We start from the raw sequence: 56863 nt of genomic DNA, 5'->3' as shown, positions 1-56863 counted from the left end.
CCGCCCCATGCTCCTGTTCACCACGCCGAACGTGCACGACGCGCTGCGCGCGCTGCGCGAGTGGAACGTCGAGGTGGTCCAGGAGCCGGTCGACATCACGCCGCTGGGCATGCGGATCGCCCGCCTGCGCGACCCGGCCGGCAACCTCATCGAGCTGCGCCAGAATCTGTTGTGACCGACTGTCTACAGTGGATACACAACGGATGCGAGCCGCCGGTGCCCGGGTGAGCGGGCCGGCGGTGCGGGACGATTCCTCGCGGTGAGCCCGACGGGCGAGGGATCGGCCCGCTGTCCCCGGTGCGGTCGCGCGTTGTTCCGGGTGCGCGCCGCTGCGCCCTGGTGCCCCGAATGCGAGTGGGGCCTCGACCGGTACGAGCCCGAGCGGCGCGCGCCCGAGGTGGGCTGGCGCCGGCTGGACCGGTCGCTGTTCCGCACCGCGTACCGGTTGACCGCCGCCCAGTACGCCGCGCTGGCCGGGCGCCCGGTGCGCCGGAGGGCGTGGGGAGGCGCCCGGCTGGTCCTGCTCGGCGCCGCCGTGCTGCTGTTCGTCGCGGTGGTGGGCCTGCTCGCGGCCGGCGCCTACCTGATCGGCAACCGCTTCCCCGGCTGGCGGATCGGCCCGGGTGCGCTCCTGCTCCTGCTCGGCCTGGCGCTGTGGCCGAAGCTGGGCCGGCCGGACGACCGGTCCGACCGGATCGCGCGCGATCGCGCGCCCACCCTGTTCCGGCTGATCGACGAGGTCGCCGCCGCGATCGGGGCGCCGGCCCCGCACGTGGTACGGGTCGACCCGTGGTTCAACGCCGCGGCCGGCGCGGCCGGGGCGCGCCGGCGCCGGTCGCTGACCCTCGGCCTGGCGATGTGGGCGATCCTGCCGCCGCAGCAGCGGGTGGCCCTGCTCGGGCACGAACTCGGGCATTTCATCAACGGGGACGCCCGCCGCGGTCGGCTCACCCACATCCCGCTGACCACCCTGGGCGCCCTGGCCGACCTGCTGCGCCCCCGGTGGGCCCTGACCTCGGCCGGCGGCCGTGCCGCGGCCGGCCGGACCGCGCGGGCGGTGGTGCGCACCGGGCTGGGCGTGCTGCGCCAGCCAGTTCTCGCCGGCTACCTCGTGCTGGTGCGGGCGTGCCTACGCGACGCGCAGCGCGCCGAGTACCTCGCCGACGAACTGGCGACCGGCGCCGCGGGCAGCGAAGGCGCCACCGGGCTGGCCGACACCCTGGTGCTGCGCGATGTGCTGTACCCGCTGGTGAGACGGTACGCCCGGCGCGGCGATCCGGTCGCCGGCTGGCTGCGCTCCGCCGACGCATGCCGCGCCGGCGCGTCCCGGCGCCTGCCCGGTATGCGGCAGCTGTCGATCCGGAACGAGGTGTCGATGTCCGCCACTCATCCGCCCACCGGGCTACGGGCTCGGATGATCGAGTCCAGGCCGCCCCGGACGGCGGCCGTGACGCTCAGTGCCGGCGATTCGGCGCGCATCGACGCGGAGTTGGCCGAGCTGTACCGGGCGGCCCGCCGGCAGCTTGCCGCCGATTGACCCGCTGCTTCCGGTACGACGCGCAGCGCACGGGATGCACGTAGGCGCCACTTGTACGGCGATTTGCCGGGATACGGCGCCGTCCCGACTGGCCAGCGCCGCCCGTCCGGGACGGTCAGGCGGCCGGCGCGTCGGGCGCGCTCGGCTGCTCGGGCGCGGCCAGCGGCAGCAGGACCCGGAAGGTCGTGCCCTCGCCGGGGGTGCTGTCCACCTCGACGGTGCCCCCGTGCGCGGCCACGATGGCGGCGACGATCGCCAGCCCGAGCCCGGTGCCGGGCGGCCCGTCGTGCCGGTTGCGCGACCGGTCGGCGCGGTAGAAGCGCTCGAACACCCGCTGGGCCTGCTCCGGGGTCAGCCCGGGGCCGGTGTCGGCCACCTCGATCACCGCCTGCCCCGGCCGCCGCGACGTCCGCACCGTCACGCTCGCCTCCGGGCCGGTGTGCTTGAGCGCGTTGCCCAGCAGATTGGTCAGCACCTGACGCAGCCGCGGCTCGTCGCCGGAGACCACGAGCGGACCGCCGGCCCCCAGTTCCATGCCGATCGTCCGCCCCGGCCCGGTGGCCCTGGCCGACTCCAGCGCGTCATAGACCAGCACGCCCAGGTCCACCGGCTCGACGGCCAGCGGGCGCTGCTCGTCCAGCCGGGCCAGCAGCAGCAGGTCCTCCACCAGCAGGCCCATCCGCGCCGCCTCGTCCTCGATGCGCCGCACCAGCTCGGCCGCGCGCTGCGCGTCGGCCGCCCGCTTCGCGTCGTCGATCCGCCGGGGTTCGATCTCGCCGGGGCCGACCTCGCCGGGGCCGCCCTCGCCGGGACCGACCTCGCCGGGCGCGCCGGCCGCCTCGCTCGCCGCGGTGGCCTGGCGGTACAGCTCGGCGAAGCCGCGGATGGTGGTCAACGGGGTACGCAGCTCGTGCGAGGCGTCCGCGACGAACTCCCGCATCTTGTCCTCCGAGCGCCGGGCGCGGGCCTCCGACGCGTGTGCCGCCGACTCGGACTCCACCTGGGCCGCGAATGCCCGCTCGATGCGCTCGATCATGCCGTTGAACGACTGGCCGAGCCGGCCCACCTCGGTGCGCGGATCCCGCTGCGGCGCCCGCCGGGACAGGTCACCGGCGGAGATCATCGCTGTGGCGCGCTCGATCTCCTCCAGTGGCCGGAGGCTGACCCGCACCAGCCAGACCCCCAGTACCGTGACGGCCACCAGCGTGGCCACCTCGACCAGGACGATGATCAGGGCCAATTGGTCGGCCACCCGGTCGACGTCGGACAGGGCGCTCGCGATGGTGACCTGCTCTCCATCCGGGCCGTTCACGACCAGCACCCGCCACCGCGGGCCGTTGCCGTTCGTGGACGGCGTGGTGAACGGCTCGTCGTGGCGCAGGTCGCCGGGGGTCAGCAGGGGATGTGCGGTGGGCAGCGGCTTCGGGAGGTAGTCGATCAGGGTGCCGTCCGGAGTGAACGACTCCAGCACGTACGGGCTGGGTACGTCCATCTGCCCGGGAGGAGGCGGGGGCGGCAGCACCCTGTCCACCCTGGCCGTCAGCTGCTGCTGGAGGTAGTTCGCCCCCACCCGCAGCTGCGCGTCGACGGGACCGGTGAGGTAGTGGCGCAGCGCGGTCACGGTGACCACGCCGACGATGGCCAGCGCGCAGCCGACCAGCACGAGAACCGCGACGACGAGTCGGACCCGCAACGACAACCGGTCCACCGCACCCCCCATGAATCGCACCCGCCCCAGTGGGCGCCAGGATGACGGCCGTTCCTGGGATCGACCAAGGTACCACCTGAAATGTAGCTGGGAATGCGTCGTGGAGGCGGCGCCCGCCGCCCGCCGGGCGCGTTGCAACGAACCTGCACACGCATTCTATTGACTGACACTGATGTGCATGCGAGTTTGTGGGTCAAGGAATGCGCTTTCCTATGTGAGTCCGGGTTGGGAAAAACGCTTTCCACCTTGAGCGACCGGCACGCTGCTCCGCCTGCCGGCGCTATTTCGTCCCCCTGCGCGTGCACCAGCGCGCCTGCGCAAGTTCCGGAGGTTGCCAGAATGGGATCGCAGACCCGATCTCGAAGGAGATCGTGGAGGTTGCTGGCCGTGGGCGGCGCCGCCGCGCTGGCCATCGGCATGGTCGGCATAACACAGATGGCGCTCGCCGCCACAGTCTTCACCGCCAACTTCGAGGACGGCACCACCAACGCCTGGTCGAAGTCCGGCGGCACCTGGACCGTCGTCACGGACGGCAGCAAGGCCGTCCAGCAGTCCAAGGGCACCACCGACAACGCGCGCCTGTTCGCCGGAGACACCGGCTGGACCACCTACACGGTGCAGGCGAGAGTCAAGCCGCTGAGCCTGGGCTCCGGCGGCTTCGCCGGCCTGCTGGCCCGGGCCAAGAGCTCCACCAGCTTCTACCGCCTGGCGCTCATGCCGGGCAACCTGGTGCAGCTGCAGGCGGTCAACAGCGGGGCCGTGACCGTGCTGGCCAGCAAGTCGCAGACCGTCGCCACCGGCACCTGGTACACGCTGGCGCTGACCGTCAACGGCACATCGATCAGCGGTTCGGTCAACGGCGCCAGCATCGGCTCCGGCAGCAGCTCGGTGAGCAGCACCGGCCGGATTGGCCTGCAGACGGCCTTCTCCACGGCCAACTTCGACGACGTGACGGTGGACTCGTCGGCAACCACGCCGCCGCCCACCTCACCGACCCCGACGCCCACCCGGACGACGGCGCCGCCCACCAGCCCGCCGCCCACCGGCAACCCGCCGAGCACCACCTGGCCCACCAAGACCGGTGACGCCTCGGTGAGCGGCACCGTCAGCGTGACCGGCACCTTCGACGGCGGCCTCAAGCGCTACTGCTGCATGGGCGACGGCAGCCAGAGCGAGAGCCAGGACCCGATGTTCGACCTGGCCGACGGCGCCACCATCAAGAACGTCATCATCGGCTCCCCGGCCGGTGACGGCGTGCACTGCGAGGGCCGCTGCACCATCCAGAACGTGTGGTGGGAGGACGTCGGCGAGGACGCGGCGACCTTCCTGGCCACCAACGGCGACTCCTACGTCATCGGCGGCGGCGCGATGAACGCCGACGACAAGGTGTTCCAGCACAACGGCTCGGGTACGGTGCACATCTCCGGCTTCTACGCCAAGTCGATCGGCAAGCTGTACCGGGGTTGCGGCAACTGCACCAAGTCGTACGAGCGCCACGTGACGGTCGACAACGTCATCCTGGACAGCGCCAAGTACGTGGTCGGCATCAACACCAACTGGGGCGACACGGCGACGCTGACCCGCATCACGCTCATCAACGGCTCGAACACCCACATCTGCGCCGAGTACACCGGTGTGGCCAAGGGCAGCGAGCCGCCGTACAACGGCGACGGCATGGGTGACGGACACTGCAACTTCTCGACGTCCGACATCACCTACAAGTGACGCGCCCACGCCAGTAACCCGCCCACGACAGACGGCGTCCCCGGCCGAGAACCACCGGCCGGGGACGCCGCACGTCGGGCGGGCGCGGGTCAGCCGCGCTCGATCAGGTGGCCGACGACGTCGAGCCGACCGGCCAGCGGCGTGCCGGAGCCGTCGCGCCGGGCGTCCTCGGCGGGCAGCTCGACCGGGTCACCGGTGCTGGTCGCCCCGGCCGGGCGCGGCCCGATCCACGCGAGGACCAGCGCGGTCTCTCCGCGCAGGAAACGGTGTGCCCGCACGCCACCCGTGGCGCGGCCCTTCGCCGGGTACCCCGCGAACGGGGTGACCTTCACGGACGCGCCGGTCGAGGTGACCACCACCGGCTCGCCGTGCTGCCCGTCGTCGGTGCGCAGCGCGCCGAAGAACAGCGCCTGCGCGCCCGCGCCGAGGTGGATGCCGGCCATGCCGCCACCCTTGAGCCCCTGCGGGCGGACCAGCGATGCGGGGAACCTCAGCAGCGACGCCTCCGAGGACATGAACGCGAGCGTCTCGCTGCCGTCCTCGAGCCAACTGGCGCCGATCACCTCGTCGCCGTTCTTCAGGCCGATGACCTCGAACTCGTCGGAGCGGACCGGCCAGTCCGGCGCGCACACCTTCACCACGCCCTGGCGGGTGCCCACGGCCAGGCCCGGCGACCCGGCGGCCTGCTCGCCGAGCGGCGCCAGGCCGATCACCTTCTCCCCCGGCTCCAGCGGTACCAGCTCGGAGGCGGACATGCCGCCGCGCACCGACACGGTGCCCGGCTGCTCCGGCAGCACCGGCAGCGGCAGCACGTCGGTCTTGAACGCCCGGCCGGTATTCGTCACGAGCAGCACCTGACCGCGGGCGGTGGCGTGGACCATCGCGCGGACGGCGTCGTGCTTGATCCGGCCGCTGCGCCGCCGGCCCTCCCGGGCCTCCTCGGACTCCGCGGCGGTGCGGGCGACCAGACCGGTGGCGGACAGGATGACCTGGCACGGGTCGTCCTCGACCTCCAGCGGGCCGGCCGGCGCCGACGCGGCGAGGACCTCCTTGAGGTCGCCGTCGATGAGCGTGGTGCGCCGTTCGGTCGCGAACTCCTTGACCACCGCCGCCAGTTCGTCGGAGACGACCTTCTTGAGCACGTTCTCGTCGTCCAGGATCCGCGACAGCTCCGCGATCTCCTCGCGCAACCGGTTCTGCTCGCTCTCCAGCTCCAGCCGGTCGTACTTGGTCAGCCGCCGCAGCGGCGTGTCCAGGATGTACGCGGCCTGCACGTCGGTGAGCTTGAACCGCGTCATGAGGCCGTCCTTGGCGGCCTGCGCGGTCTCGCTCTCCCGGATCAGCCGCACCACCTTGTCGATGTTGAGCAGCGCGACGAGCAGGCCGTCGACCAGGTGCAGCCGCTCCTGGCGCTTCTGGCGCCGGTGGGAGCTGCGCCGGGTCACCACGTCGTACCGGTGCGCCAGGAACACCTCCAGCAGCGCCTTGAGGCCCAGCGTCTGCGGCTGCCCGTCGACCAGCACGAGGTTGTTGACGCCGAACGACTGCTCCAGCGGCGTCATCCGGTACAGGTCGGCGAGCAGCGCCTGCGGGTTCACCCCGACCTTGCACTCGATGACCAGGCGGGTGCCGTTCTCCCGGTCGGTCAGGTCCTTGATGTCGGCGATGCCCTGCAGCCGCGCGGGCTGGCGCTGGCCCTTGCGCGGACCGGAGGTGATCGCCTTGCCGCGTACCTCCTCGGAGACCGCCTCGATGACCTTCTCGGCGCCGACCCCGTACGGCAGCTCCGTCACCGTGATGGCCTGCCGGTTCCGGCTGCCCTCCAACGGGCCGATCTCGACCCGGGCGCGCATCCGCACCACGCCCCGGCCGGTCTCGTACGCCTTGCGGACCTCGTCCAGGCCCAGCAGCAGGCCGCCGGTGGGCAGGTCGGGGCCGGGCACGAACTCCATCAGCTTGTCCAGGGTGGCGGTCGGGTGCCGGATCAGCCAGCGCGCCGCCGCGACCACCTCGCCGAGGTTGTGCGGGATCATGTTGGTCGCCATCCCCACGGCGATCCCGGAGGTGCCGTTGACCAGCAGGTTGGGGAAGGCGGCCGGCAGCACGCTGGGCTCCGGCAGCGAACCGTCGTAGTTGGGCCGGAAGTCGACCGTACCCTCGCCCAGCTCGCCGACCAGCAGCATCGCCTCGCGCGACATCCGCGCCTCGGTGTACCGGGAGGCGGCCGGGCCGTCGTCCGGGGAGCCGAAGTTGCCGTGCCCGTCGATCAGCGGCGCGTTCAACGAGAAGTCCTGCGCCAACCGGACCATGGCGTCGTAGATGGCGCTGTCGCCGTGCGGGTGGTACTTACCCATGACGTCACCGACGACGCGGGCGGACTTGACGTGCGGGCGGTCCGGGCGGTGGCCCTGCTCGCTCATCGAGTACAGGATCCGCCGGTGCACCGGCTTGAGACCGTCCCTGGCGTCCGGCAGCGCCCGCGAGTGGATGACCGAGAACGCGTACTCCAGGTAGGAGTCCTCGACCTCGGTGACCAACGGGTTGTCGAGGACACGCGCCCCCGCCTGGTCGAAGGCGGACAGGTCGGCCTTGTGCTGTGCGCCCCTGCTGCGTGCCATTGCTCAGTGCTCTCCTTGACGAACGGGCGTTGCGTACCGGGCCGGTGTCCTCGCGCGGTCAGGCATCGATGGTCTCGCGGTCGACGCGGCTGGCCGAGTCGATGAGCCAGTTCTTGCGGGGCTCCACCTTCTCGCCCATCAGCAGGTCGAGCACCGCCTGCGCGGCGTCGGCGTCGCCGAGGGTGATCCGCCGCACGGCCCGGGTGGCCGGGTTCATGGTGGTCTCCCACAGCTCGTCCGCGTCCATCTCGCCGAGGCCCTTGAACCGGGGAATCGGGCTGACCACCTGCCTGCCCGCCTTCTCCAGCCGGGCCACCTGGCTCTCCATCTCCGCCTGCGTGTAGGTGTAGATGGTCTCCGGGTTGCGGCCCTTGGTGACGATCTTGTGCAGCGGCGGGACCGCCGCGTACAGCCGGCCTTCCTCGATCAGCGGGCGCATGTACTTCGCGAACAGCGTGATCAACAGGGTCCGGATGTGCGAGCCGTCGACGTCGGCGTCGGCCATGATCAGCACCCGGCCGTAGCGCAGCGCCGCCGGGTCGAAGGTGCGGCCCGAACCGGCCCCCAGCACCTGCACGATGGCCGAGCACTCGGCATTGTCCAGGACCTGCTGCAGGCTGGCCTTCTGCACGTTGAGGATCTTGCCCCGGATGGGCAGCAGCGCCTGGTACTCCGAGGATCGCGCCAGCCGCGCCGTGCCCAGTGCGCTGTCACCCTCGACGATGAACAGCTCGCTGCGCGCCACCCCGGTGGACCGGCAGTCGACCAGCTTCGGCGGCATCGACGCGCCCTCCAGGGCGGTCTTGCGCCGGGCGGCGTCCTTCTGCTGCTTCTGGGTCAGCCGCACCCGGGCCGCGTCCACGATCTTCTGCAGCACCGTGTTGGCCTCGGCCTTGGTCTTACGGTTCTCCACCCAGGCCCGGAGGTGCTGCTCCACTATCGACTGCATCACCTTGGTGATGCCGGCGGTGGACAGCTCGTCCTTGGTCTGCGAGGTGAACTGCGGCTCCGGGATCCGCACGTGGATGACCGCGGTCATGCCCTCGAGGATGTCGTCGAGGACGGGCGGCTCCTCCTTGGCGCGCAGCAGGCCGCGGGTGTTGCGGATGGCGTCGGTCAGGGACCGGACGAGCGCCCGCTCGAACCCCTTACGGTGGGTGCCGCCGTGCACGTTACGGATGGTGTTGGTGAAACACTCGACGGTGCGCTCATAGCCGGTGCCCCAGCGGAAGGCCACCTCCACCTCGGCGCGACGCTCGACGTTGGCGCGCATGACGCCGTTCTCGTCGGCGGCGTTCTCCTTGTACGTGCCCTCGCCGGTGACCAGCAGGGTGCCGGAGACGGCCCGATCGCCGGAGGGCGACATGAACTCCACCATGTCGGTGAGGCCGTCCGGGAAGTGGAACTTCTCCTCCGTGGCCGGGTCCTGGGTCTCGTCGCGCAGCACGTAGCCGACCCCTGGCACGAGGAACGCGGTGTTACGCAGCTTGGTCCGCACGGCCTCGACGTCCAGCACCGCGCCGGTCTCGAAGTAGCGCGGGTCGTACCAGTACCGGATCGAGGTGCCGCTCGACTCGCCGCGCTTCATCCGCCCGACCACCCGCAGGCCGGTCTCCGGGGTGAACTTCGCCGTGCGCCCGGTGCCCCCGAACACCCCCGGCACGCCGTGCTGGAACGACATCTGGTGCACCTTGCCGGATTGCCGGACGGTCACCTCGAAGCGGCTGGACAGCGCGTTGACCGCGGAGGCACCCACCCCGTGCAGGCCGCCGGAGGTCTTGTAGCCCGAGCCGCCGAACTTCCCGCCGGCGTGCAGCCGGGTCAGAACCAGCTCAACGCCCGAAATGCCCGATTTGGCGTTAATACCGGTGGGGATGCCGCGCCCGTCGTCGTCGACCTGCACCGAGCCGTCCGCGTGCAGCGTGACCTCGATGTGCGTGGCGTAGCCGGCAACGCCCTCGTCCGTGGAGTTGTCCAGGATTTCGTTCACGAGGTGACCCACGCCACGGCTGTCGGTCGAGCCGATGTACATGCCGGGTCGCTTGCGGACCGCGTCCAGGCCCTCAAGGTGGGTAAGGTCATCGGCCCCGTACAGGGACTTGGTCTCCGGCTGCGCGGTCACCTTGGTGGTACTCCCCGATCTTGTGTGGATGGTGCGGCGGCGTCCCCCTGGGCCGCAACGCCCCGGAACAACCGCAACGAGCCTATAGGGCGGCTCCGACATCGAGCGGGACCCCAGCACGCAACATGCGGCGGCTGGGCCGACAGCACCTGGTCTGAAACAACGACTAGCCCGGCGAATCTGTTCCGATCCGGCATGCCGGACGCGGGCCCACCGCCCGATTTCAGGCCACCCGGCGGGCCTCATGCGCCGTTTTCGCCGTTTGCCCGTGCTGACTCGTTTGCCCCGCTCGAGCCGGGGAAAGACCTCCGGCATGAAGGGGCGTGGACTGCTGGGAATGCTGGAGCGGGCCAACAAGCTCGACCGGCTGACCGACCCGCTCAGCCAACGGCTGCAAGCGGTGATGAAGGGCCGGGTACGCGACGCGCTACACGGCGTGTGGCTGGGCCACCCGCTGCATCCGACGCTGGTACAGGTGCCGGTCGGCGCCTGGGTGAGCGCCGCCGTACTGGACGCGCTGCCCGGCATGAACCGGTGCGCCACGGTACTGGTCGGGGTGGGCACGGCCAGCGCCCTGCCGGCCATGGCGGCGGGCTGGAACGACTGGTCCGGCCTGCCCGCCCAGCCGCGCCGGGTCGGCCTGGTGCACGCCCTGGCCAACGGCATTGGCGTCGGCCTGTACACCGCCTCCCTGATCGCCCGGCTGGCCGGCGACCAGCGGATGGGCCGCCGGCTGGCGTACGGCGGGCTCGGCGTGGCCAGCCTCGGCGCCTACCTCGGCGGCCACCTGACCTACCGGTTCGCGGCGGCGGTCAACCACGCGGCCCCCATCGAGGAGCAGGTTCCGCAGGGGTGGCACGACCTGTGCGAGCTGCGGGCGTTGACCCAGCAGCAGAAGATGGTCGCGCACATCGGCGACGTACCGGTGCTGGTCGCCCGCGTGGGTGACCGGGTGACGGCGATGATCGAAAAGTGCGGCCACGAGTCCGGGCCGCTGGGCGAGGGCGAGTTCGTCTCGATGGACGGCTCGGAATGCGTGGTCTGCCCGTGGCACGGCAGCACGTTCCGGCTGAGCGACGGCACGGCGGTACACGGACCGGCCACCACCGACCAGCCCGTGCTGCGCACCCGGATCGTCAACGGCTGCGTTCAGGCGGCGCTGCCGTAGGCCCTGTCCTGCCTGGTTCAGGTCTGTAACTGCCGATCTTGGCGGGCCGGCGGAACGGGCGGGATCGGGTGCTCGTGCGGTGCCACCGGGGACTCGGCCGACCAGGGCAGGTCCCGCAGCCGATGTAGCGCCTCGGTCTGGGCGGCCCAGTCGTGCTGCTGGCCGAAGAGGGTGGCCGCGTGCATCAGCCGGTGCCGGCCGCCCGCCACGTCGCCGTGGCACAGCAGCAGGTCGCCCATTGCCCGCCAGACCCGGGCCGTCAACGGCTCCAGCGCCGGGCCGGCCAGCCGCGGCTCGATCGCGGCCAGCCCCCGCTCGGCGGTGTGCCCCACCCGCTCCGCCTCGACCAGGTGCCCGGCCGCCAGCAGCGCCAGGGTCAACAGGCACTGTGCCCGCACCTCGCCGACCCTGTTGCCGGTACGCCGGAAGATCAACACTGCTTCGGTCGCGTGCCGGACCGCGTGGTCGGCCAACGAAGACTCCGTGGGCGTGCCCCGTTGCGGCGCCGGGGACGGGCCGCGGGGCCAGCCGTACTCGGACAGGTGCCAGGCCAGGTTGAGCTGGGCGATCCGGTACCGCACGGTAGCCTGCCGCCACGCGTCGTCGCTGCTGAGTTCGAGCGCCTGGGCCAGGTACTCGCCGGAACGCTGCCACTCGCCGCGCCGCCGGGCCGCCGCCGCCGAGCCGAGGATGGCCCGGAACCGGTTGGAATCGCCGCGCGCGTCCACCGCCTCCGGATCCGAGTCCGCCTGCCGGGTCTCCGCCCGCAGCAGCCGGATCAGCCGCTGCTCCCGCTCGTCGCCACAGGCCGCCGCCGCCCGCTCCGCCTTGCGGAACATGTCGTCGGCCGCCTCGTAAGCGGACATCTGCAGGTACGCCTCACCCAGCTTGCGCTGCGCCAACACGGCCATCCGGGTGGCCGCCTCCGCCAGGTGCGGGTCCCCGCCCAACCGCAGCGCCTGGGCCAGCTTGGCGACCTCGCCCAGCGTCTCCTGCCCTTCGGCGTAGCGCTCCACCGCGACGAAAAACGAGCCCTTCGCCAGCAGCACCTCGATCAGCCCGAGGTCGTCGTGGTCGGCCCGGGCCGCCGCGACCGCCCGGTCGTACGCCCTCAGGGTCTGTTCGGGCCCGAGCCCGTCGGGTACGCAGCCGTCCAGCCGGGCGGCGATGCGCCAACACAGCGCGGGCTCGTCGTCGCTGGCCAACCGGATGCACCGCAGCAGGTTCCGGTACTCGGCGCGGACCCACGGGTACGGATCCTCGGCGAGCCGGCGCGGCACGTCGCTGCCCGGCGCCAGGTACCGGGGCGGCGGGGGCGGCACCCAGAACGTCTTGTCGAGCTGCCCCAGTACCCCGATGACCACCTCGCGGTACGCCTCGTCGAGCCGGCGCCGGGCCTCGGCCCGCTCGTCGGTGCTCACCTCGTCGCTCAGCTTCGCCTCGGCGAACAGCCGCACCAGCGGGTGGAACGCGTACCGGGCCAGCCCGGTCGCCTCGTCGTGCCGCACGTTGTCGAGCATCTGCGCGGCGCCCAGCCGGGCCACCAGGTTTTCCGCCTCGGCGGCGCGGACCTCCAGCAGCGGGGCCAGCACCCACGGCACGAAGGTCGGCGAGTCGATCAGCGTGAGCAGCTGCAGGGCCCGCTTCTCCTGGTCGAGCAGGCGGTCGTACTCGCTGGCGATGCGCTCCACCACGCTGATGTCCGGGCGCTCCAGCCAGGCCAGCCGGGACGAGGGCGGGGCGAGCAGGCCGGCCACGTGGCACAACTCGGCACCGGCCGGGTTGACCCGTTCGGCCGCCGCCCGGATCGCCAGCGGCAGCGCGCCGCAGGCCTGCACGATCTGCGCGGCGCACTCCGGGCGGGTGCCGTCGTCGGTGCCGCTCGCCGAGCGCAGGATCGCGATGGCCTCGTCCTGGTCGGGCACGTCCAGCGGGTACGAGGGGGCGCCGAGGTCGGTACCGAAGTCACGCCGGCTGGTCACGATCACCGCCGAGCGGGGGTCGGACGGCAGCACCTCCAGAACCTGATCCGGCTGGCGAGCCGCGTCGAGCACGAACAGCATCCGGCGCTTGGTGGTCAGCGAACGGAAGATCTTCGCGCACTCCACCGTCTGCGGCGGGATCTCCCCCTCGGGCCAGCCGAGCGCCTTGAGCAGGATGCCCAGGATCTCGCGGGGGGTGCGGGCGTCGCGCAGCGTGCCGAGGTTCGCGTACACCTGGCCGTGCGGGTACTGCCCGGCCAGCCGCCGGCCCAGCTCCAGGGCGAGCGCGCTCTTCCCGACGCCGGGCTTGCCGTGGATGAGCAGCAGCACCGGGCCGGTGGTGCCCCGGCCCGCGTCCTGGTCACCGGCGGCCGGTTCGGCCGGTAGGCGTCCCGCCGGCCGCCCGGGCAAGCGGGCCGCCGGCTGCCGGGCCGCCCGGGACGCGTCGTGCCGCGCGGTCAGCTCGGCGAGTTCCCGTACCCGGCCGCAGAACGGGCCGTCGGCGGGCGGCAGGGTCGACGCGATGCGCCGGGGCCACCAGCGCCACCAGGCCAGCCGCCGAGCCGGCCGGGCCGGCCTGACCGACGCCCGTCGCCCGGTCCCCGCCCGGCGCCCGGAGCGCTGTGGGTCGCGGCCCTGCACCCGACGCGGGGCCGGGGGCTCCACCAGGCGGGGCGGGTCCTCTCCCTTGGGCGGCTCGGTGAACACCACCGCCATCGCGGTGAGCACGCCGATAGCGACGATGGTCACGATCCGCAGGTGGGTCTCGATCTCGTCGTACGCCGCGCCGAGCACCGCGCCGAGGCCACCGGCCGCGGCCGCGATCACCAGCCGGTACGGGTGCAGCCTGCGTCGCAGTCCCCGCACGGACAGGCGGAGCCGGACAATGTACCGGCGCCCGATTCGCCGGCGCATCAATCCGCCCGTACCCGCAGGCCGACCAGCGGACGAGCCACCCGCAGCATCACGTTCTCCTCCACCGCCCCCCAGCGCCGGCGCGCGTCGGTCGCGGCCAGCCGGCCCCGCGCCCGCCCGCGACTGGGCAGGTCCCCGAGGTCGTGGAAGTCCTGCGCCGCCCGGGCGAACGCCTCCGCGGCGGCGTCGAGCCGCCTGGCCGACAGGTGGGCCTCACCGAGCCAGCAGCGGCACTCCGCCTCGATCCACCGGTCGCCGCAGCCAACGAAGGTCTGCACCGCCTCCTCCAGGATCGGGGTGGCCTGCTCGTTGCCCTCGGCGAGGTATGCCCGGCCGATCGTCATCCGGCAGTGCGCGATGCCGTACCGGTGGTTCATGTCGCGGAACGCCGCGCTCGCCCGCAGCGCGTGCTCCCGGCCGCGCCCGTACCGGCGCTGCTCCATCGCGACCAGCGCCCGCTCGTGGCGGATCCAGGGCAGCCACAGCCCCTGCCGCAGATCGTGATCGCCGGCCAGCCCCTCGGCCTCGTCGAGCGCCCGGTCGGCCCCGTCCGGGTCGCCGGCCGCCCGCAGGACGGCGCCCAGCGCCAGCAGCACGCCCGGCCGCCGGCGCCGGGCCGCGTCCTCGTCCGCCCGGCACCGGTCCAGCGCCTCCTCGACGGTGGCCCGCGCCCCGTCGTGCCGACCCCGCCTCGACAGGATCATCGCCAGGTCGCGCAGGGTACGCACGATCTCCCAGCGGTCGCCCACCATCCGGGCCGCCGGTACCGCGTCGTCCAGGCAGCGCTGCGCCGCCTCGATCCGCCCGGCTCGGACGTGCACGGTGCCCAGGCAGCGCAGGGCGCGCGGGCGGCACGGGTCGGTCTGAGTGGCCAGCGCCTGTTCGGCGTACTGCCGGGAGTCCTCCATCCAGCCCAGCTCGCCGTTGACCTCGGCGAGGGCGGCCAGCGCCAGCCCCTCCTCGGCGCGGGCCCGGGCCAGTTCCTCGCGCGCGTCGGCGACGGCAAGGCCGCCCGCCGCCCCGCCGCCGGGCCGGCCCACCGGGCCGCCCTCCCGCGTCGCGACTGCCGCGGCCTCGACCCGTTCCCGGCACAGCTTGAGGACGGCCCGGGCGGTGTTCAGGGCGGCGGACAGCTCACCGTTCTGCAACTGCCGGTACACCTCCACGCGCAGGAGGTCCTCGGGGCTGCGTGCGGTGTGCAGCCGCCGGGCACGGGCCAGCTGCCCGGCCGCGCGCTCGCGGACCTCCGGTGGGACGTCGGCGGACAGCCGGGCCCGCACGTACCGCCCGATCTGGGTGCCGACGCGGAAGGTGGCCACCCCGGTGGCGTCGTCCAGGCGGCGTTCGACCAGCCGCGCGTAGACCAGCCGGTCCAGGATGCGCTCGGCCACCGCGTCGGTCGCCTCGTCGGCGAGGAGGGCACTGAGCATCCACGGCGCGAAGGTCGGCTCGTCGATGAGGCCGAGCATCGTCAGGCCCCGGCGCTCCTGCTCGGTCAGCAGCGCGTAGCTCAGGTCCAGGGCGGCGGCGAAATCGGGCAGCGCGTCCGGCGGTGCCGGGGACAGGCGCGCCTCCCGCATCCGCGAGACGGCCACCTTCAGCGTCCAGTTGCGCCGCGACGCCAGGGCCGCCCCGGCGATCTGCAGGGCGAATGGCTGCCCCGCGGTCGCCTCGACGATGCGCCGCGCCTCGACCGGCTCGGCCTCCACCCGCCCGTCGCCGACCAGCGCGTCGAGCACCCGCAGCGCCGCCTCCTCGGAGAGCCGCTCGACCGGTACCGCGAGCCACGACTCGTCCAGCGACAGCGCCTGGTGGGCGGTGAGGATGACCGCGCAGCCCCGGCCGGGCGGCAACAGCCGGCGCACCCGCTCGGCGTCGTCGACGGACTCGAGGATCACCAGTACCCGCCGGCTGGCCGTCAGCTCCCGGTACCGGCGCAGCCGGCCGGCCGCGGTGGTCGGCGGGGCGTCGGACGGGTCCTGCAGCGCCTCCACGAACATGGACAGCACGTCGTCGATGCCCTGCTCGCCCGGGGCCGCCCGGTCGAGCCGGGCCAGCAGCTGCCCGTCCCGGTACCGGTCGGCCAGCACCTGCGCGACCCCGATGGCCAGCGCCGACTTGCCCACCCCCGCCGGCCCGGTGAGCACCACCACCCGGGGACCGTCCACGCCCGGCCGAACGAGATGATCGCAGATCGCGCGCACCTGCGCGTCGCGCCCGATCAGCAGGCCGGGCGGCGGCGGAATCTCGGTCGGCACCACGTACTCGCGGCGCGGCCGGCCGCGCCGGGCGGCCAGCATCCGCCTGGGCCGCCGCCAGCTGGGGTCGGTCAACAACCCGGTGCCGAGCAGCCGCACCAGCAGGTACCCGAGCAGCCAGCCGGCGCACGCGACGAGCGCGACCACCAGCCTGATGTGCGAGGGCATCACCAGCACGGCCGGACCGGCGCTGACGAGGAAGACGAGTATCGCCCCGGTCGTGCGCGAGATCCGTACCCGCCGCATGCGAGTCCCCCATCCATCCGCTCGGATGCGTCCATGATGGCGGCGCCGCGCAATCCGCGCGAGACCCGCGGACGTCGAGGCCCCCATGCGATGATCACGATAGGTAACAGAATCGAGATCTACTCATGCTCACCGCCGTCGCTACCGGCGTCAATGAGCCGCTCACGATTACCGAACGTGAGGTGCCCGAACCCGGTCCGGGTGAGGTCCTGGTCAAGATCACCGCCTGCGGGATCTGTTACACGGACCTGGATCTGCTCCAGGGACACTGGCCCATCGCCAGCTTCCCGGTCGTCCCCGGCCACGAGATCACCGGTGTGGTGGCCGCCACCGGTCCCGCCGTGTCGTGGCCGCAGGTCGGTGCCCGGGTGGGCGCCCAGTTCCTCGGCGACTCGTGCCGCCACTGCGACTACTGCGTACGCGGCGACCAGATCCTCTGCGCCAACGTGATCCTCAATGCCACCCCGTCCACCTCGGCCGCCGCCGCCACGCTCACCGGCCTGGCGCCAGACGGCACGCTCGTGCTGGTCGGGTACGACCCCGACCGCTGACCCTGCCACCCAACCGATGGTTCTGAACCGGCTGCACGTCATGGTCAACCCGTCCGGCTCCCCGCACGACACGCGGGACACGCTCGCGTTCTCGGCGGCGCACGGCATCCTGCCCGAGGTCACCCCCGTCGGCCTGCGCGACGCCAACGCCGCGCTCGACGCCATGGCCGAGGGCCAGGCCGGTTCGCGGTCGGTCATCACCTTCGACTGACGAACCGCCGGCGAGCGCGGGGGTACCCGGGCGGGACGCGCCGGTCAGCTCCCCGGCGCATCCTGGCGCTGGTCGCCGATCCTCTTCAGCAGTTCCCGGGCCTGGCGCTGGTTGGCGACCTCCTGGTCCATGCGGTCCACGCACTCGGAGGCGGCCTGCTCGCTCATCAGGCTGAGAAACTTCGCGGCCAGCTCCGGATCGTGCCGCCGGATGAACAGCAGCCGCACCGAGGCCGCGCCGCGCTCCATGCGGTCGAGCACCGGCGCGCCGGTGGCGGCGCCCATCGCGATGAGCCGCCGCGCCGCCGGTTCGCCGCGCATCTCGGAGAGGAGCGTGGCCGACCTGCGCCGACCCATCCTGGCCAGCAGCGCGGCGCCGGTCTCGGGCGGCATCAGCGCCACGTGCTCCGCCGCGCGTGGTGCCTCGGCGGCGGCCAGCGCCTCGGCCGCCGACTCCGGCTCCCAGCCTTCCAGCCAGCGCGCGGCCTCGGTCGGCGGCAGCGCCGAGAGCAGCTCCGCCATCAGCCGCGGCCGTTCCTGCGCGATGTGATTGAACAGCGGCACGTCGTGCATCACCTTGAGCAGGTAGGCCACGACCGGCAGCGGAACCGCCTCCTGCACCGCGGACACCCAGGCCAGCGCCTGGTCCTCGGGCTCCTCGACGGCCCGCACCGCGCCGGCGCCGTTCCCCTCGGCCCGGCCGTCCCCGGCCCCGTTGCGCTGCGCGGGCACCGGCGTGCCGGGCCGGGCCGTCGGCAGGGTGGGTCCGGAATCGTCCGGCAGCTCCGCGAGCACCTCGGTGCACGCCTCATCGATGATGTCCTGCAGCCGGCGCAGCGCGAAGTCCAGCGTGCGCACGAGCCGCACGCTGGCGTCCGGGTCGGCCAGGTCCGACTTGGCGCGGGAGGCGGCCAACTCGCCCTTGAGCCGTCGCAGCCGCTCGGCGCAACGCTCCCGTACCTCCAGCAGCCGGCGCGCGGTGGCCGCGTGCAGGATCTGCTCGCTCGGCGCGTCGATCAGCTCCGGCGGAAGGTCGTTCACCGCACCCGGATCGTCTGGCATCAGCCGCTCCTTCACCGCGTCCCTTAACAGACACGGTACCGAGCCGGCGCGCCCGGCGAACCGGGCCGAACATCGATCCATCTCCAACCACCGGTTCGTGGGGCGCACCGGCACGCAAAGCCTCCGGCGAACGGACGGTGCGGGCCCGGCACTGACCTGCGGCGCGAGGAAGCGATCCGGCTCGGTCGCCCGACTCGGGGTGGGGTCGAGGCCACTCGCGACCCGTCGGCGGTCGGAGTCCTGCGGCGGTCAGCGTCCCGGGGTGCCCGACGCGCTGGGGCACGCCCGCAGCGACCGGAGCGGATCCCCGGGCTGGCACGGCAGCTTGCTGCGCAACGGAGCCAAGGGGTCCCAGGCCGGCGACGGGGACGGGGACGCGGTCGGTGAGTCGGTCGGTGCGCCGGCCGCCGCGTGGTCGCACGCGAGCACCTTCCCGCACAACTGCGGCGCGTCCACCTCGCACACCTGCCACCCGTCGCTGTTGACCAGGTGGAACGTCCATGCTCCCGCGTCCACGTCATCGAACACGGCCCCGGCCGGCTGAGGATCGACGTAGGCGAAACTGAGCGTCACCGGCTCCGTGAGGGTCGCCCGATCCCCGGTCACGACGGGCACACCGCCGCTCGAATCGACCCCGAAGAACGACACCACCCCGCCGGCCGCCGACCGGTGGATGTCGTCCGCGATGCGCTGCGCCTGGTCGCGCAGTTGCGTACGACGCGACTCGCACAGCACCGCGGCCAGTTCGTCCGCCCCGCCGCCGAACTGGCCGCCGATGGGGCCAGAGCTGAAGTACGCGTACACCGCCGCCTCGGGCGACCCCACGCCGTTCGGCGCATGGCTGACCGCGAACGTGTCGAACCACCCGACCGGTGCCAGCACCGCGACCGCGATGGCGATCAACGCCACCCCCACCCGCCGTACCCGCCGCCGCGGACGCTGGTCGACCAGCACCACCACCGCGACACCGGCCGCTGTCAGCAAGGCCCAGAGCCCGACCGCGAACGCCGCCGACGCACGCGGCCCCGCGGTGGGCGGCAGCAGCCAGCTCCAGACGGCCGAGCTGGCGAGGGCGATGAGGGCCGCCGCTACCACCACCGCGACCAACCACTGCCGTCGCCGTCGCAGGACCAGGCGCGCCCGATCGAGCGGGGACGAGGCGGAGACCGAGGGGGGCGGCGGGAGCGGCGGAAGGGGCGGAAGCATCGCGCGCTCGCTCCACCGGTCAAGCTCCTCCGGCGAGAGGCCATCGCGCTCGTCTGGGTCGCGTGGCATCGGCCGCTCCTTCAGCGCGTTCCAGTTTCGCAGCACGATACCGATTGGGCGCACGCCACAACTGGCCGAGAATCGAGACCCCTGCTCGGCCCTACCGGGTCGGCTCCGAGTGGATGCCGAGGGCGCCGGCGATCCCGGCGGCACCGGCCGCGGTCACCTCGACCTCGCGGGGCGCCCCGCGGCGGGCGATCCAGCCGGCGTCGAAGAGCGCCACGGCCAGGGCGGCGCCGAGCCCACCGGCGAGGTGGTGGCGCTGCTCGGTCCAGTCGAGGCAGAAGCGCAGCACCGGGCGGCGGGCGTCGGACGCGGCCGGCAGCAGGGCGGGCAGATCCACGCCGAGTTCGGCCAGGACCGGGGCGGCGGCGGGGCCCAGCCGGTACGGGTGCGCGCGCAGCGGGGCGGACAGCGCGTCGCCGGAGCGGCGGCTGGTGTCGGCTACGCCGTCGGTGGCCACCAGCGCACCCCGGTCGATCAGCGCCTGGGTGACCGCGACGCCGAGCGCACCGGCCAGGTGGTCGTAGCAGGTGCGCGCCTCGCGCAGCCGCTGCGCCCGGGTGCCCTGCCGGAGGGAGGTCACCGGCTGGGCGGGCGCGATGGCGGCGAGGGCCTCCAAGGTGGCGGCCACCTTGGGGCCGGCCAGGGCGTAGTACCGGTGCCGGCCGGAGCGCTCGACGGTGATCAGGTGTTCGGCACGCAGCTTGTTCAGGTGGGCGCTCATCGCGGCTGCGGACACGCCGGCCTCGGCGGCCAGCACGCTGGCCGGCAGCCGTCGCCCGTCGGCGAGAGCCATCAGCACCCGGGCGCGGGACCGGTCGGCGAACAGGGCGGCCACCCGCGCGATGTCCGCGTCCCCACCGCGCGTGCCGCCGGCCGTGGGGCGCGACGCGACGGGCGCGTTGGCTGGGTTCGCCTTACCGGTGTTCATGGTTACCCAGTCTGCCGCGGCAACACTTCAGCCGCCATGGAAGTGTTTCCGCCCCAGACTAGGGATCATGGACACGACAAGGGTTACCGAGACACGGCGGGTCGAACCTCGACAGGCGGATCCTTCGCGCCGCCGGACCCTGGTGCTGGCCGTGATGTGCGTCGGGATGTTCCTGGTGCTGCTCGACGTGACGATCATCAACGTCGCGCTGCCCACTATCGGGCGGCAATTGAGCACCGGCGCCTCGGGCCTGCAGTGGGTCGTCGACGCGTACACGATGGCGATCGCCAGCCTGCTGCTGGCCGGCGGCGTCCTCGGCGACCGGCTCGGCCACCGCCGGATCGTGATGATCGGACTAACCGGGTTCGGGCTGGCCTCGGCCGTGTGCGGGCTCGCCGCGGGGCCGGCCATGCTCATCGGGGCCCGCGCGGTGCAGGGTGGCGGCGCGGCCCTGCTGCTGCCCGGCAGCATAGCGGTGATCGCCGACGCCTACCCCGAAGCGGCGGCCCGGGCCCGCGCGCTGGGCGTGTGGGCCGCGGTGTCGGCCCTGTCGCTGCCGGCCGGCCCGCTGGTGGGCGGGCTGCTGGTCACCGCGTGGGGGTGGCGCTCGGTGTTCCTGCTCAATCTGCCGATCGTCGCGGTCGCGCTGGTCGCCGTGCCGCGCCTGGTCGGCGGGCCGCACCCGGTCGGCGGGGGCGCCCGGGGCCGGTCGCCGGACCTGGCCGGGCTGATCGCCGCCGCGGCGACCCTTGGCGCGCTGGTCTTCGCGGTCATCACCGCTGGGCGTACTGGATTGTCCGCCGAGGTACTCGCGGCGGCCGTGGTGGCGGTGCTGGCCGGTGCCGGGTTCGTGGCGGCCGAGCGCCGGGCCCGGGATCCCATGCTGCCACCGGGCCTGCTGCGGGTACCCGCGTTCACCGGCGCCAACGCCGTCGCGCTGGCGATGAACGTGGTCGGCAACGGCACGATCTACCTGACCACCCTGTACCTGCAGGACGTGCAGGGGCGCGGGCCGCTGCCGGCCGGGCTGTTGATGGTTCCCGGGTTCGTGCCGCTGGCCGCGCTGTCCCCGATCACCGGTCGGATCACCGCCCGGCTCGGGCCCCGGCCGCCGATGATCGCCGGTCTGGTGCTCGGCGCCGCCGGTGTGGCCGGCCTGACGTTGGTCGGCCCGTCCAGCCCGTACCCGGTGCTGTTGCCGGCGTTGCTCGGCCTCGGCCTGGGCCTGGGGCTGCTCACCGCCGCCGTGGTCGCCGCGGCCATCGCCGCCGTCCCGCCCGACCGGTCCGGGCTGGCCAGCGGCGTGAACAACACCGCGCGGCAGACCGGCACCGCGCTCGGCGTCGCCGTCTTCGGTGCGCTCGCCGGCACGCCGGAACACCCCGTCCGTTTCGTGGCCGGAATGCACCGCGCGGGCGTACTCGGTGCCGCGCTCTGGCTCGCCGGGGCGGCGGTCACCGCCGTGACGGTGCGCCGATCGGCCCGCCCGACCGTGGAGTAGGTGGGTGAGCTATGCCGATGCGGAGAGCAGACGCCGCAACACCGGTACGAAGTGGTCGAACTCGGGTGCCTCGCGCGACGGGTCCTTCGCCAGGTCGTCCCACCGGCGCAGCGCCACGGCGTCGGCGGCGTACGGCAGCGCCTCGTAGGTCCGCGCCTGCCCCGTCGTCATCGGGCCGCCCTGCAGCTCCAGCGTGTACTTCGAGGCGTCGGACAGCCCCGCGTGGTACGCCGGCTCGACCGCGCACAGGTACCGCTTGGCCTCGACGTGCAGCCGGACCGGCTCGGTGACCGCCGGGCCGAGCCACCGCCCCAGCCAGGCCGCGCCGGTGTAGCCGTGCCGATTGTCGGTGCCAGCCATCAGGTCGCGGCCGGAGAGGTCCCCGGTGAGCCCGTGGATGAGGTGGCCGACGTCGTGCAGCAGCGCGGCGGCCACCGGAGCGTCGCCGGCCTCGGCCGCCTCCGCCAGGGCGGCGGCCTGGCGCAGGTGCACCGACACGGTGACCGGCTCGCCGAGGTAATCCTGCGCGCCCTCACCCGCGAACAGGTCCGCCACCAGCGGAATGAAGTCCCTGGTCATGGCGGAATCATGCAGCCGGCCGGGGTCCGCTGTCATGCCGGTGGGGCGAAACGTCGGCGCCTGTTCACCCGTCGTTCTTATTCACCTATCTCACTACATTGTGCCCGTCCGCCCGCGTCCGCGTGCCGGCGAGGATCGCACGTATGGTGGCAGCCGTGTCAGCGACTGCCTTCCGGAACGGTGTGCCCGAACACGGCCGGGTGCCGAAGTACTACACGGTCAAGGCCCAGCTCGTGGGCTTGATCGCCGAGCTCGGCGTGGGCGCGCTGCTCCCGGCCGAGCGCGATCTGGCCGCCACGTACGGGGTGGCCCGCTCGACGCTGCGTCAGGCCATCTCGGAGCTGATCATCGAGGGCCGACTGCGGGCGCACCGCGGCCGGGGCACCTTCGTCGCCGCGCCCAAGCTGATCCAGCCGCTCGCGCTGGTCAGCTACACCGAGGCGCTGCGCGAGATGGGCCACCAGCCCGGCCGGGTACTGGTCACGCTGGAGCGGGTGTCCGCCGACGCGGAGTTGGCCGGGCACCTGGCCATCGCGGAGGGCGCCGAGGTGATCCACCTGGAGCGGGTACTGCTGGCCGACGGCGAGCCGCTCGGGCTGGAGAGCACGTACCTGTCGTACCAGCGGTACCCGACGCTGCCCGAGGTGCTGGAGCCGACCGGGTCGCTGTACCAGTGCATGGAGCAGCGCCTCGGGGTGGTTTACGCGGAAGCCACCGAGCGGGTGGAGACCGTGCTCGCCAGCCCGCGCGAGGCACTGTTGCTGCGCGGCAACCCGGCGCTGCCGATGCTGCTGATGCAGCGGGTAAGCCTTGACCAGCAAGGGATTCCGATCGAACGGGTACGGGCGCTCTACCGTGGCGACCGGATCGGGTTCGAGACGCGGCTGCGCGCCGGCTGAGACCCACCACCCCGCCCGGAGCCCTTAGATAACGGAAACGTAACAGGTACGAACCTTTCGGTCTCGTTCACGTTCGCGTCGCTTCGCCGGTACCGGCACGCCAGCGCCGCCGCGCACTCTCGTCCGCGGCGAGCCACCACGGCACGCCACTGCGGAAACGGCTCAACGACAACGGCTCGACGAGAGCGGCAGGGAGCGTACGTGCGGATCGTCATCGTCGGCGGCGGGGTGCTCGGCACCATGCACGCCTGGCAGGCCATCGAACGCGGCCACGAGGTGGTGCACCTGGAGCGGGAGCGGGAGTCGCGGGGCGCCTCGGTGCGCAACTTCGGGCTGGTCTGGGTCTCCGGTCGGGCCGCCGGTGCCGAACTCGACGTGGCGCTGCGCTCCCGACAGCTGTGGGAACAGCTCGGCGACCGGGTGCCCGGGATCGGCTTTCGCGGCAACGGTTCGCTGACCCTGTGCCGCACCCCGGCCGAGGTGGCGGTCGCGGAGGCCGCCATCCGCGCCGCGGACGCCACCACTCGCGACTTCGCTGTGCTGCAACCCGACGAAGCGCGCAAGCTCAATCCGGCGCTGCGGGGCGACTTCCTGGCCGCCCTGTGGTGTGGCCGGGACGGCGTGGTCGAGCCGAGGGTCGCGCTGCCCGAGCTGCGTGCCACGCTCGCCGCGTCCGGCCGGTACTCCTGGTTCCCCGGGCGCGAGGTGCGGGCGTTGGACGACCGGGCGGTGCGCGACGACCACGGGCAGACCCACGCCGGCGACCAGGTGGTTCTGGCCACCGGCGCCTGGTTCGGCGGCCTGGTCGCCGAGCTGGCCCCGGACCTGCCGGTGCGCAGGGTGCGGCTGCAGATGGCGCAGACCGAGCCGCTCGGCGAGGAGTTGACCACCTCGGTCGCGGACGCGGACAGCTTCCGCTACTACCCCGCGTTCGACACGACCCAGCTCGCCCGCGTCCAGCCCCAACCGCCGATCGCGGCCGACCGCGCCATGCAACTGCTGATGGTGCAGCGACTCGACGGCGGGCTCACCATCGGCGACACCCACGCCTACGACGAGCCGTTCGACTTCGACGTCGTGGAATCACCGTATGACCATTTGACCGAGGTGGCCGGCGCGCTGCTGGGCCGGCCGCTGCCACGGATCGTGCGCCGCTGGGCCGGCGTCTACGCGCAGTGCCTCGATCCCACCGCCGTGCTGTACCGGCGGCAGGTCGGCGCCGGCGCCTGGCTGGTGACCGGGCCGGGCGGCCGCGGAATGACATGTTCTCCGGCGATCGCCGAGGACAGCGCGAAGGAGTTGAACTGGTGAGCACGATAACGCTGGCGGTACTGGACCTGGCCGGCACCACGGTGGCCGACGACGGGCTGGTGGTCGAGGCCTTCACCCGGGCCATGGCGCGGCAGGGCGTCGAGCCGGGGAGCCCCGAATACCGCGACATGATGGCGCACGTCCAGCGCACCATGGGCGAGTCGAAAATCGCCGTGTTCCGGCACCTGACCGGCGGGGACGAGGCGCGGGCGCAGCGGGCCAACGCCGACTTCGAGGTCGCCTACGGCGAACTGGTCGATGATGGGCGGTGCGCGCCGATCGACGGCGCGGCGGCGACCATCGACGCGCTGCGTACCCGCGGTGTGAAGGTCGCGCTGACCACCGGCTTCTCGCGAACCACGCAGGACCGCATCCTCACCGCGCTCGGCTGGCGGGACATCGCCGACCTCACGCTGTGCCCGGCCGAGGCGGGGCGCGGCCGGCCGTACCCCGACCTGGTGCTGACCGCGGTGCTGCGCCTGGGCATCGACGACGTCCGGACGGTGGCCACCGCCGGCGACACCACCTACGACGTGCACAGCGGCCTGCGAGCGGGCGCGAGCCTGGTGGCCGGGGTGCTCACCGGCGCCCACGACCGGCAGACCCTCGCCGACGCGGGCGCGACCCACCTGCTCGACACGGTGCGAGACCTTCCCGACCTGATCTGACTATCGCGAATCAAGGAGAGCGAAGACATGAGGCGCGTCCTTACCTCGGCAGCGGTGCTGGCCGCGGCGGCGCTGGTGGCGTCGGCGTGCGGCAGCGGCACCGGTGCCTCGGCGTCGACCAAGAGCGGCGGCGACGACAAGACCGTGACCATCTACAGCGCGGACGGGCTGGCGGACTGGTACCAGAAGCAGTTCGCCGCGTTCACCGCTCAGACCGGCATCAAGGTGCAGTACGTCGAGGCCGGCTCCGGCGAGGTGGTCTCCCGGATGGAAAAGGAGAAGGCCAACCCGCAGGCGGACGTGCTGGTGACTTTGCCGCCGTACATCCAGGACGCGGACAAGAACAAGTTGCTCGCCGCCAACACGGTGCCGGGGCAGGACAAGGTGACCGGCGCCTCGACCGACTACGTGCCGCTGGTCAACAACTACCTGTGCTTCATCTACAACCCGGATGTCGCCAAGCCCGCGCCGACCACCTGGGACGACCTGCTCAACCCCCGGTTCGCCAAGAAGCTCGAATACTCGACGCCGGGTGAGGCGGGTGACGGCACCGCCGTGCTCCTGCAACTGCAGCACGACTACGGCAAGCAGGGTGCGCTGGACTACCTGAAGAAGCTGGAGACCAACAACGTCGGCCAGTCCGCCTCGACCGGCAAGCTGGAGCCCGAGGTGAGCAACGGCCAGCTCGCGGTGGCCAACGGCGACGTGCAGATGAACCTGTCCTCCATCAACACCGACAAGTCGAACTTCAAGCTGTTCTTCCCGGCCAAGCCCGGCGGCACACCCTCCACGTTCGCCCTGCCGTACGTGATGGGTCTCGCGGCCGGTGCGCCGCACGCGGACGCGGGCAAGAAGCTGGAGGAGTTCCTGCTTTCCACCCAGGCGCAGACCGATGTCAGCTCGCAGGCGTACGGCATCCCCGTGCGCAGCGACGTGACGCCGACCGACGCCAACGCCCAGGTGGTCGAGCAGACCCTGAAGGGTGTGACCGTCTGGTCGCCCGACTGGAACCAGATCCTCGCCGACCAGGACTCCGATCTGGCCGCCTACAAGCAGGCGCTGGGCTTGTCGTGACGCAAGCGGAACTCGGGGGCGCGACGAGGCTCGCCGCGCCCCCGGCGATCCAGATCGCCGGGGTGACAGTCCACTATGGGCGCACTCCGGCCCTGGTCGACTTCAGCCTGGACGTGGCGGCCGGCGAGACGGTGGCGCTGCTCGGGCCGTCCGGCTCCGGGAAGTCGACCGCGCTCAAGGCGGTCGCCGGGTTCGTCCAGCCGTCGTCCGGGCGCATCCTGCTCGGCGGGCGGGACGTCACCCACGAACCACCGCACGGCCGCGGGGTGGGCGTGGTGGTGCAGCAGTACGCGCTGTTCCCCCACCTCACGGTCGCCGAGAACGTCGCCTTCGGGCTGCGCGCCCGGCGCCGCCCGCGCGCCGAGGTCTCGGTGCGGGTCCGCGAGCTTCTCGACATGGTCGGTATGGCGGGCTTCGCCGGCCGCCGCCCCCGTGAGCTGTCCGGCGGCCAGCAGCAGCGGGTGGCCATCGCCCGCGCGCTGGCCATCCGGCCCAACGTCCTGCTGCTCGACGAGCCGCTGTCCGCGCTGGACGCCGCGCTGCGCGCGGACATGCTCGCGGAGTTGCAACGACTGCGCGACGAACTGCCCGACGTCGCGATCCTCTACGTCACGCACGACCAGGGCGAGGCGCTGGCCCTGGCTGGGCGCATCGCGGTGATGCGGGACGCCCGGCTGGTGGACGTGGACGACGCGCAGCGGCTCTATCGCCTCCCGCCGAGCCGGTTCACCGCCTCGTTCCTCGGCGGGGCGAACCTGTTGCCGGCGACCGTGCTCGACGGCTCGGACGGCGATGCGCTGATCGGCGTCCGGATTGGAACCTCGACGCTGCGCGCCGAGGCGACCGCCCGGTTCTCGGCGGGCCAGCGGGTACTGGTCTGCCTGCGCCCGCACACCCTGTCGGTGCGCGAACCCACCGCCGCCGGCCTGCCGGCGACCCTCACCGGGGTGCAGTGGCGCGGTTCGTCGTACCGGCTCACCTGCCTGGTCGACGAGCCGGCGATGGACGTACACGTCGACGTGCCGAACGTGGACGGCCTGCCCGCACCCGGGCAGCGGGTGGTGATCGCCGTACCCGAGGTGGGTGCCAGCGTCGTACCTGACCGGGACGAGCCGTGAGGCGGGCGCACGGGCTGTGGGTACTGCCGCCGGCGCTGCTGGTCGCCGGGGTGTTCGGGTACCCGCTGGTGCTCGTGGCCCTGCAGTCCGCCCGTACCGACGGCGGCGCCTGGACCGCGCTGTCCTGGCGGCTGGTGACCGGATCGCACGAGTTCCAGGCGGCGATCGGCGCCACCGTGCTCATTGCCGTCGCGGCCACCGCCGGATGCCTGCTGCTGGGCACGTTCTTCGCGCTGGTCATCGCGTTCGTGCCGTTTCCCGGTGCCCGGCTGGTCTCCCGGCTGGTCGACACCATGCTCGCCTTTCCCAGCTTCCTGATCGCGCTGTCCTTCACCTTCCTGTACGGCGCCGCCGGCGTGCTGCACGCCGCCGGCGTACCGATATCCGGCTTTCTCTACACGCGGTGGTGCGTGATCCTGGCCGAGATCACCTTCTACACGCCGTTCGTCATGCGGCCGGTGCTCGCCGCGTTCACCCAGGTGCCCGCCGACCGGCTGAACGTCGCGGCGTCGCTGGGCGCCCGCCCGTGGCGGGTGGTCCGCCAGGTCATCCTGCCCGAGGCGCTGCCGGCGCTGGCCGCCAGTGGCAGCCTCACCCTGCTGCTGACCCTCAACGAGTTCGGCATAGTGCTGTTCATCGGCGCGAAGGACGTCACCACCCTGCCCATGCTCGTGGAGACCAAGGGCGTGGTCACCTTCGACTACCCGGGCGCGTGCGTCGTCGCGGTGGTCGAGGTGGCGTTGTCGCTCGCGCTGTACTCCCTGTACCGCTGGGTCTTCCGCCGTTACGAGCGGTCCGGCTCGGCACGTCCGGCGCCGCGTCACGAGCCAGACCAGTCGCCCGGGGGTGACCGTGCTGCTCTGGTCGCGTAGCGCCCGCCGGTGGGTGTGGCTGGCCTTCGCCATTGTGTTCGGGGCGATCGTGCTGGCCCCGCTGGCCATCCTCGTGCTCGCCGGGTTCGCCCGCTCGTGGAACGGCGTGCTGCCCACCCAGTTCACCACCGGCCATCTACGCGACGCGGTGGCCGGCGACCAGCTGGCCAGCCTGATCGTCAGCCTCCAGACGGCCGCCATCGCGGGCCTGCTGGCGGTCGTCGCCGGCAGTTGGGCGGCGCTGGCGGTGCCGGCCGCGCCGCGATGGCTGCGCCGGGTGGTGGATTCCCTACTGCACCTGCCGGTCGCGGTGCCCTCGGTGGTGGTCGGGCTGGGACTGCTCGTCGCGTTCAGCCAACGGCCGTTGCTGCTCAACGGAACCCGGTGGATAGTGCTCATCGCCCACGCCGTGCTCGTGGTGGCGTTCGCGTACTCCACGGTGTCGGCGGCGGTCACCCGCGCCGATCCCGCCTACGCCGAGGTGGCCGCGTCGCTGGGCGCCCGGCCGGCGCGGGTGCTGTGGCGGGTGCGCCTGCCGATGCTGCTGCCGGCGATCGGCGCCGCGGCGAACCTGTCCATCGCGCTGTCCATGGGCGAGGTGGGCGCGACCATCATGGTGTACCCGCCGGACTGGCGCACCGTACCGGTCACCATCTTCACCCTGACCGACCGCGGCAACGCGTTCGACGCGGCGGCGGACACCCTGCTGCTGCTCGCCGCCTCACTGGTCGCGCTCACGATCATCGGACGGCTGACCCGCGGCCACGCCGCGCACCGCTGAGCCGCCGGCGGCCCGACACTCCCCCTCGCCGGGCCGCTGGCCCACGCCGGCCGTCCGGCGCTCCCCCTCGCCGGGCGGCCGCCCTCCGCGTCGACTGCCGCCACGAAATCCACGCGACGCACGGCAACCCGCGTTGCTACCGTCGCGTCATGACTCTTTCGCGTCCGGTCATGATGCCCCGCCACCGGGACGGCTGACGGGCGCGACGACGCGTTTCGAGACCCCCGGGTTCGGGGGCCCGACGCGGTTCGTGGGTCGACTCTCCGGGCCCTTCCGCCGGCAGGAGGTCCGCCCATGACCCGCGTGTATCTGACCACCACCATCCCGTACGTCAACGCCGCACCGCACCTGGGCTTCGCGCTGGAGGCCGTGCAGGCCGACGTGCTGACGCGCCACCACCGTCAGCGCGGCGACGAGGTGCGGCTGCTGACCGGCACCGACGACAACTCCCTGAAGAACGTGCTGGCGGCCGAGGCCGCCGGGCTCCCCGTGCAGCAGTACGTCGACTCCAACGCCGAGGCGTTCGCGGCGCTGCGCGAACCGCTCGCCCTGTCCTACGACGACTTCATCCGCACCAGCCGCGATCCGCGGCACCGAGCCGGCGTGCGCCGGCTGTGGCACGCGTGCGCCGAGGCCGGAGACCTGTACCGGGCCCGGTACGAGGGCCTGTACTGCGTCGGCTGCGAGCACTACCTGACCGAGGACGAACTCGACGCCGGGTGCTGCCCCGAACATCGGGTACCGCCGGCCCGCCTCGCCGAACAGAATTGGTTCTTCCGGCTGTCCCGGTACGCCGGCCGCATCCACGAGGCCATCGCGAGCGGCCGGCTGCGGATCGAGCCGGCGGGCCGGCGCAACGAGGTGCTGTCGTTCATCGAGGGCGGGCTGCGGGACTTCTCCGTCTCCCGTTCCCGGCAACGCGCCCGGGGCTGGGGAATCCCCGTACCGGGCGACGACGACCAGGTGGTCTACGTGTGGTGGGACGCGCTGGGCAACTACGTCACCAGCCTGGGATACGGCGGCGACGAGCGGGCGTACCGCACCTGGTGGGCCGGCTCCGACCGGCGGGTACACCTGATCGGTAAGGGGGTGCTGCGCTTCCACGCCGTCTACTGGCCGGCCATGCTGCTGTCGGCGGGATTGCCGCTGCCGACCGACATCCTGGTGCACGACTACCTGACCGTGGACGGGCAGAAGATCAGTAAGTCGTCGGGTGCCCGAGTGGATCCGGTCGAGCTGGCCAATCGGTACGGCACCGACGCGGTGCGCTGGTGGCTGCTGCGCGAGGTACCCAGGGTCGGCGACGTCGACTTCACCGTGGAGCGGCTGATCGCCCGGGCCAACGACGACCTCGCCGGCGGGGTGGGCAACCTGGTCAGCCGGGTCGTGACGATGGCGCACCGCTACCGCGCCGGCCGAGTGTCCGCGACGCCGGGCCAGGCCGAGCTTCCTGGGGCCTGCCGCACCGCGACCGTACTGGTCGACACCGCCCTCTCGGACGGTGACTTCCGCCGGGCCACGGCGGCGGTGTGGTCGATCGTCGAGCACGCCAACCGCGAAATCGAGCGGGTACGCCCCTGGGAGCTGGCCCGGGCGGAACGCGCCGGTGATGCCCGGGCCGGCGAGGAGCTGGATGCCTGCCTGTCCGGGCTGCTGGCGGCGTGCCGGTGCCTCGGCGAACGGCTCGCCGCGTTCCTGCCCGGTACGGCGGCCGGGGTTCTGGTCACGTGCACCCCGGCCGACGGGCTGCTGCCGCCACCGGAGCCGCTATACCCCCGCATCCAGCCGTGAACGGCACCCGCTCGGTCATCGCTCCGTTGTGGACAGACGAGGCGACCCATCGTCACGCGCGACGGGGCGGGCGCCGCCGGTCACACCGCCGATGGGTATTCGGGCTGATCGGGGTAGCCAGGCTGAGCCTGCGGCGCGGGGTAACCGGGCTGAGCCTGCGGCGCGGGATAGCCCGGCTGAGCCTGCGGCGCCGGGTAACCAGCCTGGGCCTGCGGCGCGGGATAGCCCGGCTGAGCCTGCGGCGCGGGATAGCCCGGCTGAGCCTGCGGCGCCGGGTAACCAGCCTGAGCCTGCGGCGCGGGATAGCCCGGCTGGGCCTGCGGGGCCGGGTAACCGGGCTGAGCCTGCGGGGCCGGGTAACCGGGCTGGGCCCCTGGGACGGGGTAGCCCGGCTGGGCCCCCGGAGCGGGGTAGCCGGTGGAGGGCGGGTAACCGGTCAGGTTCCGTTGCGCCGCAGCGTTTGCCTTCGCGGCACGGCGCGAGGTCACCGCCCGAATAATGAACAGGATCGGCACGGCGAACACGTAGTAGAAGAGGAAGTATTCGGTGCCGTTGAACAGGAATGCCAGGTAGAACCCGTAGCCGAACATGATGATGCCGATCACGATGCTCAGCACCCGCGCACGCGTGGTCTGGCCACCGAGAGCCGCGCCCATGACAATCATGAGCACGCCGCTGACCAAGAGCAGGATGGTATAGACAGCAAACACGGCTTCTCCGCAGGGGTAGATCGGCTCGACCGGCCGCCTACCCTAAGCGAAATCAAATCCCCGCGCAGCCCTACTTTCGCGCGGTCAACCGTCCGCTGCCAGGACAGATCGCGGTAACGCGGAATCGAAAGGCCGGGTTGGGCCGCGCTTGCCCCGAAATTCGGAGGCAGGTTGTACGGCGCCCGCCACCCTCTGGTGGCGCCACCCGTCAGCTTCCTGACATGCGGGCCTCCCACGCAGCGGGAAGGACAGCAACTCGCCAGGCAGCTTGAGCAGGCGCCCAAACCCCGCGGTTCACCGCCGACGAGCGGCATCGTTCCCGCACCCCGTCGCGTCAGCGATCCCTAATGCGGCGCGGTCGGCAACCGTCCCGCCGCCTTGCGCACGATGGAGTACATCGACACCAGAGCCCACACGCCCTCGAGCAGAATGAAGCCCCATTCGAGATTCACAACCGCGGTGACGGTGAGGATCGCCGAGCCGACCGCGTTGGAGATGAGGTAGCGGTAGCTGGACGAGTCGAGACGGCCGAGCTGAGCGGCCACGAACGCGGCCAGAATGAGCAGCGAGCCGACGATCTGGATAACGTCAAACATCACGAAGCACCACCGACACCGTCTTGTCGCTGTCCGGGTACGGTGTGCCTCGTCCGGGACGCCCACGTCCTCGCGGGGGCAGCCACTCGATTGTAACGAGCCGTTGCCCCGTGACATGGCCAGATTCGTCACCCTCTGGGACGGGCCGGCACCATCGAACTCGACCGGGCGATGGAAGACTCGACCGGGCGACGGAAGAATTGCCGCGCCGGATTCGACGGCGTCAGGGGATTCGACGGCGTCAGGCCAGGTCGGTACCGGGGTCGATGGACCAGTGGTTGGCCCGCAGAATCCGGCCGGCGAACGTCACGTCCTTCTCCCCCGCGAACGTGAAGCCCAGCGAGCGGCAGATGCCGTTGGACGCGGCGTTGGAGGCACCCGGGAAGGCGTGCACCACCCCCCATCGCCCGTCCTCGCAGGCGCGTTCGAGCAGTGTGCGGGCGGCACGCTTGCCCAGCCCACGCCCCTGGAACTCGGGCAGCACCATCCACCCGACCTCGGAGGCCGGCTCGCCGTCCAGCTCATGGGTGAACAGTGTGACGGTGCCGGCCACGGCCGAGGGCTCGGCGCCGTCCGGAACGACCATCTTGATCCATTCGTCGTCGCGAGCCGCGCTGCGCACATCCCTCTCGACCTTCGCCTCCATGCCCTCGCGCGGCAGCGGACCGCCGAGTTCGGCCATCATCACGGGGTCGCAACGCATCCGCACGTAGGCGTCGAGGTCACCGAGCTCGACATCGCGCAACAGCATCGGCCACTCCGTCCGCTCCGGCCCATCGCAGCATCGCAACATCGCGGTCACCATGCCGCCGGCGGGGGCGCCGTGTCCGTCCGGTCGGCGCGGCGGGTCCGCCCGCACCGCCTCGTCATACCAACGAAGCGCTGGGTTGAGCACGAGAGAATTCGCCATCTTCGTACTCGGCGGACGGGACCAGTTCATCGGCGCCGGGGCCGGGAAGCTCGGCGGGCAGGTCGAACAACGGGAACAGGCGCTCCGCGTCGAGGTAGGTGACGGTGTCCGTGATCAGGCCGCCCGACACCTCGACGATGACGAGCGCGAACGGCCGGTACCCGGAGCCGTCGGCCGACCGGTACTGTCCGAACGCCGCCGAGCCGTTGGCCAGGGTCGGCAGCAGCCGGGCGCCTCCGCCGGGCCGCCGGGCGGCGAGCAGCGCCTCGCGGATTTCGTCGCGGCCGCGCAGCCACCACGCGAACGGCGGCATCGACATCGTGGCGTCCCCGTGCAGCAGCGACACGAGCGCCTCGACGTCGTGGCGCTCGACGGCGTCGCGGTACCGGGCCAGCAGCCGCCGGTGGGCATCGTCGAGCCGGCTGGCCGGCCCCGCGCCCGGCGCGCCGTCGGCGGACCCGATACCCGCACCGGGTGCCGGGCCGCCGGCCGCGTTGGCGGCCCGCAACGTCGACCGTGCCCGCTGGAGTGCGCTGGTCACCGACGCGACGCTGGTGTTCAGCTGGGCGGCGACCACCGACCCCTTGAAGCACAGCACGTCGCGCAGGATGAGCACGGCGCGCTGCCGGGGCGGCAGGCGCTGGAGTGCGGCGACGAACGGCAGCCGGATGGTGTCGCGCCACGCGCTCAACCGCGCCGGGTCGCCGTGCGCCGGCCGGATGCGGGCGTCCGGAACCGGCTGGATCCAGCCGGCCGCGGGCAGTGGATAGCCCAACGACTCGCCGGCGCGCGACGGCGAGCCCAGATCCATCGCGAGCGCCCGCCGCCGGGCGCCGCGCAGCAGGTCGAGGCAGACGTTGGTGGCGATGGCGTACAGCCACGACCGCAGCGGGGCGCGGTTCTCGTCGTACCCGTCGAAGCCGCGCCAGGCACGCACCACGGTCTCCCGCGCGGCGTCCTCGGCCTCGAACGCCGAACCGAGCATCCGGTAGCAGTAGCCGAGCAGGTCGACCCGGAACTCGTCGAGCCGAGGATCCACCGGAACAGGGTGCCGAGGATCCATCAGAACAGGGTGTAGCCGCCGTCGATCACCATTACCGCACCGGTCATGAAGCTGGACGCGCCGCTGGCCAGGAACACCACCGCACCGCCCAGCTCCTCGGGCAGCCCGTACCGCTTCATGGCGGCCGGCTCGACGCACCACTCGCGGTACTCGGGCCGGTCGACCGGGGACGCCTCGGTGAGGATGTACCCGGGTGCGATCGCGTTGACCCGCACCCCGTGCGGCGCCCACTCGGCCGCCAGCGCCTTGGTCAGCTGGTGCACCGCCGCCTTCGACGCCAGGTACGGCGGCTGCCACCGGGGCCGGTTGACGATCATCCCGGACATCGAGCCCACGTTGACGATGGCTCCGCCGCCGCGCTCGACCATCTGAGCCCCGACCGCCTTGCTGCAATACCAGACGCCGTCGAGGTTGGTGGCCAGCACCTCGCGCCACACCTCGTCCGGCGTCTCCAGCGCCGGCGAGCCGATGCTGATGCCGGCGTTGTTGACCAGCACGTCGATCGGGCCCAGTTCGTCGGTCACCCGCCGCACCATCAGGTCGACCTGCGCCGGGTCGGTCACCTCCAGGCCCACCGGCAGCGCGGTGATACCGGCGGCGCGCAGCTCATCGGCGGCCCGCTGCGCCGGTTCCAGGGTGCGGGCGGTCACCGCGACCGCGGCGCCGGCCTCGCCCAGCGCCTGGGCCAGGGCCCGGCCGATGCCGCGGCTGGCACCGGTGACCACGGCCACCTTGCCGTTCAGAGAGAAGGATTCGAGCACCGTCATGGTTCAGGACACGTCCACAATTCGATCGATAATCATCTGCGCCGCGCCGAGAACGCCGGCGTCGATGCCGGTGGACAGGCGCTCGATGAGCAGGGTCTGGGTGGCCAGCGGCAGGCACCGTTCGTAGAGCGCGGCCCGCATGCTGGCCAGCAGCGGTTCGCAGTCGGCCAGCAGGCCGCCGATGAGTACCGCCTGCGGGTTGAAGAAGTTGACCACGACCGAGAGAATCTCGCCGATCGCCCGGCCGGCCGCGCGCACGATCGCGGTGGCGTGCGGATCTCCGTGGTCCACCAGCCGCATCACGTCCGCCGGACTGCTCACCGCGATCCCGCGCTGCGACAGCGCGGTGACCAGGGCAGCGCCGCTCGCGACCGCCTCCAGGCAACCGGTGTTGCCACAGCTGCACAGCGGCGCGGGCTCCTCCACGGTGATGACCCGGCAGTGGCTGATGTCACCGGCCGAGCCCTGCGCCCCGCGGTGCAGCTGACCGGCCGAGATGACCCCGGCCCCGATCCCGCTGCCGGCCTTGACGTAGACCGCGTGGTCCAGCTCGGCGTGGGCCGACCGGTGCTCGCCGAGCGCCATGAGATTGGCGTCGTTGTCCACCGCTATCGGCACGTCGAGCCGCTCGGAGCAGAACCGGTACACGTCGAAGCCGTTCCAGCCCGGCATCCGGGACGGTGACACGATCCGGCCGGCGCTGTGCTCGACCGGCCCCGGCACGCCGACGCCGACGCCGCGCAGCAGCGCGCCGCGACCGCCGTCGCCGGGTTGACCGCCGTCGCTCGATCCACCGCCGTTGGCCGAGCCACCGCCGTTGGCCGGGCCACCGCCGTTGGCCGGGCCACCGCCGTTGGCCGGGCCACCGCCCTTGCCCGGCGGGCCGCCGTCGCCGGACGGTTCGACCGCGGCACGCGGCCCGCTGGCGGCCAGCTCCTGGACCACGTCGAGCAGCTTCCCGAGTACCGGCTCGGGGCCGTCGTTGACCTCGACCGCCAACGACCGCACGGCGACCACGCGCCCGGACAGGTCGAGCGTGGCGACCCGGGCGTGGTGTGCGCCGAGGTCGATGGCCCCGATCAGGCCGCCGTCGCCCGGAACCTCCAGTTGGCGCGGCCGGCGCCCGCCGCGGGACTTGCCCGCCCCCACCTCGCGCAGCCACCCGTCCCCGATCAGCGACTCCACGCGCTGGGAAACGGTGGATGGGGATAAACCAGACAATCGCGCTAAATCAGCACGGCTCGCTGCCGCCCCGCTCGCCACCAGCCGCAACAGGTCGCGAGTGCTCCCCTTAGCCGCTGTTCCGGCTGCGTCATCGACAGTCACGTCTGGTTCTTAGCACCGTGGGCTTTTTTCGGCAAGCTGTTGACTTGATTCTGGCAGATGCCTTAGATGGCGTGAGATAGTCCAGGGAAGCGATGACTTCGTTCGGTAGCTGGAGGAAGAGGGGGTAGCCATGTCCACGAGCCCTCCGCTTGACTTGACCCGACAAAAGGGGCAAGCCGATCAGTCGGCGCCGCCGATGGTGGCGGTCCGGAAGCTCAACAAGTCGTTCGGGGATCACCACGTACTCAAGGACGTCGACCTTGAGGTCGCGCCGGGCGAGGTGGTGGTGGTGATCGGACCGTCTGGCTCCGGAAAGTCCACCCTGTGCCGCTGCCTGAACCGGCTGGAAGTGGCCGGCGACGGCGATATCGATATCGATGGCCGGCCGCTACCCGCTGAGGGCCGCGACCTGGCCCGGCTGCGCGCCGAGGTCGGCATGGTGTTCCAGTCGTTCAACCTGTTCGGTCACCGCACCGTCCTGGAGAACGTGATGCTGGGCCCGACCAAGGTCCGTCACCTGGGCAAGTCCGAGGCTCGGGCCGAGGCGCTGGCGCTGCTCGACCGGGTCGGCATCCGCGACAAGGCGGACGACTTCCCGGCGCAGCTGTCCGGCGGGCAGCAGCAGCGCGCGGCGATCGCCCGCGCGCTGGCCATGCACCCGAAGGTCATGCTCTTCGACGAGCCGACCTCGGCGCTGGACCCCGAGATGGTCAACGAGGTCCTCGACGTGATGGTCTCCCTCGCCGCGGAGGGCATGACCATGATCGTGGTCACCCACGAGATGGGCTTCGCCCGTCGCGCGGCGGACCGGGTGATCTTCATGGACGACGGGCGAATCGTCGAGACAGGTACCCCCGACGAGTTCTTTGCCGCGCCACGCACCGAGCGGGCGCGGGATTTTCTATCCAAGATTCTTCAGCACTGATCCTCGGAGTGAGTGACATGTCCAGTTTGAAGACGAAGCTGGTGCCGCGTAAGAGCGCAGCTTTGGCGGCGGTGGCGGCCGCGACCGTCCTCGCCGTCGCGGCCTGCGGCGGCGGCAGCGGTTCGAGTAGCAGCGCCGCCGGCTCGACGAGCAACAGCGGGCTCGGCGGCAGCGGCGTACTGGCCCAGTCGGTGTACGACTCGGCCCCGGTGGCGCCGGCGTCCGCGATTCCGGCCGGCTCGACCATGGCGATGATCAAGCAGAAGGGTCAGCTGACCATCGGTGCCGCACTGGACGCGCCGCTGCTCTCGCAGCAGGACCCGACCAACGGCAAGATCGAGGGCTTCGACGCCGACCTGGCCAAGCTGCTGGCGAAGTACATCACCGGCACGACCAACGTGAAGACGGTGACCATCGGCACCCAGACCCGTGAGGCGATGCTGTCCTCCAAGCAGGTGGACGCGGTGTTCAACACGTACACCATCACGCCGGAGCGGGCCTCGCAGGTCGCCTTCGCCGGGCCGTACATGAGCTCCGGCCTCGCGGTCGCGGTCAAGAGCAGCGACAACAGCATCCACAGCGTGAAGGACCTGTCCGGCAAGACGGTCATCGTCGGCGCGAACACGCCGGCCATCACCGAACTGCCCAAGGCGGCGCCGAACTCCAAGCAGGTCGCGTTCGGCACCGACCCGGAGGCCGTGCAGGCCCTGACCCAGGGCCGCGGCGTCGCGTACGTGCAGGACCTGACGCTGCTCGCCTCGGACGCCAAGGCGAATCCGGCCATCAAGGTGGTCGGCCAGCCCTTCACCTCCGAGCCGTACGGCATCGGCCTGAACCACGACGACGCGCAGTTCAAGACGTTCGTCAACAACTGGTTGAAGACGATTGAGTCGGACGGAATCTGGGCCAAGGTCTACCAGGCGACCCTCGGCTCGGTCGTTCAGGGCCCGGTGCCCACGCCGCCGGCCATCGGCTCGGTCGACGGATCCTGAGGCATCGGCTAGCCAGCCATGAATGCGCTCACCGGACACCTCAGTGTGCTCGGCCACGGGGTGGTCACGACGGTCGAACTGACCGCCGTGACCACCGTCGCGGCCCTGCTGCTCGGCATCATCGTCGCGATCCTGCGAATTTCGCCCGTGCCGATGCTTCGCGGGATCGGGCTGGTGTACGTCGAGGTTCTGCAAAACCTGCCGCTGCTGGCCCTGCTGGTGTTGTTCGTGTTCGCCTTTCCCCAGATCGGCATCACGTTCCCGTTGTTCACCTCGGCAGCTATCGTGATCGCGGCCTATGAGGGCGCGTACATGGCCGAGGCGATACGCGCCGGCATAAATACGGTCGCGGTCGGCCAGGCCGAGGCGGCCCGCGCGATCGGGCTGACCTTCAGCCAGAGCCTGCGCTACGTCATCCTGCCGCAGGCGCTGCGCGCGGTCATCCAACCGATCGGCAACATCTGCATCGCGCTGCTGATGAACACCTCGCTGGCCGCGGCGGTCGGCGTGGTCGAACTGACCCAGGCCGCCAACAACGTGAACCTCGTCGAGGCCCAGCCCATCGAGGTCTTCACCGGTGCCGGCCTCGCCTACATGGTGCTGGCGCTGATCATCGGCTTCACCACCGGGCGCCTGGAGCGGAAGCTGGCGATCGTCCGATGAGCGGGCGAAGCGAGCGAATCACGCGGCTCAGTGGGCTCGTGCCTCATCGGGCCGGCGAGCGAAGCGAGGCGGCACGCATGAGCGGGCGAAGCGAGGCGGCACGCATGAGCGGGCGAAGCGAGGCGGCACGCATGAGCGGGCGAAGCGAGGCGGCACGCATGAGCGGGCGAAGCGAGGCGGCACGCATGAGCGGGCGAAGCGCGCGAATCACGCGGCTCAGTGGGCTCGTGCCTCATCGGGCCGGCGAGCGAAGCGAGGCGGCACGATGAAAGATAATCAGAGGCTTCTTTTTGACGAGCCCGGGCCTCGCGGGAAGCGCCGGATCCGCATCGCCACGGTGGTCGGGGCGGTGGTCGTGGTCGCCGCGATCGCGCTCGCCGTCCGGCAGTTCGCCAACCACGGTGAGCTGGCCGCGGACCGGTGGCAACCGTTCACCCAGTGGCCGATCTGGCGGTACCTGCTCAACGGGCTGTGGGCGACGGTACGGGCGGCGGCCGCAATCGCCGTGCTCGGCGGCGCGTTCGGCCTGCTGCTGGCCCTGGGTCGGCTGTCGCGCCGGCGCCTGCCCCGGTACCTGGCCGGTGCGTACGTGGAGATCTTCCGCACCGTACCGGCGCTGCTGATGATCTACGTGACCCTGTTCGCCCTGCCCCACTACGGGCTGAACTTCTCCTTGTTCTGGAAGCTGGTCCTGCCACTGGTGGTGGCCAACTCGGCCGCGTTCGCGGAGATTTTCCGGGCTGGCATCAGGGCACTGGATCGCGGCCAGACCGAGGCCGGCCTGGCCATCGGCCTTCGCCCGGGGCAGGTGATGCGGCTGGTGGTGCTGCCGCAGGCGGCGCTGCGGCTGGCCCCGTCGCTGGTCAGCCAGCTGGTGGGTCTGCTGAAGGACACCTCGCTGGGTTTCGTGGTCAGCTACACCGAACTGCTCTACAGCGGGCAGGTGCTGTCCTCCTTCACGCACCTGCTCATCCAGACATTCCTGATGGTGGCGCTGCTGTACCTGGTGGTCAACGCGTCCCTGTCCAAGTTCGCCCGGGTCCTACAGGCCCGCGGCGGGCGACTGTTCGTCCGGCGCCGGCGATCGGTGGCCCCGTCCGACAACCTGCCGCCACTGGTGTCGCAGCGCGGAGGTGCGGTGTGAACCGGCGTCGGCCAGTACCCGAGAGCGACCCAGTACCCGAGAGCGACATGGTGTCCGTGCCCCAGGCGGCCGGCGAGCGGAACGAGGCGAACCGATGACTGAATACGCGGAACTCGCCCGGGTGACGCGCAACGGCTTCCTGGAGAGCCGGCACTACGGCAGCGTGGTGGTGCTCGACCCGGACGGCAAGGTGGTGCTGTCCGCCGGGGTACCCGACGAGCCGGTGCTGCCGCGCTCCACCCTCAAGCCGCTGCAGGCCCTCGCCACGCTGGAGGCCGGCGCGCCGCTGAGCGGGCCGGCGCTGGCCATCGCCGCCGGCAGCCACACCGGCGACGACCGGCACGTGGCGGTCGTGACGGCCATCCTCGCGGCGGCCGGGCTGCCGGTCGGCGCACTGCACAACGTGCCGGACTGGCCCGAGGACGAGGCGGCCCGGTTCCGGATGATCCGGGCCGGCGAGGGGCCGCAGCGGATCCGGATGAACTGCTCCGGCAAGCACGCGGCGATGCTCGCGGCCAGCGCGGGACACTCCTGGGCCACCGACGAGCGGTACCTGGACCCGGCGCACCCGATCCAGTCGCAGGTGCGGGAGACCGTGACGCGGCTGACCCGTACCCCGGTCACGCACGTGGCGGTCGACGGCTGCGGTGCTCCCCTGTTCGGGCTGGCGCTGCGCGGCCTGGCCGAGGGGTTCCGGTCGCTGGTACTCGCGCCGGCCGGCAGCCCGGAGGCCGAGGTGGCCGACGCGATGCGGGGCTACCCGGAGTACGTGGGCGGCTGGAACGGCCACCCCAACACGGAACTGATGCAGGCGGTGCCGGGGATGGTCGCCAAGGGTGGTGCGGAGGGCGTACTCGCGGCGGCGACCCGCGACGGGTACGCGGTGGCCGTGAAGGTCATCGACGGCAGCCCCCGGGCCACCACCATCGTGGCGCTCACCGCACTGGAGGCGGCCGGCGTACCGACGCCGGGCGCGCAGCGGCTGCGCACCGTACCCGTGCTGGGCGGCGGCGAGACCGTCGGCGCCATCGAGGGCTTCATCGAGGGCTTCATCGAGGGCGCCGCCTAGCGGCCGGCCGGGATCCGGCCGGGCTCGGCGCCACCACCAATGGGAAGAGGAACTGATGACCACGTTCGAGATCTGCATAGACAGCGTCGAGGGGGCGGTGGCCGCCGAACAGGCCGGTGCCGACCGGGTCGAGCTGTGTTCCGCGCTGTTCGACGGCGGACTCACCCCCAGCATCGGCACCATCGAGACCGCGGTGAAGAGCGTCAGCCGCATCCGGGTGCACGTCATCGTGCGCCCGCGCGGCGGTGATTTCATCTACTCCCCGGCCGAGATCGAGTCGATGGTCCGGGACGTACGGGCGGCGGTCGCGGCCGGGGCGCACGGCATCGTGATCGGGGCGCTGACCCCCGAGGGCGACATCGACCTCGACACCACGCGCCGACTCATCGAGGCGGCCGGCGACGCGAGCATCACCTTCCACCGGGCCTTCGACATGGTCCGCGACCCGTTCGCCGCGCTGGAGCAGCTCGTCGAGCTGGGCGTGAACCGGGTACTGACCTCGGGCCAGGAGAGCAGCGTGCTGGAGGGTGCCCCGCTCATCGCGGAGCTGGTCAAGCGCGCCGGCGACCGGATCACGATTCTGGCCGGCGGCGGGATCAACGTTCGCAACATCTCCCGGATCATCGCCGAGACCGGGGTGCGGGAGCTGCACTTCACCGCGTCCGTGACCTCGGACAGCCCGGCGGTGTACCGCAACCCGGTGCCGTTGATGGGCGGGGTGCTGCACCGCCCCGAGTACCAGCGCACGGACACCTCGGCCGAGCTGGTCGGCCGGATGCTGTCGGCCGCCGACGCCCCGCCGACCGCCGGCTGACCACTCGGCATCCGTCAGCCGCCGGCTGACCACTCGGCATCCGTCAGCCGCCGGCTGATCGTCGTCGCGCGGGCGCGAGGGCCGCGGCCACCGCGAGGCCGAGCGCGATGGTCAGCAGGGCCGAGGCCAGCAGCGTGCCCCGGCCACCGATGGCACCTACCACCGGGCCGCCCACCAGCGTGCCGAGCGCGCCGGACGGCCCGGTGAGGGCGGAGCGGGTGGCCAGCACCCGGCTGAGTACCCCGGGCGGGCTCGCCCGCTGGAACAGCGCGGTACAGATCGCCAGGAACGGCCCGTAGATCAGGCCGCCGATCCCGAACCCGACGAGGCCGGGCAGCACGGCGTCGGTCAGCCCGGCCGGCAGCAGCGCGGCTCCCCAGCCGACGATGATGGCGACCACCACCGCCCACAGTGGACGGTGCCGCAGCAGGCCGGCGCCGAGGCCACCGAGCACGGCGCCGACCCCGAACACCGCCCAGAACGCGCCGAGCAGTCCCGGCGAGCCGTGCAGCTCCTGGGCGACGTGGATCGGCAGGGCCACCTCGACCGGCCCGTACAGGAAGAAGAACACGCACGTCACCACCACCAGCCCGAGCAGTCGAGGCTGCCCGAGGATGACCCGCCAGCCGCTGTCCCCCGGGGCCCGCGCCGGTTCCGGGTCGGTCGGCTCGACCGGTCCGGGCGGCACCGGGGCGGTGAGCCAGCAGCACGCCGCGAGTACCGCGAAGCTGACCGCGTCGGCCCCGATGACCCAGCCCGGACCGAACAGTGCGGTCAGGCCGCCGGCCAGCGCCGGTCCGACCACCACCGCGGCCTGGGTGAACGTGGACACCAGCGCGTTGCCGGCGACCCGGTCGCCGCCGTCCGGCAGGTGCTCGGCGATCAGCGTGTACGTCCCGGCGTTGCCCCAGGCGTGCAGCAGCGACGACACCGCCAGCAGCGCCACGTACCCGACCGGCCCCAGCAGCCCCGCGACGGCCAGCACCGCGATCGTGCCCAGGATCACCGCGCGCAGCGTGGCGTCGACCGCCACCAGCCGCACCCCGCGCAGCCCGCGCACCAACCTGCCGAGCGCGGCGGCGCCGACGGTGGCGGGCAGCGCGTACGCCGCGACGGCGAGGCCGGTCCACACGCCCCGGTGGTCCGCCGGCGCGATGCGCACCGCGAGCCAGGCGACCGCCACCAGGCTCATCCCGTCGCCCAGTGCGGAGACCAGCATGCCGGGCAGTACCCGGCGCAGCACCGGTTGGCGCAGCACCCGCCCGTACGGCCCGAGCCGGGGCCGTCGCGGCGGAACGGGGGGCGGATCGGGCGACGCCGGCGGCGGCGAGGTGCCGGCGGGTACGGGCTGCATCTCGAGATCTTCGGATGTGAAGCCCGGTTGATGTCAACGCATTAATCGATGGAGCCGCGGTCCGACCCGTGCCATGATCGCGGGATGCCCAGCTTCGACGAATTGCTCGACCAGGCCGTCAACGCCAACGTCGAGGGTTGGGACTTCTCCTGGCTGGACGGCCGCGCGAGTGAGGAACGCCCCGGCTGGGGCTACGCGCGGATGATGGCGGAGCGGATGTCCCACGCCCACCGAGCCCTGGAGTTGCAGACCGGCGGTGGCGAGGTGCTCGCCGGCGTACCCGAGCTGGCCACCCTCACCGTGGCCACCGAGTCCTGGCCGCCCAACCTCGCGCGGGCCGCCGCGCGGCTTCGCCCGCGGGGAGTCACCCTGGTCGCCGACGACGGCGCGGCCCTGCCGTTCCGCCCGGCCTCCTTCGACCTGGTGGTCAGCCGGCATCCGGTGAGCACCAGGTGGGCCGAGGTCTCGCGGGTGCTGCGGCCCGGCGGCACGTACTTCTCCCAGCAGATCGGACCGGACAGCGTGGTCGAGCTGACCGAGTTCTTCCTGGGCCCGCAGCCGCGCGGCCAGTCCGGGCGCGAGCCGGCGGTGGCCAGGGGCGCGGCCCAGGCGGCCGGTCTTCGGGTCGTCGACCTCCGCGAGGCACGGCTGCGTACCGTGTTCCACGATGTCGGCGCCGTGGTCTACTTCCTGCGCAAGGTTATCTGGATAGTGCCGGGCTTCACGGTCGAGCGCTACCGCGCGCGGCTGGCCCAGTTGCACGCCCGCATCCGGGCCGAGGGCCCGTTCGTCGCGCATGCCACCCGGTTCCTCATCGAGGCCCGCAGGTCCGGGTCCTGACCGCACCCGGGTCCTGACCGCACCCGGCCACGGGCCGGGCCCCGGTCACCCGGTGGTGGCCGGCTCGCTGGACGGCTCGGTCACCGCCGGCTCCGCGTAGGCGCGCGCGACGCTCGCCCGGTCGAAGACCCGCCACGTCGCGGCCGACACGGCCAGGGCCACCACGAACCCCACCCAGTACGGCGCCGCCAGGCCGAACTTGTCCGCCACGACGCCACCGAGCAGCGCGCCGACGCAGTTGCCGCCGGCCGAGATGAACAGCGTGGTGCTGCCGACCCGGCCGAGCATGTCGGGCGGGGTCAACCGCTGCCGCAGCGAACTCGCCGCGATCCCCCACAGCGCACCGTGCACCCCGAAGACGAACAGCGCGAACCCGATCAGGTACGAGCTGTGCGAGGCGGCCAGCGTCAGGTGCATGCCGGCCTCGATGAGCAGGCCGATCCGGATCGTCCAGGTCGCGGTGACCCGCCTGATCAGCCAGTCGCCGACCAGCGCACCGAGGATGGCGCCGAGCGCCATGCAGGTGAACAGCAGGCCGTACCCGACCGAGCCGAGGTGCAGCCGCTGCTTGGCCAGCAGTACCAGCACCGCCGTCGCCGCGGTGAGCGTCACGTTCAGCAGCCCGATGAGCACCGCCATGGTGCGCAGCAGCCGCTGGCTCATCAGCCAGCGGAAGCCCTCGACGATCTGCGCCTTGAACGTGCCCGCCCCGGCCGCGTCGGACGCCCCGGCCGGGTCTGACGATCGGGCCGGGTCTGACGATCGGGCCGCGTCAGGCGATCCGGCCGCAGCTGCCGACTGCGACGGCGACCGGTACCGGCCGGCCACCAGGCCGATGAGGATGGCGCTGGCCGCGTACGTGCCCGCGTTGACGAAGAACGGGATGCTCGCGGCCACCGCGAACAGGAACCCACCGAGCGGTCCGGCAAGCATCTCCTGCATCAGGGTGGCGCCGCCGCCGAGCCAGCCGTTCGCGCGTTCCAGCAGCGGCCGGGGTACGACCGCCGGAATCATCGCCTGGCTGGCCGAGCGGAACACCACCTCACCGGTGTTGACCACGAACAACACGGAGTACAGCAGCGCGATGCTGGCGTGCCTGGTCAGGATCGCCACCGCGAGGACGGCGATCACCGCCACCCGCACGGCATCGATCACGATCATCATCCGCCGGCGGTCGTACCGGTCCACGAGCACGCCACCGGGCAGCGCGAACAGCAGCCACGGCAACCAGGAGACGCCGAAGCTCGCGGACACCACCAGCGGGTTGTCGGTACGGGACGCGACGAGCAGCGGCGCCGCGATCGTCGCGAGGCCGCTGCCCAGTGCCGAGGTCGTACTGGCGGCCCAGAGCCGCGCGAACCGCCCATCAAGTCGCTGTTCTCGATCCCCCGCCATGAGGCGAAGCTACCAGGGGCGCGGCCCGTTACCGCCCGGCGCGATGGCCCCGCACGGTCAGCACGATGAGCACGAACAGGCACAACGCCGCGACAGCCGCCGCGAAATAACGCACCGCGACGAGCAGTCCGAGCGACGTGGCGAGGAAACCCACCCCGATCACCGGAACACCGACACCCAGGTACGCGACCACGTAGAAGCTGGACACCACGTCGGCGCGGCGCCGCGGCGGGGCGGCGTGATTGACCGCGCTCAGCCCGCCGAGGAAGACCAGTCCCTGGCCGGCGCCGGCGATCCCGGTCGCGACGAGCAGCAGCGCCAGCGAGGACACGCTGCCCGCGACGGCGAGCAGCACCAGCCCGGCCGCCAGCAACGGAAGGCCGGTGATGGAGAGGCCGCGCGCCGGCCTGCCGTACCCGGCGAGCTGCGCCACCGCCGAGCAGGCGAGCATCAGCGCCACGGCTGCGCCGGCCAGCAGCAGATTGCCGCTGTGCGACAGGGTGGTGACGTAGGTCGGCACGAGGGTGAGGAACAGCCCGACCACCGCGAACGCGAGCAGGGTGGCCATGCCGCTGGTGGCGAACGCCGGGCGTACGGCCGCCGGAAGCTGCGGCCGCCGGGGACGCCACGCGGTGCGCGCGGGGGAGCCGGCCGGGTGCCCGGCCTCCGGCAACGCGGCCATCGCCGCCGGTACCAGCAGCACGATCTCGACCACGAACGGCAGTACCCGAGGGGCCGGCAGGTACTGGGCGAGCAGGCCGCCCACCAGCGGCCCGAGGCCGATCCCGCCCACCGACAGCACGGTGGAGACCAGCGCCGCCCGACGCCGGTCGCCCCTCGGCTCCAGCTCGGTCAGCGCGGCGGTCAGCGCCCCGGTGGCGGCACCCACCGCGAGGCCCTGAAGCATCCGGGCGGCGTACAACCACCCGGTCCCCTGCGCCAGTGCGAAGACCAGCGACGCGAGCGCGGCCACCCCGACGGCGGGCAGCAGTACCCGACGCCGGCCGATCGCGTCCGACAGCGGCCCGAGTACCAGCAGCGACGGGATGAGCACCGCCACATAGGCCGCGAAGATCAACGTGACGGTCAGCGCGGAGAACCCGAACGCGGCCTGGTAGCCCCGGTACAGCGGGGTGGGCAGGTTGGTGCCGATGATCAGCACCAGCAGGGTGTACGCGGTGGCCAGGAACCCCCACCGCCCCCGCACCCCGCCGACCCGCTCGGTGCCCGCCCGTCCCACGGCGCCCCGCTCGGCGGCGGCCAGTGGCTCGGTGGCGCCCGTGGTCTCGGCGGCGGCCGGGATCTCGGCGCCCGGTCGGTGGTCATCGGTCCTGGTGCGGTTCGGCGACATCCGCCCTCCCCATCATGTTCGGATTTTGCGAACATAACACATGTTCGAGATTCGCGAACATGTCCGGGCTACCATGATGGAATGGCAAGCCGCACCGCTACCGAGCTCGTCCACCCCGACCGGGGCGAGCTGCGCTTCACCGACGTGGCGGCGGCGCTCAGCGACCCGGTACGCCTCGCCATCGTGGCCCGGCTCGCGCAGGTGGCACCGGATGGCGAGCTGGCCTGCGGCACGTTCGCGCTTCCGGTCAGCAAGTCCACCCAGAGCGGCCACTTCAGGACGCTGCGCGAGGCCGGGGTGATCCGGCAGCGCGACGAGGGGACCCGACGGCTCAACCGGCTGCGGCGGGACGACCTCGACGCACTCTTCCCCGGGCTGCTCGACCTCGCGATCGCGCAGGGCCACCGGGAGCTTTCCAGCTGGTCGGCGGCCGAAGACGCTCGGGCGGACGCACCCGCGGGCGGTCGCACCCGCTGACGCGAGCCCGGACGAGACGGCCGGCGCGAGCTACGCTCGGCCGATGCTGATCGGATTCGGACTGCCCGTCTCCGGCGCCTGGGCCGGCCCCGACAATGTGACCCGGTTCGCCACCGAGGCCGAAAGACTCGGCTACCACTCGCTGTGGACCTTCCAGCGGCTGCTCGTCGACGCCGACCTGCGGGCCGATCCCGTGTACCACGACGTGCTGGATCCGTTGCTGTCGCTGGCCTTCGCCGCCGCGCACACCTCGCGGATCCGGCTCGGCGTCTCCATCGTCAACTTCCCGTTCGTCTCACCGGCCTACCTGGCCAAGCAGGCGGCAACCCTCGACGTGCTGTCCGCCGGCCGGCTCGACCTCGGGCTCGGCGCCGGCTGGTCGCCGCTGGAGTTCGCCGCGAGCGACGCGACCACGCCGCGGCGCGGGGCCCGGATGAAGGAATACCTGCAGGTGTTGCACACCCTGTGGAGCGACGAGGTGAGCCGCTACGACGGCGAGTTCTACACGGTGCCGGCGAGCCGCATGTCGCCCAAGCCGGTACAGCGCCCGGGGCCGCCCGTGCTGCTGGGCGGGGCCGCACCGGTCGCGCTGCGCCGGGCCGGTCGCCTCGGGTCGGGCTGGGTCAGCCGCAGCGCCCAGGACCTCTCCCGGATCGGCGAGGACATCGCGGTGGTACGGGACGCGGCCGAACGCGCCGGCCGGGATCCGGCGGCGGTGCGCATCGTGTGCCGGGGGGCGCTGCGGCTGGCCGACCGGCCGGTGGACACCGACCGGCGGTGGCTGACCGGCTCACGGGATCAGGTGGCCGAGGACCTCGCCCGGATCGACGAGCAGGGCGTGACCGAACTGTTCTTCGACCTCAACTGGGATCCCCTGGTCGGCTCGCCCAACGCGGATCCGGCGGCGGGCGCCGCGCGTGCCGAGGAAATCCTGCACGCGATGGCGCCGACCGCCGCCTAACCCGATCGCAGCCCGCACCGACCCCAGCCCGAGCCGACCGCAGCCCGAGGGCTCAGTAGACCCAGACCGTGGTGCCGATCGGGTCCAGATTGTTGGCCCAGATCCAGTCGATCGCGGAGTTGCTGACCCGCACACAGCCGTGGGATGCCGGGTACGAGGGGACGGAGCTGTCGCCGTGGATCGCGTAGCCAGCGGTGAAGTACCGGGGGCGGATCAGCAGGCCGAGCGAGGAACGGTGCGGAGCGTCGATCACCCGGTACGTCGTGAAGTGCCCCTTCGGGGTCGTCGCGACGTCGCGCTCGCCCTGGTCGTAGTAGACGTACCCGCCGCCGGTGGAGGTGTTCAGGGTGTAGTCGACGTGGCCGTCGCGCACGAACAGGAGCAGGTCGCTGCTGAGGTTGACCTCGATCAGGCGGCCCGAGGTGCTTCTCGCCTTGGGTCTGGTGCCGGCGTCGAGCGCCCGCTGGGTGGCGGCGGTGACCGTACCCGTCGGCTTCAGCTTGGCCGCCTTCTGTAGGGCGAAGACCGCCTGCTGGGTGACCCCGCCGAACTTGCCGTCCAGGGTGCCCACCCAGTAGCCGAGCCCGCTCAGTCGCCGCTGCAACGCCAGGACGGCCGACCCGGAACTACCGATGCGCAGCGGCCCGGTGGCGGCCGGCGAGGTCGGCCCCTGAGTCGGGGTCGGCTTGGCGGCGGGCGTGGCGCTGGCCGACGGCGGGTTGCTCGTGGACGGGGCGGTGGACGGGGCGGTGGACGGGGGCAACGGCACCCCGGTGGCCACCGGCGCCGAGGCGGACGCTCCGGCCGCCGATGACAGGTCGGTCTCCGGCGGACGGCAGCCGGCGACGGCGATCACCACGGCGACGGTCGCCACCACCGTGGCCGCGCGGACCACCGGTCGGGAGATGTATGCGCGGTTCATAATGTCAGTCTCATCGATCCAATAAACCCCGTCGAGGCCGTACCGCCAGGAGTACCCGAATCGTCACCGGGTCAACCGATGCCGATGATGCCGGCGCCTCCCGACGCCCGGAATCTCCCGATGGCGCGAGGCCCGCACGGGCCCGGGCCGGGCGCCGTGGAATGATCGGATTGTGGAGATAGCTGGTCGGGTCGTAGTCGTAACGGGTGCGTCTTCGGGCATCGGCGAGGCAACGGCCCGCCTCGCGGCGGCGCAAGGCGCCCGGGTCGTGCTGGCCGCCCGGCGGGTGGGGCGGCTGGAGTCCCTGGCCGCCGAGCTGCCCGACGCGCTGGCGGTGCCGGCGGATGTCCGGGACCCGGCACAGGTGCAGGCCGTCATCGACGCGGCGGTGCGCCACTACGACGGCGTCGACGTGCTCATCAACAATGCCGGGCAGGGGCTGCACGTGCCGATCGAGCAGATCAAGCTCGAGGATCTGCGGGCGGTCATGGAGCTGAACGTGTTCGGCGCGCTGGCCGGCATGCAGGCCGTGCTGCCGGTGATGCGCAAGCGCGGCGAGGGCGCCATCGTGAACGTCAGCTCCGGTACCTCGCGGACGGTGCTGCCGGGGGTCGGCGGGTACGCGGCCACCAAGAGCGCGTTGAACATGCTCTCCCAGGTGGCCCGGGCGGAGTTCGCCGCCGACAACATCGCGGTGTCGCTGGTGTACCCGTCGGTCACCGCGACCGAGTTCCACACGGTGCTGCGGGCCGGGGCGTACGCCGGCGGCGGCCGGTTCGCGCCGCACAGCGCCGAGCAGGTCGCGGAGGCGATCCTGCGGGCGGTCCAGACCGGCGAGCCGGAGGTCGTGCTCGCGCACACCCCGCGCGCGTGAACCGCGCCGGGCCGCGCCCGGCAAACTCGCCCACGCCGGGCCGTGCCCGGCAAACTCGCCCGCCCGGCGATCTCAGCTCAGCATGATCCGGGTCATCCTCCGGACCGCTATCCACATGGCGGCCACCCCGAAGGCGGCCAGGTACGCCACCGAGAGCAGCTGCGACCAGCCGGCGGCGCCGAGGGCGGGCTCGCGGATGAGCTGGATCGACTGGTACAGCGGCAGCACCTCGATGACCGGCCGCAGCGGCGCCGGGTACGTCGACAGCGGGTAGAAGGTGGTGGCGAACAGGTACATCGGCAGCATGACCAGCTGGATGTACTGGAAGTCGGCGAAGTCCCGCAGGAACGTGGTGACCGCCAGTCCCCCGGCGGCGAAGGCGAACCCGACCAGTATCGACGCCGGGATCGCCAGCAGCACGGCCGGCGAGGTGACCAGTCCGGCCACCGCCATCACCACCACGAACCCGATGGAGGTGAGCACCGCGTTGATGACCGCGCTGGCCACCTCGGCGCAGGCGATGTCGGTGACCGACACCGGGGTGGGCAGGATCGCCTCGTAGGTGCGTTCCGCCCGGATGCGGCTGAACACCCCGAAGCTGGTCTGGTTGAACGCGGTGTTCATGGCCGTCGTGGCGAGGATCGCCGGCGCCACCCACGCCGGATAGCGCACGTGTACCCCGGCCACGTCGCCGATGAGCATGCCCACCCCGATGCCGATGGACACCAGGTAGAGCACCGGCTCGACCATGGCCGACAGCAACGGGGTGAGCGAGCGCCGGTAGATCATGAAGTTGCGCTCGATCATCGCCAGCGTGCGCGACGGCGTGGCCGCCGGTACCGGCGGGCGGGTGGACGTCAGCGTGGTCATCGAGTTCTCCGATCGATCACGGGTGCAGCCGGCGCCGGTACGTGACGCGGGCGGCCACGATCCCGGCGAGTACCAGCGCGGCGAGAACACCCACGTGCACGGCGGTACCCGCGACCGTCGCGGTACCCAGCGACAGCGTCCGGCACAGCTGGGCGCCGTGGTACAGGGGCAGCACGTACACGATCGGACGCAGCCAGTGCGGCAGCTGCGTGATCGTGAAGAACGTGCCGGAGAACAGGTACATCGGCATGATGACGAACCGGAACACCGCATGGATGTGGCGGCTCTGGCGCAGCCCGACCGCCCACGCGGCGGCCGGCGCGGCGAACGCCATCCCGGTCAGCAGCGCGCCGCCCAGCGTGCCGAGGGCCCTCGCGCCGCCGGTGACCCGGAAGGCGAGCATCACCAGCGTGAACGCGGCGCTGGAGGTGGCCACCCGGAACGCTATGAACAGCAGGTGGCCGCCCATGATCTGAGCGGGGCTCAGCGGCGTCGTGGTGGCGCCGCGGTACGCGCCGTCGGGCCCGGCCGCCATCGCGACCCGATTCGACGCCTCCAGGAACGCGGTCTGCATCGACGCGGCGGCGAGCATCCCGGGCGCGAAGAACGCCAGGTAGCTCACGCCCGCGAGGGGCACCGACGCCTGCCGGTCGACGAGGTGCCCGATGCCCACCCCGACCCCGAGCAGGAACAGCAACGGGTTGGCCACGCTGATGACGATGGTGCCGCGCCAGGTGCGCCGGTACTGCGTCATCCAGTAGCCGAACTCACGCCACACGCCGACCCTCCTTTCTCTCGACTCGGCGGTCTAGTCAATGAGCGATCGGCCGGTGAGCGTGAGGAACACGTCCTCGAGCGTGGACCGGCGCACCAGCGCGGTCAGCGGGGTGAGGCCGAGTTCGTGGACGCCGGCCAGCGCGGCCTCGCCGTCGGCGGTGTACACCATGAGACGGTCCGGCAACACCTCCAGCCGGCCGCCGGCCAGCCGGCTGCTCGAACGCAGCTTCTCCGCCGCGGTGTCCTGATCGGCGAACCTCAGCTCGAGCACCTCGCGGGTGACGTGCTCGGCGATCAGGTCGCGCGGCGCGCCCCGGGCGACGATCCGGCCGCCGTCCATGACCACCAGCCGGTCGCACAACTGCTCGGCCTCGTCCATGTAGTGGGTGGTGAGGATGAGCGTGACACCGTCCTGCTTGAGCCGGAACAGCCTGTCCCACAGCACGTGCCGGGCCTGCGGGTCCAGCCCGGTGGTGGGCTCGTCGAGGAGCAGGATCTCGGGTTCGTTGATGAGCGACCGGGCGATGGTCAGCCGGCGCCGCATGCCGCCGGACAGCACCTCGACCTGCTCGTCGGCCTTGTCCTGAAGCTGCGCGAAGTCCAGCAGGGCCGCGATCCGCTCGCGGATGACCTTCCGGGGCAGCCCGAAGTACCGGCCGTAGATGTAGAGGTTTTCCCGGACCGTGAGCTCGCGGTCGAGGCAGTCGTCCTGCGGCACCACGCCGAGCCGCGCCCGCACCTGTGGTCCCTGCGTGACCGGGTCCAGGTCGAGCACGCGCAGCGTGCCGCCGCTGATCGGCGAGGTGGCGCTGATCATCCGCATGGTGCTGGATTTGCCCGCCCCGTTGGGGCCCAGGAAGCCGAACGCCTCCCCCCGCCGCAGCGCGAAGTCGATGCCGTCCACCGCTCGGAACTCCGCGGAACCACCGCGCGCCGGGTAGACCTTGGTGAGCCCGCGGGCTTCGACCAGGGAAGTCTCAGTCACCCCGGGAGCGTAAGAAATCTTTGGATCATCCGCAACGAATTACCAAGAGGTCGCAATTTTTTGCGGCTCAGGCCCGGCTCCCGCGCCCCGAGCGCCACGTGGGCGCCCGGGGCGACCTCGCCGGGCAGGTCGGCCCGCAGCAACGGGGGGAGGTCGGCCGGCGAAAAGCGCGCGGGTCAGCGGGGTGGCAGGGTGGCCCGCAGGCCGGTGCCGGTCCACCGGCCGGCGGAGTCGCCCGCCTGCACCACGATGGTGTGCGCGACGCCCGGAGCCAGTCCGGTGAGCGCCCGGCTGGTGCCGGCCAGCGTGCTCGCCGTGTTGACCGGGGTGAACGCCGCGTCCGGCTGGATGGGGCGGCCGTCCACGTACACCCGGTAGCCGACGACGGCTCGGGCGCCGTCGCGCGCCGCCGGCCAGGAGATGGTCGCCGTGGTCGCCCCGGTACGCCGCACCCGCAGCCGGTCGCCGTCGCGCCAGGTCGGCACCCCGACGTCGTACGGCGGGTTGGTGGTCACCGCCAGGGTGCCCGGGTACCGCGTGGCGTTGCCGGTCGCGTCCACCGCGTCGACCGTGATCCCGTACCCGGTTCCCGGCCGCAGCCCGGCGACCGTGAACGTGGTGGCGGTGCCGCGCACCGTGGCCGCCGGCCCGCCGCCTGCCCGCACGAGGTAATGGTCTATCCCGTAGTCGTCCGACGCCGCCGGCCAGCTCACCCGGGCCCAGGTGGTACCCAGCCCGCCCGGCACCAGGGAGGCGGCGCCGTTGGCCGGCGCGAGCGGGGCGACCGTGTCCGCGCCGCCGCCCGTGGTGACCCGGGTGGCCGGGCCGGGCGCCGCGTTGCCGGTCGCGTCCAGCGCCTGGACGCGCAGGTCGTAGCGCAGCGCCGGGGACAGCCCGCCGACGGTGGTCGACAGCGTGCCACCGGGTACCTGGGCGAGCACCGTGTCGCCCGACCGGATCAGGTACTGCGCGACCGCCACGTTGTCCGAGGCCGCCGGCCAGCTCAGGGTGGCGGTGGTCGCGGTGGCCGACGCGGTCAGCCGGGCACCACGCGGCCAGGCTGGGCCGGCGGAGGCGTCCACGCTGACCGGGGTCGCGGTGGAGCCATGGAAGGACAGGCCGGTGGAGTTGGTGATGCCCCACGGGTTCGGGGTGTTGTCGAACACCACGTCGGTGAACGAGCTGTCCCTCAGGTACGAGATCGCTGTCGGGTTGGCGTGCAGGAACCGCACATCGGTGAAGTGCAGTCCCTGGTGCGGCTGGTCGGGCACGCCGATCACGCTGATCGCCTGGCTGCCCGTACCGTCCACCGTCACGTGCTCGACGTCGACGTCGCGGAACTGCGCCTTGGCGGTCGACGGCTCCACCACTATCGCCGCGTTCGGGTCGGAGTAGGCCGAGGTGAAGATGAACGCTTGCGCAGTCACCGAGCGGATGGCGTCGTCGCGGAACAGCACGTCCCGTCCCCCGCCGCCGTTGTTCGGGTCGGTCTTCATGCGCAGGCCCACGTCCGTGCCATCGATGACGTTGTCCTCGGCCTCGATGTTCTCGATCCAGGCGCCGGTGTGGCTGCCCAGCACCACCGCGCCGTGGCCCCTGCGGAAGTAGTTGTCGGCGATCCAGGCGTTGCGGGTGGGTGGATCGTTCGGCGCGGCCGCACCCAGCCCGGCGGCGAAGTTCATGTCGTCGTCGCCGGTGTCGAAGACGTTGTTGATGACGGTCAGACCATTGCCATGGGTGAACTCGATGCCGTCGGCGTTGTTCACGCCCTCGGTCAACAGCCGCACCCCGTTGACCGTCACGTTGTCGTCGTGCAGGTTCACCAGCGTGTGCTGCGAGGGGTTCAGCGCCGTGAACCCTCCATAGTAGACATTGGTGACGCCGCGCAGGGTGATGAGGTTGGATCGGGTGGCGTAGCTCGACGCGCTGCCCAGCGCGGTGGCCGCGGCCACCTGGGCCTTGGCCAGGACACCGTTCGTGGACACCGTGCTCGAACTGCTGGGCAGCGACACCGGGAAGCCGTCGGCGTCCGGGCCGGCCTGCTTCCAGCCGTTGCCGTCGATGGTGCCCGGCCCGACGATGCGGATGTCGCGCAGGCTGCCGTACTCGTAGGTGTGCGCGTTGATGAGCGAGTAGTAGCGCGGGTCGGTGGAGTAGTCGTACAGCAGGTAGTTGTACGGATAGTCGGCGGGGTTGTCCGATCCGAGCAGGGTGCCGCCGGCGGCCACCTGCAGCGTCATGTCGCTGTGCAGCCAGATGGCGCCGGTCTTGAACACACCGGCCGGGATGACCACCTTGCCGCCCGGCGTACACGCGTCGATCGCCCGCTGGATGGCGGCGGTGTTGACGGTGGCGCCGTCGCCCACCGCGCCGTAGTCGGCGATGTCGAAGACCTTCGGCACGGCCGTCGTCGACTGGGTGACGACCGCGCTGTCGGGCGACTCGCGGCCGGCCGAGTCCACCGACCTCACGGTGAACCGGTACCGGGTGCTCGGCCGCAGGCCGGTCGCGGTGTACGTGTCCATCACCGTTCTCACCTGCGCGGCGTTGGCGGGGTCGGCGTAGAACCGGTCGATGTAGGGCTTCGCCGGCGAGGTGGACGCGTCGCTGGCCAGCCCGATCGGCCGGCCGTCGAGGTACACGCGATAGTCCACGATGCCGGTGTGCGCGGCCGGCTTCTCCCAGACCAGCGTGATGCTGCGCTCGTCGTAGGCCAGGGCCGGCACCCGCACGTCGACCGGGGCGGCCGGCCGATCGCCCCGGTTGTGGCCCGGCGACGCGGCCCAGCCCCGTACCGGGGCGAGCACCAGCGCCAGCAGCACCAGCATGACCGACACCGGGACGGCGGCGCGGCGAGAGGCACGCGACCACACGACCGGCAACCACACGCGCGAACCAACGGGCACGGGAGTCTCCCAGGGATAGTGCGGACACACCGGTGAACGATCCGGGCATGGTGGACGGGGCCATGCCGGGGCGGTGGGGAAAGCGCATTCCACCAACCACCGTCGCAGCATCACCGAGCCCGGTCAAGGACGCGCGTGTGCAGGTTCGTTGCAGTCGACGCCGACGTTGTGTCGAGGCGGACCTGATCGGCTGACCGCCACCCGAGCGGGGTTCGCGCACCGCCGCGGACCCCGCGTCGCCGTTTCCTTCCTTAGCCGGCCGTGCCGGCCCCTTGCCCGGAGCCTGGCGGCTCGTCGAGAAAGCTTGGCAGCGGCTCGCGCCGGCGCAGCCAATCCACCGGAATCCCGGTCCCGCCCACCCCGGTGTAGGCCGCGACTATCCCGCCCACGATCGCCGCCGTGGTATCGACGTCCCCGCCGGCCTCGACGCAGGCGGTGATGGCCGACGGGTAGTCGTCGAGGTAGGTCGCGGCGACCCACAGCGCGAACGGCACGGTGTCCTGCGCGAGTACCCGCGAGCCGTTGCCCAGTTCGTAGGCCGCCTCGGCGACGCTCACGCCGAGCAGCCAGAGCGCCCGGGAGATCCCGGTCTTCACGGCGCTGTCGATGAGGTAGCTCAGCGCCGAATCGAGCAGCCGCGCGGGCTCGGGCCGGTGCCGCACCTCCCTGGCCCATCCCGCCTCGGCGGCGGCGACCGCCACGGCGACGGCGCCGAGAATGGCCTCGGCGTTGGCGTGCGTGACCTCCGCCGAACGCATCGCCTCCAGCGCGGCGCCGCGCGAGTCACCGGCGTGGAACGCACCCAGGGGCGCCACCCGCATCGCCGCGCCGTTGCCCATCGAGCCCTGCCCGCCGAACGCGGCCCCGGCGACGTCGCGCCACGGCGTGCCCTCGCGAATCTGCCGCAGGATGGTCACGGCCCCACCGCCGTAGCCCCGGTACGCGTCGAAGCGGTCGGCGAAGGCGGCGGCGAGGCGGTCCTGTTCGATCCGGCCGCGCCCACGCAGTTCGGCAACGATCGAGCAGGCCATCTCGGTGTCGTCGGTCCACGGCCACGGCCCATCCGGTGGCCGCCCGTCGCGCAGGTCGGCGAGGCTGGTGCCGGGAACGAAGAATTGGGCGCCCAGGGCGTCGCCCACGGACAGTCCGTCGAGGCTGTCCCGGGCAAGGGTCATCATGGTCATCTGAGGCCATCATGCCACGGGAAAGCGCCCGCCGCGCCGCGCTGTCACCAGCACGGCACGCAGACCCGCACGGAGCGGCAGACCAACCTGAC

The 56863-nt window shown here is 72.4% G+C and carries 49 protein-coding genes and 1 riboswitch (1 of these 50 cut by a window edge); of the genes, 25 read left to right on the top strand and 24 right to left on the bottom strand.

What is annotated here, in order from left to right; translation table 11 throughout:
• Window positions 1-175: the end of a VOC family protein gene (locus ABEA87_RS18440; protein WP_345631117.1), read on the top strand. The gene continues 200 nt to the left of window position 1, outside the view; only the last 175 of its 375 coding nucleotides appear in the window; its start codon lies off the left edge, out of view; it ends in the stop codon at window positions 173-175.
• Between the two features lie 144 nt (window positions 176-319).
• Entirely contained in the window at window positions 320-1537 is a 1218-nt protein-coding gene (locus ABEA87_RS18435) for a M48 family metallopeptidase (protein ID WP_345631425.1), read from the top strand.
• Window positions 1538-1652: 115 nt separating this feature from the next.
• On the opposite strand, the gene ABEA87_RS18430 is transcribed toward ABEA87_RS18435, so the two are convergent.
• Entirely contained in the window at window positions 1653-3257 is a 1605-nt protein-coding gene (locus ABEA87_RS18430; protein ID WP_345631115.1) for a sensor histidine kinase, read from the bottom strand.
• A gap of 375 nt (window positions 3258-3632) precedes the next feature.
• On the opposite strand from ABEA87_RS18430, the gene ABEA87_RS18425 reads away from it, so the two are divergent.
• Window positions 3633-4970 carry a pectate lyase gene (locus tag ABEA87_RS18425; RefSeq protein ID WP_345631424.1) on the top strand — a complete coding sequence of 446 codons (1338 nt, stop codon included), beginning with the start codon at window positions 3633-3635 and terminating at the stop codon, window positions 4968-4970.
• An 89-nt stretch (window positions 4971-5059) separates the two neighbouring features.
• On the opposite strand, the gene ABEA87_RS18420 is transcribed toward ABEA87_RS18425, so the two are convergent.
• The gene (locus tag ABEA87_RS18420; protein WP_345631113.1) at window positions 5060-7588 is read right to left on the bottom strand and encodes a DNA gyrase/topoisomerase IV subunit A; all 2529 of its coding nucleotides are present in this window, start codon (window positions 7586-7588) and stop codon (window positions 5060-5062) included.
• 58 nt (window positions 7589-7646) lie between these two features.
• Window positions 7647-9710 (bottom strand): DNA gyrase/topoisomerase IV subunit B, encoded by a 2064-nt coding sequence (locus tag ABEA87_RS18415; RefSeq protein WP_425570909.1) that lies wholly within the window; start codon window positions 9708-9710, stop codon window positions 7647-7649.
• A gap of 313 nt (window positions 9711-10023) precedes the next feature.
• On the opposite strand from ABEA87_RS18415, the gene ABEA87_RS18410 reads away from it, so the two are divergent.
• Entirely contained in the window at window positions 10024-10878 is an 855-nt protein-coding gene (locus tag ABEA87_RS18410) for a Rieske (2Fe-2S) protein (RefSeq protein WP_345631111.1), read from the top strand.
• 17 nt (window positions 10879-10895) lie between these two features.
• On the opposite strand, the gene ABEA87_RS18405 is transcribed toward ABEA87_RS18410, so the two are convergent.
• Window positions 10896-13775 (bottom strand): NB-ARC domain-containing protein, encoded by a 2880-nt coding sequence (locus tag ABEA87_RS18405; protein ID WP_345631109.1) that lies wholly within the window; start codon window positions 13773-13775, stop codon window positions 10896-10898.
• Complete coding sequence (locus tag ABEA87_RS18400; RefSeq protein ID WP_345631108.1) at window positions 13775-16279, bottom strand: tetratricopeptide repeat protein; 2505 nt, start codon at window positions 16277-16279, stop codon at window positions 13775-13777. The genes ABEA87_RS18405 and ABEA87_RS18400 overlap by 1 nt, the downstream gene beginning before the upstream one ends.
• Before the next feature lie 182 nt (window positions 16280-16461).
• Between ABEA87_RS18400 and ABEA87_RS18395 the strand changes: the two genes are divergently transcribed.
• Together ABEA87_RS18395 and ABEA87_RS18390 are read left to right on the top strand one after the other, a co-directional pair.
• On the top strand, window positions 16462-16830 hold the full coding sequence (locus tag ABEA87_RS18395; protein ID WP_345631106.1) for an alcohol dehydrogenase catalytic domain-containing protein: 369 nt from the start codon (window positions 16462-16464) through the stop codon (window positions 16828-16830).
• A gap of 16 nt (window positions 16831-16846) precedes the next feature.
• On the top strand, window positions 16847-17041 hold the full coding sequence (locus tag ABEA87_RS18390) for a hypothetical protein (RefSeq protein ID WP_345631105.1): 195 nt from the start codon (window positions 16847-16849) through the stop codon (window positions 17039-17041).
• A gap of 44 nt (window positions 17042-17085) precedes the next feature.
• On the opposite strand, the gene ABEA87_RS18385 is transcribed toward ABEA87_RS18390, so the two are convergent.
• The 3 genes from ABEA87_RS18385 to ABEA87_RS18375 all read right to left on the bottom strand — a co-directional run bounded on the left by ABEA87_RS18385 (window position 17086) and on the right by ABEA87_RS18375 (window position 20302).
• Complete coding sequence (locus ABEA87_RS18385; RefSeq protein ID WP_345631103.1) at window positions 17086-18102, bottom strand: magnesium transporter MgtE N-terminal domain-containing protein; 1017 nt, start codon at window positions 18100-18102, stop codon at window positions 17086-17088.
• A 249-nt stretch (window positions 18103-18351) separates the two neighbouring features.
• A complete protein-coding gene (locus ABEA87_RS18380; protein ID WP_345631102.1) occupies window positions 18352-19377 on the bottom strand; it encodes a hypothetical protein in 1026 nt (341 codons plus the stop codon).
• Window positions 19378-19468: 91 nt separating this feature from the next.
• Window positions 19469-20302, bottom strand: coding sequence for an ArsR/SmtB family transcription factor (locus ABEA87_RS18375; RefSeq protein ID WP_345631101.1), 834 nt, complete (start codon window positions 20300-20302; stop codon window positions 19469-19471).
• A 67-nt stretch (window positions 20303-20369) separates the two neighbouring features.
• Here ABEA87_RS18375 and ABEA87_RS18370 point away from each other — a divergent pair, with 67 nt between their 5' ends.
• Window positions 20370-21803 (top strand): MFS transporter, encoded by a 1434-nt coding sequence (locus ABEA87_RS18370; RefSeq protein WP_345631100.1) that lies wholly within the window; start codon window positions 20370-20372, stop codon window positions 21801-21803.
• Window positions 21804-21812: 9 nt separating this feature from the next.
• Here ABEA87_RS18370 and ABEA87_RS18365 read toward each other — a convergent pair whose 3' ends face one another.
• Window positions 21813-22382 carry an HD domain-containing protein gene (locus tag ABEA87_RS18365; RefSeq protein ID WP_345631098.1) on the bottom strand — a complete coding sequence of 190 codons (570 nt, stop codon included), beginning with the start codon at window positions 22380-22382 and terminating at the stop codon, window positions 21813-21815.
• Between the two features lie 155 nt (window positions 22383-22537).
• Between ABEA87_RS18365 and ABEA87_RS18360 the strand changes: the two genes are divergently transcribed.
• The 8 genes from ABEA87_RS18360 to ABEA87_RS18325 all read left to right on the top strand — a co-directional run bounded on the left by ABEA87_RS18360 (window position 22538) and on the right by ABEA87_RS18325 (window position 30896).
• A complete protein-coding gene (locus ABEA87_RS18360) occupies window positions 22538-23281 on the top strand; it encodes a GntR family transcriptional regulator (protein WP_345631096.1) in 744 nt (247 codons plus the stop codon).
• 201 nt (window positions 23282-23482) lie between these two features.
• The gene (locus ABEA87_RS18355) at window positions 23483-24592 is read left to right on the top strand and encodes a TIGR03364 family FAD-dependent oxidoreductase (RefSeq protein WP_345631094.1); all 1110 of its coding nucleotides are present in this window, start codon (window positions 23483-23485) and stop codon (window positions 24590-24592) included.
• Complete coding sequence (locus ABEA87_RS18350; protein WP_425570908.1) at window positions 24544-25260, top strand: phosphonatase-like hydrolase; 717 nt, start codon at window positions 24544-24546, stop codon at window positions 25258-25260. The genes ABEA87_RS18355 and ABEA87_RS18350 overlap by 49 nt, the downstream gene beginning before the upstream one ends.
• A 27-nt stretch (window positions 25261-25287) precedes the next feature.
• Window positions 25288-26334 (top strand): 2-aminoethylphosphonate ABC transporter substrate-binding protein, encoded by a 1047-nt coding sequence (locus ABEA87_RS18345; protein ID WP_345631090.1) that lies wholly within the window; start codon window positions 25288-25290, stop codon window positions 26332-26334.
• The gene (locus ABEA87_RS18340) at window positions 26331-27452 is read left to right on the top strand and encodes an ABC transporter ATP-binding protein (RefSeq protein ID WP_345631089.1); all 1122 of its coding nucleotides are present in this window, start codon (window positions 26331-26333) and stop codon (window positions 27450-27452) included. Before ABEA87_RS18345 ends, ABEA87_RS18340 begins: the two co-directional genes overlap by 4 nt.
• Window positions 27449-28324: a 2-aminoethylphosphonate ABC transporter permease subunit gene (locus ABEA87_RS18335; protein WP_345631088.1), complete on the top strand. Its 876-nt coding sequence runs from the start codon at window positions 27449-27451 to the stop codon at window positions 28322-28324. Before ABEA87_RS18340 ends, ABEA87_RS18335 begins: the two co-directional genes overlap by 4 nt.
• A complete protein-coding gene (locus ABEA87_RS18330; protein WP_345631421.1) occupies window positions 28305-29105 on the top strand; it encodes an ABC transporter permease in 801 nt (266 codons plus the stop codon). Before ABEA87_RS18335 ends, ABEA87_RS18330 begins: the two co-directional genes overlap by 20 nt.
• A gap of 294 nt (window positions 29106-29399) precedes the next feature.
• On the top strand, window positions 29400-30896 hold the full coding sequence (locus ABEA87_RS18325) for a methionine--tRNA ligase (protein WP_345631087.1): 1497 nt from the start codon (window positions 29400-29402) through the stop codon (window positions 30894-30896).
• A gap of 80 nt (window positions 30897-30976) precedes the next feature.
• On the opposite strand, the gene ABEA87_RS18320 is transcribed toward ABEA87_RS18325, so the two are convergent.
• From ABEA87_RS18320 to ABEA87_RS18295, 6 genes are all read right to left on the bottom strand, one after another.
• A complete protein-coding gene (locus ABEA87_RS18320) occupies window positions 30977-31606 on the bottom strand; it encodes a DUF308 domain-containing protein (protein WP_345631086.1) in 630 nt (209 codons plus the stop codon).
• 344 nt (window positions 31607-31950) lie between these two features.
• Window positions 31951-32202, bottom strand: a complete 252-nt coding sequence (locus tag ABEA87_RS18315; protein ID WP_345631085.1) for a CBU_0592 family membrane protein — start codon at window positions 32200-32202, stop codon at window positions 31951-31953.
• 12 nt (window positions 32203-32214) lie between these two features.
• Window positions 32215-32288: riboswitch (guanidine-III (ykkC-III) riboswitch) on the bottom strand.
• Window positions 32289-32443: 155 nt separating this feature from the next.
• Window positions 32444-32953, bottom strand: coding sequence for a GNAT family N-acetyltransferase (locus ABEA87_RS18310; protein WP_345631084.1), 510 nt, complete (start codon window positions 32951-32953; stop codon window positions 32444-32446).
• Between the two features lie 115 nt (window positions 32954-33068).
• A complete protein-coding gene (locus ABEA87_RS18305) occupies window positions 33069-34151 on the bottom strand; it encodes an RNA polymerase subunit sigma-70 (protein ID WP_345631083.1) in 1083 nt (360 codons plus the stop codon).
• A 23-nt stretch (window positions 34152-34174) separates the two neighbouring features.
• Window positions 34175-34942 (bottom strand): SDR family NAD(P)-dependent oxidoreductase, encoded by a 768-nt coding sequence (locus tag ABEA87_RS18300; RefSeq protein WP_345631082.1) that lies wholly within the window; start codon window positions 34940-34942, stop codon window positions 34175-34177.
• A gap of 3 nt (window positions 34943-34945) precedes the next feature.
• On the bottom strand, window positions 34946-36268 hold the full coding sequence (locus tag ABEA87_RS18295; RefSeq protein ID WP_345631081.1) for an ROK family transcriptional regulator: 1323 nt from the start codon (window positions 36266-36268) through the stop codon (window positions 34946-34948).
• A 196-nt stretch (window positions 36269-36464) separates the two neighbouring features.
• Here ABEA87_RS18295 and ABEA87_RS18290 point away from each other — a divergent pair, with 196 nt between their 5' ends.
• The 6 genes from ABEA87_RS18290 to ABEA87_RS18265 all read left to right on the top strand — a co-directional run bounded on the left by ABEA87_RS18290 (window position 36465) and on the right by ABEA87_RS18265 (window position 41875).
• A complete protein-coding gene (locus tag ABEA87_RS18290; RefSeq protein WP_345631080.1) occupies window positions 36465-37193 on the top strand; it encodes an amino acid ABC transporter ATP-binding protein in 729 nt (242 codons plus the stop codon).
• Window positions 37194-37210: 17 nt separating this feature from the next.
• A complete protein-coding gene (locus tag ABEA87_RS18285; RefSeq protein ID WP_345631079.1) occupies window positions 37211-38185 on the top strand; it encodes a glutamate ABC transporter substrate-binding protein in 975 nt (324 codons plus the stop codon).
• Between the two features lie 18 nt (window positions 38186-38203).
• Complete coding sequence (locus ABEA87_RS18280) at window positions 38204-38848, top strand: amino acid ABC transporter permease (protein WP_345631077.1); 645 nt, start codon at window positions 38204-38206, stop codon at window positions 38846-38848.
• A 265-nt stretch (window positions 38849-39113) separates the two neighbouring features.
• Window positions 39114-39992, top strand: a complete 879-nt coding sequence (locus ABEA87_RS18275) for an amino acid ABC transporter permease (protein ID WP_345631075.1) — start codon at window positions 39114-39116, stop codon at window positions 39990-39992.
• A gap of 94 nt (window positions 39993-40086) precedes the next feature.
• A complete protein-coding gene (locus tag ABEA87_RS18270; RefSeq protein WP_345631073.1) occupies window positions 40087-41061 on the top strand; it encodes an asparaginase in 975 nt (324 codons plus the stop codon).
• 55 nt (window positions 41062-41116) lie between these two features.
• A complete protein-coding gene (locus tag ABEA87_RS18265) occupies window positions 41117-41875 on the top strand; it encodes a copper homeostasis protein CutC (protein WP_345631071.1) in 759 nt (252 codons plus the stop codon).
• Window positions 41876-41918: 43 nt separating this feature from the next.
• Here the strand turns inward: ABEA87_RS18265 and ABEA87_RS18260 are convergent, their stop codons facing one another.
• A complete protein-coding gene (locus ABEA87_RS18260) occupies window positions 41919-43229 on the bottom strand; it encodes an MFS transporter (protein ID WP_345631069.1) in 1311 nt (436 codons plus the stop codon).
• 84 nt (window positions 43230-43313) lie between these two features.
• Between ABEA87_RS18260 and ABEA87_RS18255 the strand changes: the two genes are divergently transcribed.
• Window positions 43314-44069, top strand: coding sequence for a methyltransferase domain-containing protein (locus tag ABEA87_RS18255; protein ID WP_345631067.1), 756 nt, complete (start codon window positions 43314-43316; stop codon window positions 44067-44069).
• A gap of 45 nt (window positions 44070-44114) precedes the next feature.
• On the opposite strand, the gene ABEA87_RS18250 is transcribed toward ABEA87_RS18255, so the two are convergent.
• Together ABEA87_RS18250 and ABEA87_RS18245 are read right to left on the bottom strand one after the other, a co-directional pair.
• Window positions 44115-45464, bottom strand: a complete 1350-nt coding sequence (locus ABEA87_RS18250; RefSeq protein WP_345631065.1) for an MFS transporter — start codon at window positions 45462-45464, stop codon at window positions 44115-44117.
• A 28-nt stretch (window positions 45465-45492) separates the two neighbouring features.
• A complete protein-coding gene (locus ABEA87_RS18245; RefSeq protein ID WP_345631063.1) occupies window positions 45493-46815 on the bottom strand; it encodes an MFS transporter in 1323 nt (440 codons plus the stop codon).
• A gap of 81 nt (window positions 46816-46896) precedes the next feature.
• Between ABEA87_RS18245 and ABEA87_RS18240 the strand changes: the two genes are divergently transcribed.
• Together ABEA87_RS18240 and ABEA87_RS18235 are read left to right on the top strand one after the other, a co-directional pair.
• A complete protein-coding gene (locus ABEA87_RS18240) occupies window positions 46897-47292 on the top strand; it encodes an ArsR/SmtB family transcription factor (protein ID WP_345631061.1) in 396 nt (131 codons plus the stop codon).
• Window positions 47293-47335: 43 nt separating this feature from the next.
• The gene (locus ABEA87_RS18235; RefSeq protein WP_345631060.1) at window positions 47336-48253 is read left to right on the top strand and encodes a TIGR03619 family F420-dependent LLM class oxidoreductase; all 918 of its coding nucleotides are present in this window, start codon (window positions 47336-47338) and stop codon (window positions 48251-48253) included.
• Between the two features lie 52 nt (window positions 48254-48305).
• Here ABEA87_RS18235 and ABEA87_RS18230 read toward each other — a convergent pair whose 3' ends face one another.
• The gene (locus tag ABEA87_RS18230; RefSeq protein WP_345631059.1) at window positions 48306-49175 is read right to left on the bottom strand and encodes a L,D-transpeptidase family protein; all 870 of its coding nucleotides are present in this window, start codon (window positions 49173-49175) and stop codon (window positions 48306-48308) included.
• 172 nt (window positions 49176-49347) lie between these two features.
• Between ABEA87_RS18230 and ABEA87_RS18225 the strand changes: the two genes are divergently transcribed.
• On the top strand, window positions 49348-50049 hold the full coding sequence (locus ABEA87_RS18225; protein ID WP_345631057.1) for an SDR family oxidoreductase: 702 nt from the start codon (window positions 49348-49350) through the stop codon (window positions 50047-50049).
• A gap of 72 nt (window positions 50050-50121) precedes the next feature.
• Here ABEA87_RS18225 and ABEA87_RS18220 read toward each other — a convergent pair whose 3' ends face one another.
• The 5 genes from ABEA87_RS18220 to ABEA87_RS18200 form a co-directional block, all read right to left on the bottom strand.
• Window positions 50122-50919, bottom strand: coding sequence for an ABC transporter permease (locus ABEA87_RS18220; RefSeq protein WP_345631056.1), 798 nt, complete (start codon window positions 50917-50919; stop codon window positions 50122-50124).
• Window positions 50920-50935: 16 nt separating this feature from the next.
• Window positions 50936-51697, bottom strand: coding sequence for an ABC transporter permease (locus tag ABEA87_RS18215; protein WP_345631054.1), 762 nt, complete (start codon window positions 51695-51697; stop codon window positions 50936-50938).
• A 30-nt stretch (window positions 51698-51727) separates the two neighbouring features.
• Window positions 51728-52681, bottom strand: a complete 954-nt coding sequence (locus ABEA87_RS18210) for an ABC transporter ATP-binding protein (RefSeq protein ID WP_345631053.1) — start codon at window positions 52679-52681, stop codon at window positions 51728-51730.
• 176 nt (window positions 52682-52857) lie between these two features.
• Window positions 52858-55509 carry a fibronectin type III domain-containing protein gene (locus ABEA87_RS18205; RefSeq protein WP_345631051.1) on the bottom strand — a complete coding sequence of 884 codons (2652 nt, stop codon included), beginning with the start codon at window positions 55507-55509 and terminating at the stop codon, window positions 52858-52860.
• Window positions 55510-55838: 329 nt separating this feature from the next.
• The gene (locus ABEA87_RS18200) at window positions 55839-56771 is read right to left on the bottom strand and encodes an ADP-ribosylglycohydrolase family protein (protein ID WP_345631049.1); all 933 of its coding nucleotides are present in this window, start codon (window positions 56769-56771) and stop codon (window positions 55839-55841) included.
• Between the last annotated feature and the right edge of the window lie 92 nt (window positions 56772-56863).

Source organism: Rugosimonospora acidiphila (genome assembly GCF_039543385.1).
GTDB classification, from domain to species: Bacteria; Actinomycetota; Actinomycetes; order Mycobacteriales; family Micromonosporaceae; genus Rugosimonospora; species Rugosimonospora acidiphila.
The sequence above is the reverse complement of the archived record's forward strand: the minus strand, read 5'-3'. Positions and strand labels throughout refer to the sequence as shown.

Bases quoted from the DNA above. Each gene is read 5' to 3' on its own strand.
- ABEA87_RS18430 (WP_345631115.1), bottom strand. From the start codon at position 3,257: ATGGGGGGTGCGGTGGACCGGTTGTCGTTGCGGGTCCGACTCGTCGTC.
- ABEA87_RS18420 (WP_345631113.1), bottom strand. From the start codon at position 7,588: ATGGCACGCAGCAGGGGCGCACAGCACAAGGCCGACCTGTCCGCCTTC.
- ABEA87_RS18410 (WP_345631111.1), top strand. From the start codon at position 10,024: ATGAAGGGGCGTGGACTGCTGGGAATGCTGGAGCGGGCCAACAAGCTC.
- ABEA87_RS18405 (WP_345631109.1), bottom strand. From the start codon at position 13,775: ATGCGCCGGCGAATCGGGCGCCGGTACATTGTCCGGCTCCGCCTGTCC.
- ABEA87_RS18400 (WP_345631108.1), bottom strand. From the start codon at position 16,279: ATGCGGCGGGTACGGATCTCGCGCACGACCGGGGCGATACTCGTCTTC.
- ABEA87_RS18390 (WP_345631105.1), top strand. From the start codon at position 16,847: ATGGTTCTGAACCGGCTGCACGTCATGGTCAACCCGTCCGGCTCCCCG.
- ABEA87_RS18385 (WP_345631103.1), bottom strand. From the start codon at position 18,102: ATGCCAGACGATCCGGGTGCGGTGAACGACCTTCCGCCGGAGCTGATC.
- ABEA87_RS18380 (WP_345631102.1), bottom strand. From the start codon at position 19,377: ATGCCACGCGACCCAGACGAGCGCGATGGCCTCTCGCCGGAGGAGCTT.
- ABEA87_RS18375 (WP_345631101.1), bottom strand. From the start codon at position 20,302: ATGAACACCGGTAAGGCGAACCCAGCCAACGCGCCCGTCGCGTCGCGC.
- ABEA87_RS18370 (WP_345631100.1), top strand. From the start codon at position 20,370: ATGGACACGACAAGGGTTACCGAGACACGGCGGGTCGAACCTCGACAG.
- ABEA87_RS18365 (WP_345631098.1), bottom strand. From the start codon at position 22,382: ATGACCAGGGACTTCATTCCGCTGGTGGCGGACCTGTTCGCGGGTGAG.
- ABEA87_RS18350 (WP_425570908.1), top strand. From the start codon at position 24,544: ATGTTCTCCGGCGATCGCCGAGGACAGCGCGAAGGAGTTGAACTGGTG.
- ABEA87_RS18345 (WP_345631090.1), top strand. From the start codon at position 25,288: ATGAGGCGCGTCCTTACCTCGGCAGCGGTGCTGGCCGCGGCGGCGCTG.
- ABEA87_RS18325 (WP_345631087.1), top strand. From the start codon at position 29,400: ATGACCCGCGTGTATCTGACCACCACCATCCCGTACGTCAACGCCGCA.
- ABEA87_RS18315 (WP_345631085.1), bottom strand. From the start codon at position 32,202: ATGTTTGACGTTATCCAGATCGTCGGCTCGCTGCTCATTCTGGCCGCG.
- ABEA87_RS18310 (WP_345631084.1), bottom strand. From the start codon at position 32,953: ATGCTGTTGCGCGATGTCGAGCTCGGTGACCTCGACGCCTACGTGCGG.
- ABEA87_RS18300 (WP_345631082.1), bottom strand. From the start codon at position 34,942: ATGACGGTGCTCGAATCCTTCTCTCTGAACGGCAAGGTGGCCGTGGTC.
- ABEA87_RS18290 (WP_345631080.1), top strand. From the start codon at position 36,465: ATGGTGGCGGTCCGGAAGCTCAACAAGTCGTTCGGGGATCACCACGTA.
- ABEA87_RS18285 (WP_345631079.1), top strand. From the start codon at position 37,211: ATGTCCAGTTTGAAGACGAAGCTGGTGCCGCGTAAGAGCGCAGCTTTG.
- ABEA87_RS18280 (WP_345631077.1), top strand. From the start codon at position 38,204: ATGAATGCGCTCACCGGACACCTCAGTGTGCTCGGCCACGGGGTGGTC.
- ABEA87_RS18275 (WP_345631075.1), top strand. From the start codon at position 39,114: ATGAAAGATAATCAGAGGCTTCTTTTTGACGAGCCCGGGCCTCGCGGG.
- ABEA87_RS18270 (WP_345631073.1), top strand. From the start codon at position 40,087: ATGACTGAATACGCGGAACTCGCCCGGGTGACGCGCAACGGCTTCCTG.
- ABEA87_RS18265 (WP_345631071.1), top strand. From the start codon at position 41,117: ATGACCACGTTCGAGATCTGCATAGACAGCGTCGAGGGGGCGGTGGCC.
- ABEA87_RS18260 (WP_345631069.1), bottom strand. From the start codon at position 43,229: ATGCAGCCCGTACCCGCCGGCACCTCGCCGCCGCCGGCGTCGCCCGAT.
- ABEA87_RS18255 (WP_345631067.1), top strand. From the start codon at position 43,314: ATGCCCAGCTTCGACGAATTGCTCGACCAGGCCGTCAACGCCAACGTC.
- ABEA87_RS18250 (WP_345631065.1), bottom strand. From the start codon at position 45,464: ATGGCGGGGGATCGAGAACAGCGACTTGATGGGCGGTTCGCGCGGCTC.
- ABEA87_RS18245 (WP_345631063.1), bottom strand. From the start codon at position 46,815: ATGTCGCCGAACCGCACCAGGACCGATGACCACCGACCGGGCGCCGAG.
- ABEA87_RS18240 (WP_345631061.1), top strand. From the start codon at position 46,897: ATGGCAAGCCGCACCGCTACCGAGCTCGTCCACCCCGACCGGGGCGAG.
- ABEA87_RS18235 (WP_345631060.1), top strand. From the start codon at position 47,336: ATGCTGATCGGATTCGGACTGCCCGTCTCCGGCGCCTGGGCCGGCCCC.
- ABEA87_RS18230 (WP_345631059.1), bottom strand. From the start codon at position 49,175: ATGAACCGCGCATACATCTCCCGACCGGTGGTCCGCGCGGCCACGGTG.
- ABEA87_RS18220 (WP_345631056.1), bottom strand. From the start codon at position 50,919: ATGACCACGCTGACGTCCACCCGCCCGCCGGTACCGGCGGCCACGCCG.
- ABEA87_RS18205 (WP_345631051.1), bottom strand. From the start codon at position 55,509: ATGCTGGTGCTGCTGGCGCTGGTGCTCGCCCCGGTACGGGGCTGGGCC.
- ABEA87_RS18200 (WP_345631049.1), bottom strand. From the start codon at position 56,771: ATGACCATGATGACCCTTGCCCGGGACAGCCTCGACGGACTGTCCGTG.